Origin of the sequence: Ferrimonas pelagia (genome assembly GCF_039543565.1) — a bacterium.
GTDB lineage: Bacteria > Pseudomonadota > Gammaproteobacteria > Enterobacterales > Shewanellaceae > Ferrimonas > Ferrimonas pelagia.
Genome location: NZ_BAABJZ010000015.1, coordinates 57,672 through 112,490, shown reverse-complemented (window position 1 = coordinate 112,490; position 54,819 = coordinate 57,672). Strand labels below are relative to the sequence as shown.

Genomic DNA, 54,819 nt, shown 5'->3' with positions numbered 1-54,819 from the left:
GCATCATGGGGCTCGGCTTCCTTGTCGAACTTTTCTTTTTGGCGATTGATCAGATCGCACAATGGAAGCCGAGTTCCCTCCAAATCTGAGAACTCAGTGATCTACATTTCGGAACAGTTATTTAGCCTCATCTGGCTGACCGGCTCATAGGAAGTAAGCTCCCAAGTGCTGTCATTGGGCGAGCCTCGCTCCCCCCTTACCCCCGTTGAACTCTGCGCAAGCGAGCTGGGCTCACAATCTAAGACGCGACCGCTGCCCGTTCGTCTGTTGCTCATGGCCATCAACCGACATAGAAACAACAAAGCAAACAAACGTCTGCACCGGCTTTAGAGCCTCAACGCAGAGTCCATCCAGAGTGTTTTGTCAGTCACAGCACTTGTCGTGTATTCCCCTACAAAGTTGCGTTGTACCGGAAAACCGGCCCGATAGACTCATGGACATGGCGTGATGAGCCTGACGCAATTTGTAGAGGAAGAACGATGAGTAAAAGATTCAACATCAAGGCACTGACACTGGCAGTTATGTCGTTTACTGGCACCGCCGCACTGGCTGCGGTTCCGGCCGATCACCCACTGGCGAAGTTTTTGGCGGCACCCGGTGCCCAGCTGACCATGCCGGTCACCCAGGCCAAACAGGGGTTTGACGCGGATTTTATCCAAGGGGCCTACGACAGCTTCGAAAGCTTCCACGCCCAGATGGGTGGCGATCATACCCTCTATTACCTGACCAACTGGTCATCGGTGATGCGCACTGATCTGATCAATCCTCACCCAGAGCAGAAGATCCTCAAGCGCAATCTCAAAGCCGAGATCGGCGAGATCCTGGTGGAGACTGACAGCAAGGGGCCGATGAGCCTGAACGACTATGTGGTGGATCCCATCTTCCGCAGTCAGGGCGTGATGATGATCCACAAGGGTGAGGTGGTGTACGAATCCTACCCGGGCATGAGCCCAACCGACATGCATATCTGGATGTCCTCCGCCAAGACGCTGACCGGCCTGGTGATGGCGATGCTGATTGAAGAGGGCAAAATCGACGTCAATGCTCCAGCTAGCCAGTACGCTAAAGCCCTTAAGGGCACGGCATGGGATCAACCCACGGTGCTGAACCTGCTCAACCACACCGCCGGTCTGGATCACGAAGAGACCAACTCGTCGATCCTGGATCCCGACGGCGTCTTTGTCCGCTTCGTCGGTAGCACCGTCACCTCGACCGACACCGCCATCGAGCGCCCCCACTGGCTCGACGCGTTGCGCGACGTCCAACCGCTGCAAGATGAACAGCCAGGCGAGCGTCTGCGCTACTCCTCCCTCAACACCCATGTGCTGGGGATGATCATCCAGGAGGTGACCGGCAAGCGGGTATCCGACGTGGTTGAACAGCGCATTTGGGGCAAGCTCGGCGCGCGCATGCCACTGGCGATGCACCTGTCCCAGGACGGTACGCCGCTCAATATGGGGCTCGCCTCCTCAACACTGGAAGACTTCGCCAAGTTCGCGGCGATGTACACCCCAAGCTGGAACAAGGTGGCCCATGAGCAAGTGGTGACCCCAGCCCTGCTGGAGCAGATCCGCGCCTCCGGTGACGCCACCGCCTTTGTCGGCGGTGCCAAAGAGGGTCAGGCCATCGCCATTTCCGGTGAGAAGCCGGTGAAGGCGGGCTACCAGTTTGACTGGTTCTATGAGGATGGCGCCATGTACAAGCACGGCAATACCGGCCAGGGGATCTACATCGATCCCGAACGTGACTTTGCTGCGGTCTACTTCTCCGCCGTCTCCTACATCCCGCCTTATGGCGAGATCAAGATCCCGGCCTACTTCCGCCAAGCGGCAGAGCTCCTGAACCAAAAATAAGCGCTGACGGCCAGGCATAAGGATCGCCCCTGGCTATAAGCCGTGCTTGGCAGAGAGACAAAGGCTCTATCGCAAGGGGTTGTTGGCGAGCCAATATGCAGATTTTGATGACAAACCTCGATGACCCACCCGTTTTTCGCCGACTTTGAGTCGCCAGAGCGGAATGGATTGAGTCAAGGCCGAGGGCCAAGGATGGCCGGAGCGGTGCGCGGAGGCAGGACGCCGACTCGCACCGGTGCCGCAGAATCAGGCCATGGGAGCGAGGATTTTGCGACGATGGAGGCCGGGAGAGTCCTTCAGAGGGCCTGCCCTCTTTGGCTGCCGCCGCCAGCGCGGCATCGGACTTGATTGATGCGTAAAGTCATCACTTGAAAGCAAATTACACATTCAACAACAGATTGGGACAGTGGCAAACAAAGGCGTCAAGCGCACAGCTTGGCGCCTTTTTGTTTCAGCGTTAGAATGATTTACTCCCTAACTCGACCAATCCAGTTGATGATATCGATAGAGCAGATCCACGCCTTTACCCTGGTGTTTCAACATGGCTCCTACAGTGCCGCCGCCCGCGCGACCGACAAGGAGCGCAGTACCATCCGAGAGCATGTGATGACACTGGAGGACACCATCGGCGTCGCCCTGTTTACCATCGAAGGACGCAAAGCCACGCCGACCCCCGCGGCCCACAAGCTCTATCCAAGGGCCGCCAATGTCACCAAACAGGTGCAGGATTTTTCACTGGCCGCCTTCTCCCTGCTGGATCGGCCACTGGATGCCCTGACCCTCTACTACGACGCCATGATCCCGCCAGCCTGGCTTGCCGAAGCCACGGCGGCGATCAAACAACACTACCCCAGACTCACCGTCCATCTGGTGATGGCCAGCCGCAACGACGCCTACCAGGCCATCGAGTCCGGCGCCTGTCAGCTTGCCCTGATGGCGGCAGAGAACAGTCCGCGCACCAAGGCTCGGCTGCAATCCCGCTATCTGGGCAGCATGGCGATGGCCAGCTACTGCCACCCGGAATCGCCGTTGGCCTCTCGGCAGGCGGTCACCATGGATGAGCTGCGACTGTTGTCACAACTGCAGCTGCAAACCACCTCCCCCGGCGAGCTGGCCAGCATGGTATTGGGCAATGCAGTGCAGCGTGTCGCCACGCTGGAGTTGGCGATCGAGTGTCTGAAACAGGAAGGCTGGATCCTGCTGACCAACGCCACCGCCGCCCCCAAGGTGGCCGCAGGACAGCTGCACAAGGTTGCGGTCAGCGATGCGCAGCGAGATTACCGCCAGGGCCTTTGCCTGTTCTTCGCGCTGGGGGACGAACTCAACGATGAGATCGCCACTGCCCTGGCGATCCTGAACCGACAGGCAGACAGTCTGGTGATCTGAGTGCGCCCCGGCCCGATGGCGCTGCACGCATCACGCCAATTGCGAAGCCCTGGCAACCGCAGCGAACGTCAACGGAACATCAAATAAACATCTGAGTTGAATACACAACTCAAGGAGTATCGGCCATGTTTTCCTACGAGCTTCTGGTGGCGTTTTGCGCCACCTACGAAGAGAAGAGCTTCAGTGCCGCAGGCAGGAAGCTGCACAAAGACCGAACCACCATCCGCGAGCAGGTGCGGGCCATTGAGGACACCTATGATGTCTCGTTGTTCGAGATCGTCGGTAAACGCGCGCAACCGACCGCAGCGGCCGACCATATCTATGCCCAATCCAAGCACCTGCTGCACAGTACCGAAAAGCTCACCCGTTCATTTGAGCTGCTGTTCAATGAGGCCTTATTGGAGTTAACCCTTTACCACGATGGGTTTTTACCCCGGTCGCTGGCCATCAAGATAGAGCAGGCGATCACGGCACACTCCCCCAACGTCAGGACCAACTGGCTACTGGGTGAAAGAGAGGCGGTGTTTGCGCAGCTGCAGAGCAGTCCCAATGCCATCGCCTTTATGCCCCATAACAACGCCAGCTACTTCCCCCCAAAGGAGATCGCCTTCCGTCATGTGGGCTATAGCGAGATGGGGTTTTACGCCGGCAGTGGCAGTGACTTGCGCAACCTGCCACGACTGTCCATCGAAGATCTCGCCGCCGAAAAGCAATACGTCTGTGAAGACTACGTCCGCTTTGCCCCAGCGCTGTTTCGGCTCTCACCGCAACATCATCTGATCAGCGATCCCGACATGCTGATCGAGATGGTGAAACACAGTGGCTGGACCGTCATCCATCGTGATCTGGCCCAGCCCCATGTGAAGAACGGCACACTCCATGAACTGAAGGTCGACGAGATCGCCAACTCCCCTTCACTCGGGCTATCGCTGTTTTACCCCCACAAGCTAAAGGAGAACGCCCTGATCGATCGGATCCGAACGTGCGCCGAGCAGCATTTTCAGTCACGGGGGTATTGATGGGGATTATCGTTCATTGTGCAGTGTGATTGGCTGGTTTTGTGGGGCATGCTTAGGGGCAATCACCGAACAACTCCAAGAGCGAGAATCGATCACCATGAAACCCAACCTGTTAAAAAGCATGATCTGCGGCGTCTTCGCCGTTGGCGTCACCACCGCTGCTGACGCCTGCACCCGAGTGTTCTGGGATACCCAAGAACACGGCACCTTCGTCAGCCGCACCATGGACTGGCTGGAGCCCACCGGCGTTACCCTGATCAACTACCCGAAAGGCACCAGCTACAAAGCCAACCTGGGCGGCGACTACACCTATGACGCCAAGTACGATGTCACCGGCCTGCTGACCTATGGCGCCCTCGCCAACGCCACCAACAGCGCAGGTCTCAGTGGTAACGTTCTGTTTGATAACAATATGGTTGTGAAGGACGGCAAGCAGCCCAGCGATGTAGGCGTGATCCACTACCTACAACACCTGATCTCTCAGTTTGCCGACGTCGCTGAAGCGGTTGAGTACATTCAAGCCAACCCGGGCGTGACCGAGACCATCCCGGGTGTCGATATGGCGCTGAACATCCACTTCAGCCTGCAGGATATCTCCGGCGATTCCGCCGTCATCGAATTCCGCGACGGCGAGTCCAAGATCTGGCACGGTCCGCAGTACAACGTGATGACCAACCAGCCGGACTTCGATGTGCATCTGGCCAGCCTGGACCGCGCTCAGCGTGGCTGGGGCGAGAAAGAAACTCAAGGCCTCTACACCAACCTGCACACCGGCGGCAACATCAACCCGGAAGACCGTTTCATCCACGCCTCCTACTACGTGAGCCACCTGAGCGAGCCAAGTAGCGTGATGAACGGCCTGATCAAACTCAATGGCGTTCCTGTCATTGTTCCCCACGATGCGCCGAACCGCGTTGTTAACGGCGTCATGACCGGTTATGCCTCCGAGTACAACGTCACCGAGCACCTGCAATCCGGCCAGACCCTGTTTAACTACCAGTGGGGCGATGTGATCTCCCAACTGCACTACAACGTCAACAAGATCCGCGAGTCCGGCAAGCAAGTCAGCTTCCGTCTGGATCAGCCTGGCCTGGCCGGCGACATCACCCAGTTGGTCATTGACTCTGCTCAGTAAGCGCGCTTCATCCCAATGGATTCGCTAACGGCATTTGGCCACAAGCGATCCAACAAAAAGGCTTTTGAGCTCACGCTCAAAAGCCTTTTTTACTGTGCTCCCACGGACGGTTGCGTCCCAATACCCAAATACCCAAATACCCAAGTCTGAGGCTAGCGCTTTTATTACGCCGCTGATGGCGGTGCCAAACACGTGCGGGCAAGCAGACTGAGAGCCTGATGGACCTATTTCCACGTAAACGCAACATCAACCCGGATGCAACGCCACGGTTGCCGGTATGCAGAGGGATCCGCGCAGATGATCTCCACACAAAAGACTAGCCCTCGCCAACGCGACTCGGGCACCAGCGCCCACAACCGAAATGCCGCCGCCCTGCCCTTTGATAGGGAGAGACACTGCCATAACGATTTACTTAGCAAACAGCTGCAGACCCTCGGTGGGGCTGTACCCGGTCCAGCGTTTAAAGGCGCGGGAAAAACTGCTCAGATCCGAAAAGCCAAGCTGGTAGGCGATGTCGGTTAAATTATTTTGCCCCAGCGACAGGGCCACCATTGCCCGCTCCAAACGATGCTCATCAAGCAACCTTCGAAAGCTGGTTTTCTGCACCGCTAAGCGCCGGTTGAGTGTACGAACGCTGATGCCAATTTGCCCCGCGATACGCCCTGAATCCACGCCAGTCAGATCCGCTTGCCTAAACAACGCCGTATGCACCTTCACCACCATGTTGTGCTGTTCCAACAACGCCAATTGCTCGCGCAAGAGACTCTTACTGTTGCTGTGGATGGCCTCATTGCTTTGAGGTAAGGGTCGCTCTAACTGGCTCGGGCAAAAGCACAATTTGCGCAGCCGGCTGTCCGTTTGGATCCGACATTGCAGTGTCCGCTCTGCCACACTCAGTTGATTGGAGGCATAAGGCCATGGCCCGATCATCACCTCAAGGGAGCAGCCGCCGCTGGCTTTTTGAAACAGGCGGATCAATGTCGCGAGATAGAGGGTGGCGCCGACCGTAGACACCGGCGTATCGCCACGTTCCCAAAGATGATCAAACACCCAAAGCTCGGCACCGCCCGACTGGGTTTGGTGCAGATGGAGCCGCAGCGGAACGCAAAGGATCGCCGAGAAGTGAGCCGCAACCTCCAACGCTTGTTGCAACGATGGCGCCGTCCAAATCGCCAGACTGTAGGCATCGAATATCAACGGGTCGACACGCTCGGTGGCCTTGAGTAACGCCGCCAGTTCTCTGTTCTGCTCGGGCAGAGCAAACAGCTGGTCGCGCAGGGCACGGAGATCCTTTGCCACCTCACCAAGTGCCAGCAAACGGGACCAGCCAGCATGGATGCGATAATCCCTTTCGGTGACAACGTCGCTGTCGACGTTAATAAGATTGGATTTTGACATATCGCTATAGGGTAAAGAAAAAAGGTGGCTAAGCCACCTTTGTTCCATTGCTTTTACGAACGTTGGTCCGAATTAGAAGAACCACTTATAACCAATTTCGAGGGTCAGATCACCTTCGTCATTGAAACCGTTGATGGTCTCACTCTTGTGGGAGATCTTGGTCATCAACCACTGGGTGCGGCCTTTGTTGATCGGGGCACTGATGAAGCCGTTGTAGGTCATGGTGTCGATGTTCAGGGTATCGCCAGACAAACTCAGGAACTCAGGGGAAAACTGGATAAAGGCACCCTGGCCGCCGATGGGCAGGGTGGCGTACAGGTTCGCGGCGTAACCATCCACGTCTTCCCCACCCATAGAGCCGGTGGCATAGGCCAGATTCGGGAACAGCATCAGTTTGCCGCCGGTGAATTTCGGGTTGATCAGGCCGATGGCTCCGAACGCCGCGATCTTGCTGTCTTTTGCGCCAACATTGCTGTAATGCATGAAGTCGGTGCTAAAGCCGATCCGAGGCATCACGCCGTTGTTGATGCCGTGTACCTGGAAGTACTGGGCACGGCCATTGAGGTAATCCATACCGAATTCGTCTTCATTTTTACGATCGCCCCAGTAGGCTTCGACAAAGCCCGCGAACTGGATATCGTCAGTCCAGGCGCCGGTCGCCATAGTAGAAGTACGAATGTTGGCGTCAGAAGTCACAAACACCGCGGCCTGGGTATAAACACGAGTCAGATCGGACGGATCGATCAGTGCTTCTTCTTTGGCTTCTTCAGCCTGAGCCATGGACAGTGGGGCGGCCAATGCAGCCAGTAACATCAATCGTTTCAAAATCATTTCCTTTGTAGCAGCAGGCCTTGAACTCGCAACCTCACGGTCACACATTCATCTGCCCACACGGAATAATCCAACACTATCATTGGTTTATATTTGCTTTAGTGGGGTATGATGCTACTCGAAATGCACAAACAAGCTTGCCCCTGTACGCCAATCGTTTTCCCACACGCGCCACACCCGTGTTCTGTGACAACGACAGGAAAAGCGCTCCAAAAAGAGTGTTCAAACCAACGAAACAGTTCCGTGGGTTGCAGGAGGAGCGGGTCCCATGAGCTGCTAAATGGCTGATCCTAAATATGCTCCATTTGGGTGGGAATTCAGAGCTCACACGGCCCATTGGCTCAGAGGGATGAGTTCCGAGTTCCTAGGGGAGAAGCGTTGCTAAAGGCATACCGACCTCCAGGTCCTGTGGCTCTGGCTTTTGCTCTTAGGAACTCGCAATGCGTTTTAACTAGGAACTTGAGTTGCTCGGTGTCAGTGCCCCTTTGCTAAGTGCTGCTGGCCCCAAACCGAGGGTTCAACGCGGGTAAAGTCTGGATGTCGCACAATTCGGAACCGTTATTTAGGGATCACGCAGAAGCCTTGGGGTAGGAGCCCAAAGTGGAGAGCATGAAAAAGCCAGCTGTCGGAACAGCTGGCTTGGCCCACAAAGGATCGACCGATCTCAAAACACCAGGTCAACCTTTGAAGATGGCAGCGGCCCGGTAAGCCGCAGTCATTCAATTAGCGCGTGACGCTGCGCCCTTCATCGATATAGCTTTGCAGCAGAGCCTTCATCTGCTCAACCCGCTCAGGATGCTGCTGATATTGATTGTCTTTCTGAGCCAGATCCTCACGCAGATTGTACAAGTGGCCTGCTGTGCTTTCGTCATCCGCTTCGGTGCCGGACAGCTGCCAGTAAACCTTAGGCACCTGAGGATTGTGACTGCCAGTATGGTGGTCGATCAACAACCAATCCCCCTGACGGATGGCGTAAACGCCAGGCCAGGTGTTCTGTACCGTGCCTTTGCGCAGCTGGGCATCGCCCAGTTCACCGGTAAGCAACGGCAGCAGATCATAGCTGTCCAGTGCCGCATCCTCGGGTAACTTGGTACCGATCAGGCCCGCCATGGTTGCCATAATATCGACATGGCTGATGGTCTGATCCCTCACCTGCTCGGCGTTAAGCTGAGCGGGCCAACGAATGATCATTGGCACCCGGTGGCCCCCCTCCCACAGATCGCGCTTCATGCCGCGCAGACCGCCAGAGCTGTCGTGACCGGTCTTGTGCCAGCGCTGCACCATGTACTTCTCGGCACCGTTGTCGGAGGAGAAGATCACAATGGTGTTGTCCGCCAGCCCTTGTGCTTCGAGGGTGTCCAGCAACTGACCGATCACGTGATCCGTCTGATAAACAAAGTCACCGTAAGCACCGGCTTGGGTTTTGCCATCAAACTCATCGTTGGGAATGATCGGCGCATGGGGGGACGGCAGGGAGAAGTACATAAAGAACGGCTGTTCGCCATCCTGCTGCTTGAGGTACTCCACCCCTTTCTCTGCCAGGGTCGGCAGCACGGTGTAGGGATCCCAATCCGCCACGCTTGGGCCTTTGCGGGCTTCCCAGCGACCCTCTTTCGGCGGAGTTTTGTCGAAGTCCATCTGCTGAGTGGGTACGCCGATCACTCGGTCGTTTTCAAACCAGGTGTAGGGCGGGAAGTTGATGACATCGTCGCCGAAGTAATAGTCGAATCCCAGATCCACCGGGCCACCGGGAATGCGCTGACGCCAGTCAAACGCATCGGCCGGATAGTAGCGATCGCGTCCCTCGCCGATCTCCTCGGCACCGGGTTGCTTGATCGCGTCCCAATCCCAGCCCAGATGCCACTTACCAAAGGCGGCGGTATGGTAGCCCGCCTGTTGCAGCATCAGCGGCAGGGTGTACTCACCCGGATTGAAATAGGAGGGATCGAAGCTGCCGACGATGCCATGGTTGCGGCGCCAGTGGTAGTTGCCGGTCAGCAGGGCATAGCGGCTGGGGGTGCACACGGCCGAGGAGGCGTGGGCATCGGTAAAGCGGATCCCCTCACGGGCCAGTTGATCCAGATTGGGCGTAGTCAGCTTGGCTTGGGGATTCTGAATGGCCAGATCACCGTAGCCCAGATCATCGGCGTAGATGATCAGCAGGTTGGGCATGGCACGCTGCGCCATTGGAGCGGCATTCTCTTGCTGGGGCACGCCGCAGCCAGCCAGCAGCAGCGAGCTACCGGCAGCCAAGGATAAAGAACGTCCTAGTGTCATTGTTCTACTCGTTCGTTTTGTTCACAAAGAAGCCGCCCGAAGGCGGCTTAAGGGAATTGCGGGGGACTTACTGAGTCATCTCAACCCGGCGCACGGAGAAGTTGCCGCGCTGCTCGCTAAACTCGAAGCGCCACAGGCGAGCGGCCTTATCGACGCTGAAGCCTTCATTGGCCTTAAGCACTGGTAGGGTCGCCAGCGTCTGCCACTGGCCTTTCGCGTCCTGATAACGGACGGTCAGGGTCAACTGCTCCAGCAGCTTGGCATTACGCTTGGGCGCAGTGATCTCGGTGGTGATGGTCTTGATGTTGACCGCCTCACCTTGATCGATCTCAAACCAGCGCTGCTTCACCTTTTTGATGTTCGGACGCCAGCGGGTTTCCGAGTTGCCGTCCAGTACCTTATCGGCAAAGTAAGCCTGCGGGTGCTGCCCATTGTCCACATGACTGTAGGCGGCCCGGGCGATAGGGAACTGGGTGCTCAGCTGCTGCCCTTCGGCCTGAGCGGCAGCAAAGAAGTTGGCTTCGTACAGCTCGATGCCGTAGAAATCCATGGTGTCCTTGGCGGTCACTTCCATGCGGATCGGCGTGGCTCCGGATTCGCTCAGGTTAAGCTGACCCAGGTGGATATCCAGCGGCTCGACGAAGGCACCTGTGGCCGGTAGGGTAAAATCGTAGCGCTGCTCACCTACATAGATCGCTAGCTGCTGCGCCTGCTCGCTTTGATAACGGATCACCGCATCGAAGTGGCCGGCCTGACGGGTGATGGTCGACATCCAATTGAAGGTCTCTTTTTGACCCTCCAGCAGATGCCGGGCACCCCGACGTACCTCTGACTGACCGGCGTAGTCAGCGCTCAGGGCATTTAGGGTGATGTTGCCATCGGGACGCTGCAGCGCGTCCGGCAGGTGCTTGACCGTCAACTCGGAGAAGTGCAACTCGCCGCTGTCCTCAGTCGGGATCAGACTCAGGGTTTGCTCGCCCCCTTTGAGCACCTCCAGCTCACCGACGATCACCGGGGTGCGGTGCTTACGGCCCATGCGCAGATCGGCAGTCGCTGGCAGGAACAACTCAGTCTGGTACTCACCCAGACTCAACGCCATCTGCGCGTCTTCGAGATTGCCATGCAGCATCTCGATGGCGTAACGGCCCGGCTCATTGAAATCGACGCTCCAGGTTGCAGGCCCTTGGTCAGCGGTCCAGTTCGACAGACTGTTGTCCCAGGATTCATAGACGGCACCATCATATTGGGAGTCCAGCGCGCGCAGGATCATGCCCTCGGCGGTCATCACGCCGCCCACTTCGAAGATATCCAGCTCGCCTTTGACTTCCAGCACCACGGTGCTGCTGTGTGGATCCGGCGCGTCACCGCCCACGGCGATGGTGACGCCTTTGTCGTCACGGTTAACGGTTAACGCGCTGCGTTTGTCGTCCGCCAACAGGTAGGCACTGAGCTTATCGTTGCCCACACCCAACACGCGCAGCTCGCCATCGGATGGCCAGTCGTAAACGTGCAGGTACAGCGTGGTGCCTTCATCATGTTTGCGCTGGGTCACTGCGCCATTGAACGCCTGTTGGAACAGGAATGGGGTGGCTTCGGTGCCGTGAATGGCTTCGCCGTTGACGTCCATCCACAGGCCGATCTCATGCAGTCGGTCGATGGAGGCCTGCGGGAAGCTGCCATCCGGCTTCGGCCCGATGTTGAGCAGGTAGTTACCGCCCTTGGCGACCACACCGGTGAGGTTGTGGATCAAGGTGGTGGTGCTCTTCCAGTCGTGATCCGAGACGCGCCAACCCCAAGTGTGGTTCATGGTCATGCAGCTTTCCCAGTAGCTGTCCAGCTGTGGCACCGCCGGGATGGACTGCTCGTGGGTGTCGAAGTCGCCGAAATCGATGGCGTTATTCCGACCGGTCAGGCGACCGTTGGAGACGATGTGCGGCTGGTTACCCCAAAGAATGTCCGCCAGCTGCTGACCCTGATCATCGGTGATGCTCTTAGGCATGTCCCACCAGAAGATATCCAGATCGCCGTAGCGGGTGGTCAGCTCTTCCACCTGAGGGCGGGCGATCTCGGCATGGTACTGCTCCAGCCGCTCGGGCCAGGTGGACTTGTCCGGGCCGTACTCGGTGTAGCTCTTGTCCCAATGCACGCCCCCTTCGTCGCCCTGGTTACCCCAGTCCAGCGACTGCGAATAATAGAAGCCAAAACGCAGCCCGGCATCGGTCGCCGCGTCCTTCAGCGGCCCGAGCAAGTCTTTGCCCCAAGGCGTGTCTTTCACGCCCCAGTCGGAGGTCGGGGTATCCCACAGCGCCCAGCCGTCATGGTGCTTGGCAGTGATCACCATGTAGGTCATGCCCGCCTGCTCGGCCATCTCGGCCCAGGCCTTAGGATCGTAATTGACCGGGTTGAACTGGTTGCCCATCTCGATGTATTCATCGGCAGGAATGCGGCCGTTGTTCCAGATCCACTCGGCGTAGCGTGGGGTGTCGTTGCCCTGGTACTGGCCCTCCCACATGGCGTAAACACCCCAGTGGATGAACATGCCAAACTTGGCATCGCGGAACCAGCCCATGCGCTCGTCACGGGTGGCACTAAGATCGACGCCACCTGCCATCAGCGCGGCGTTGGCCGCCGAGTCCATCGCCGGAGTCGCCAAAGCGGCTCCGGGGATCGCCAAGGCGCCGAGAATACAGCCGGTCAGCAGCGACTGGCGGGGAAAGAAAACCGTTTTGGGCACCATCAACTCCATTGCATTTGTTATTTTTTTCCCGCCAATCGGTGGGGCGGCATAACGTATCATCGGAGCCACGGCTTTGGCGTGAGGCAGCACCGATCACGGCTTGAATTTACGAATTTTTACCCGCGAGCGAAGAGAGGGTTCGTAGATATGAACGCTAACAATTTGTTTAGGTTTAGAGATTTATGCCCGGCTACGACTGAGGCACACTGTGCAAGATACAATTAACCAAAGAAGATCAACAATGAAATGGATTTTACTTCTGCTGTTCCCCTTACTCAGCGCCTGCGTACCCCTTTCCCAACCCAATGCCCCTTCGCCTTTTAATGAGGCCCAACTGAGAGCCGACATCCAAGAGCTGGCGTCTGATCGCTATCAAGGCCGGCTTCCGACCACCGAAGGTGAGGATCTGACATTGGATTATCTGGAGCGGCGTTTTCGTCAGATCGGTCTGCAACCCGGCAATGGCGACAGCTACCGCCAAGCCGTGCCGATGAAACGGTTCCATACCCAGAGTGCCAACCTGTCCCTGGGTGAGCACACCTACCGCTACCTGTTTGATATGGTGCTCAACAGCTTTGCCGACCAAGCCGAAGTTACCGTAGAGTCGTCAGATGTGGTCTTCGTCGGTTACGGGATCAACGCGCCGGAATATGGCTGGAACGATTACGCCCAGCTCGATGTGACCGGCAAAACCGTGGTGATCCTGGTCAATGATCCGGGCTACGCCAGCGCCGATCCCGCCCTGTTTAAGGGGGGTACCATGACCTATTACGGCCGCTGGGACTATAAATTCGCTGAAGCCGGCCGGCAGGGCGCCGCCGCCGCCCTCATCATCCATGACACCAAACCCGCGTCCTACCCTTGGCTGGTGGTGCAAAACAGCTGGACCGGGCCACAGCTGGATATGGCGGACAGCCGCGATCCGCACCCTTTGTTGGAAGGCTGGCTCAGCCAGACAGCCGCCAAACGCCTGTTTGCCCAAGCGGGGCTAGATCTGCTTGCCCTCGCGGAACGCGCCCAGCAAGGCCCTACCGCCGTGAGCCTGAATATCAAGGCCAACGCCCGCATTGAACAGACCATCGAACACGCGACCAGCCACAATATGGTGGCGCTGCTCCCAGGCTCCCAGTCCGCCAATGAGGAGGTGCTCTACACGGCGCACTGGGACCACATCGGCGCTCAGAGCGATAAGATCTACAACGGCGCCATGGATAACGCCACCGGTATCGCGGCGCTATTGGCGCTCGCCGAACGCTTTGCCAGCGGCACGCCGCCACAGCGCTCCATCCGTTTTCTCGCCGTCACCGGTGAAGAGCAGGGGTTGCTGGGCAGCCGATACTACGCCGCCAACCCCATCGTCCCGCTTGAGCACGTCGCCGGACTGTTTAATATCGACAGCACCAACGTCTATGGCAAAACCCGAGACTACACCTTAGTCGGCCAAGGCCAATCCGAGCTCGAGACCCTACTGGTGGTCGCCGCGCAGCGGCAGGGGCGCACCATTGCCCCAGAGTCCAATCCCGGAGCTGGCGGTTACTATCGCTCCGATCATTTTAGCTTTGTGCAAAAAGGCGTGCCCTCGGTGTATGCGCGCGGCGGGCAAACCCCTTGGGACCAAGAAACCGCCGATTACAAGGCGCAGCTACGCCAACTCCAGAAAGGTTGCTATCACAATACCTGCGATATCTACCGCCCTGAATGGGATATGACCGGCAGCCTACAAGATATCCAGGTGTACTTTGAAGCCGGCCAAGCCTTAGCCAACAGCGCGTATTGGCCGGGCTTTCTGCCCGCCAGTGAGTTCCACTCACTTCGCCCTGCGCAATAAACCTCAACCCCCTCCACCTCGGGCCGCACATTTTGCGGCCCTTGGCTTGAGTTTTTCTCCGCTGGCGACCTCACGAAGCGTCGAGTTTTCCCGGTGCATAACCAGTTTACCTCACGTCATAATCGATCCAGCCTTCCAGCTCGGTAAGGGGTTGGTTTCCACCGATCGCCATGGCAGTCTGCACTTCACCCCCCCTAACAATCATAAGGTCCAAGGAGTTGTCCCTATGTGCGGGATCTTTGCCATATTAGAGCTCAAATCCGATCCAGCGCTGCTGCGCCAGTCGGCCCTGCAGCTCAGTAAAACACTGCGTCACCGTGGTCCGGACTGGTCCGGGATCTACGCCGACGATCACGCCATTCTGGCCCATGAGCGCCTGGCCATCGTCGATATCGATAACGGTGCCCAGCCCCTTTACAGCCCGGACGGCAATCTGGTCTTGGCGGTCAATGGTGAGATCTACAATCATCGCGAGCTACGGGAAGAGCTCAGCATTGGTTATCAGTTCCAGACCGGCTCAGACTGTGAAGTGATCCTCGCGCTCTACAATAAGTACGGCGTGGACTTCCTGGACAAGCTCAACGGCATTTTTGCCTTTGTATTGTGGGACAAGGTGAATCAGCGCTATCTGGTTGGCCGCGATCACATGGGGATCATCCCGCTCTATCAAGGCCGAGACGAGGCTGGCAACCTCTATTTTGCCTCGGAGATGAAGGCACTGGTTCCAGCGTGCAATCACATCGAAGAGTTCCTGCCGGGCAAATATCTGGATTCGCACAAAGGCAACCCCATCCACTATTACACCCGGGACTGGGAGCACTACGGTGAGGTGCAGGATAACGATGCCAACCGCGACGAGCTGCGCCAGGCGCTGGAAGCCGCGGTGAAACGCCAATTGATGTGTGATGTGCCTTATGGCGTATTGCTGTCCGGGGGCTTAGACTCCTCCATCACCTCCGCGTTGGCTAAAAAATTCTCAGCCCGTCGAATCGAAGAGGACGAGTCCAGCGCCGCTTGGTGGCCCCAGCTGCACAGCTTTGCGATTGGTTTGGAGGACGCGCCGGATCTCAAGGCCGCCGCTGACGTGGCGACGCACTTGGGCACCGTGCATCACGAACTGACTTTCACGGTGCAGGAAGGGATCGATGCGCTGCGGGATGTGATCTACCACATCGAAACCTATGATGTGACCACCATCCGTGCCTCTACCCCCATGTATCTGATGGCGCGCATGATCAAGGCCATGGGCATTAAGATGGTGCTGTCCGGCGAAGGCGCCGATGAGATCTTCGGTGGCTATCTCTACTTCCACAAGGCCCCCAACGCCAAGGAGTTCCACGAGGAAACCGTACGTAAGCTGTCTAAGCTGCATCTGTTTGACTGCCTACGTGCCAACAAATCCATGGCCGCCTTCGGGGTCGAAGGTCGTGTGCCCTTCCTCGATAAAGAGTTTTTGGATGTGGCGATGCGCCTCAACCCGGAAGCCAAGATGATCAAAGAGGGCCGCATCGAGAAGCAGATCCTGCGTGAGTCGTTTGCTCACTATCTGCCTGAATCCGTCGCCTGGCGTCAGAAAGAGCAGTTCAGTGACGGCGTTGGTTACAGCTGGATCGATCAGCTCAAGGAATACGCCGACACCCAGGTGAGCGACAGCGAGCTGGAAAATGCCCACTTTAAATTCCCGCACAATACGCCGGACACCAAAGAGGCTTACTTCTATCGCCGCCTGTTTGCTGAGCAGTTCCCGCAGCCCAGTGCGGCCGAGTGTGTGCCCGGCGGCAAGTCGGTCGCCTGCTCCACCCCGGAAGCGCTAGCTTGGGATGAAAGTCTGTCTGCGGTTACCGATCCTTCCGGCCGCGCCGTACTGTCGGTTCACCAAGACAGCTATTAATCAGTCGTTAATCCGTCTTAAACCCGCCATCTGGCGGGTTTTTTGTACCCGTTTCCTAGCTGAACTCTGATACCAAAGGCATGACCAACGAAGCCCTGACCTGTGTTGGCGTTGTCTGCAATGAGATCCGTAGTGAAGCCTTTGTGCGCCTGCCCAAGGCACAACCGCAGGTGCTGACTCAAGCCCGGTCCTCCTGCAACAACGGCAGCGATCTGACGGTCAACAACCGCACCGCCGTCGGTTCCAATAACCTTGGTTTCGATTGCCGAAACCGGCACCAAAGTGGATCAGTTTTCGAGTGGAGTTGACAGGTAAAACGCGACGGTGAGTTGGTGCAGTTTCTGCAAAATGAAGAGGCAGAACCGCAAGACAAAACTGTGCAGTTCGACGGCCAGTCTCACGCCATCCGCCTGCCGGCACACAGCCCGAGCGCAGTCAGCCTTACGCTTTCATCACGACATCAAGCTGCATATTTCAAAGCCCGGTGAGTTCCCCTCGTCAGGCTTTGTTATTTCTGCCTGGCGACGCACGAAATTGTCGAATCCAGGGCTGGAAATTATCCCCCGATCCCCTATGGTGGTAGGCAAATGTCCACAGGAAGGCGCGCATGAAAAAGCTGAAAAACGAAAAAGAGTTACTGAAGAAAGCCTTACAAGTGGGGCAAGATTACGCCGTCAAGCGCGGCTACAAAACCTTTGGCCCGACCGACTCTGCCGATCAAAAGGCCGAGTGCATCTACCGCCTGCTGGTCAATGACAAGCTGCTGACGCCTCTGCCTGCCGATCAAGAAAACGGCCTACATATGCGTCAGCGCCTCGCCAAGTGGATCGCTGGAAAGCTGCCGGCCGATCATCCACTGCTTAAATAGGCTCAGTAAGCCTCTGTGAGCTCCCGCCTCGCGGACATCATGGCTCAGTCCCGCCCGATAGCGGCCAACTGTCCGCGACTCAAGCGCAGCAGATCGGCTGGGGTTAACTCTATCTCCAAACCACGCCGCCCGGCGGAGACATAGATGGTATCAAACCGCTCGGCGCTGCTGTCCAGCACCAACGATAGCCGCTTTTTCTGCCCGAGCGGGCTGATCCCCCCAACCACATACCCGGTGGCCTTTTCGGCCGCCGTCGGATCCGCCATGGTGAGCCTCTTTGCCTTTACCGCCTTGGCCAAGGCTTTCAGATCCAGTTTCCCCGCAACCGGTACCACCGCGACAAACAGCTGTCCTGCCTCATCGGCCGCCAGCAGAGTCTTAAACACCCGGGCTGGATCCTGCCCCAGAACGTGTGCAGCCTCCTCACCATAGGAAGCCGCGTTGGCATCATGGCGATATTGATGCACCTGAAACGCGATCTTGGCCTTTTTAGCGGCATTAATTGCTGGCGTCATAGACCCTCTCTAAATCCACAAAACTTGAGTGCGCTAGCATCCCAAGTCTCGGTATTGCACGGCTCAAGGCGCTTCGATAACCCAGAGTCATCCTTCGGACGTCTCGGCTTAACGCTCGATGCGGATCACCTCAATGTCTTGCTGTGCCAGCTGCTCAGCATAAGGCTCAGGCAGACCATTGTCGGTTAACATGCGATCGAAGGCTTCGTTTGGCAGCGCCAGGAAGGTGCCCGTTTTGCCGTACTTGCTCGAGTCACACACCAATACGACTTCGCGCGAGACCTCAGCAACCTTCTGCTTCACCACGACTTTGTCTTCACTTGGGCTGGAAATGCCTCGATTGTCCCAACAAGCGGTGGCAATAAAGGCGACATCGATATTCAGCTGACGCAAGAAGGACTTGGCCTGCTGACCGACGCAGGAGTTATTACGCCTGTCGACCTTACCGCCGGTATGGTAGATCTCGCAGCGACCGTGCTCGGCCATGTACGCCGTGATAAAGAAATCATTGGTCACCAACAAAATGTCATCCCGGTCGACCAACTGCTTGGCCACCTCCATCATGGTTGAGCCAGCATCAAGGTAAACCGTGGATCGCTCTGGGATCATCTCTTTGGCTTTCTGCCCCAGCGCTTGTTTAACGTTGATGTTGTGGGTTTTCGTGGTCTTCAGCGTCATCTCTTCCCGCACGGTTTCCGTACGCTGAACCCCGCCGGCAACGGAAAACACCCGACCTTTCGACTCCAGTTTGGCAATGTCCCGCCGCACCGTCATATGGGAAACACCGAGCTTCTCGGTCAATTCACCTATGGTGCAGATCTCACGAGACTCCAGCATTTTTAGAATGATTCGTTGTCGTTCCGCAGGGATCATAACTCTAACCTTGTGTGCGTGGTAATTAGGTCATACCTTTCAAATAAGACTGAGGATTTTACCGAGCCTGAAGGACAGTGAACAGTCCTTTCACAAAAAACCACAGCCTTATTGAGCGCTATTTGTTCACTTATGTTATCGCCATCACTGGGGAAAATGGCTTTGCTTATCAGTCTAGTTCAGAATTTTCGCCACTCTGACCTGCATCCAGCAAACCCGAAGCGAACTGACCGCATCAGCCCCGCTTTTTCCTCCGCGATCATTCGGTTATCCTTTTGTCCCCGATGATATTTGAGTAGTTCAACATGACCTTCACCCTTTGGCTCTCCCTCGCCACCATCTGTACCTTAGGCGCCATGAGTCCAGGTCCCTCTCTGGCACTGGTGATCCGCAACACCGTACGAGGCGGGATCCAGCAGGGCATGGCCACCGCCATCGGTCATGGTCTGGGGATCGCCCTATACGCCCTGCTGGTCGCCATGGGCCTGGGTCTGATGATCACTCAAACCCCTTGGCTGTTTGAAGCGATCCGCTATCTGGGTGCCACCTTCCTGGTGTACCTGGCCTGGCAGGCGATAAAGCCCAAGCCCGCAACGACGTCATCAAACGACGAAGCCAGTTATGGCCGCTATCACGGCTTCAGCGGCGGCTTCCTAGTGGCCTTTCTCAACCCCAAGATCGCCATCTTCTTTATCGCCCTGTTCAGTCAGTTTGTCCGTGCCGACGCGGGTTGGACGGAAAAGGTGATCATGATGGCCACCGCCGGCGGGATCGACGCCCTTTGGTATTGCTTGGTGGCTGCTGGGGTAGCGCGGACCCCGCTGATGGGCTGGCTGCAACACAATACCTTGTGGTTGGATCGGGCAACGGCGCTGATCCTGATCGTGTTGGCGATCCGAGTCGTCTGGATCTAGTTGCCCCACAAAGCGCAAAACGCCGCGCGATCGCGCGGCGTTTTAGCACACAATCCGATTCAGATCCCGTCGCTGAGGAAGTTTTGATCCATGGTCTCGCACGGCTGATCGCAGGCCGGTTTCCCGACCACCCTAGCCGGGATCCCAACCACAGTCACATGCGCGGCAACCGGATTCAGCACCACGGAATTGGCGCCGATCCGAGCGCCCTCGCCGACCTCAATATTCCCCAGCACCTTGGCACCGGCGCCGATCATCACACCCGAGCGGATCTTCGGGTGACGATCGCCCTCTTCGTTCCCCGTCCCGCCCAACGTCACCGACTGCAAGATCGACACGTTGTCTTCGATCACCGCCGTCTCACCCACCACGATCCCGGTAGCATGATCAAACATCACGCCCTTGCCAATGCTGGCGGCGGGATGGATATCGACACCATAGACCTCTGAGTTGCGGCTCTGTAAAAACAACGCCAACGCCTCACGGCCATTGTTCCACAAAAAGTGGGCCAAACGATGGACCTGAATGGACTGAAACCCTTTGAGGTGCAGCAAGATGGTCAGCTGGGTTTTGATCGCCGGATCGCGCTGAAACACCGCTTCGAGATCGAACGCGGCATGGTCAATGATGGCTTGATCCTTGGCGTACGCCTCTTCCAGCAATTCACGCAGCACCACAGCCGACATCACCTCATCCGCCACCTTATTCGACAGAATAAAGCTCAAGGCCGAGCCCAGGCTACGGTGACTTAAGATACAGGTATGGACATAACTGGTGAGCAGTGGCTCATTCTGGGTCACAAACTCAGCTTCTCGTCGCAGTTGCTCCCAGATCTGCTTTTTCATTGCTCAATTCTCCAATACGCTCAATGGCGTAATGGTACGCCAAAGTGACAACCAGTTTGCAGCTTTTCTTAATGAAATCGAGCAACCCCTCAGCCGGTCAGCACGGGCTCAAACCGCGTGACGGAAGCAAACCTTCAAGTGGGTCGAGACTGCCTGTAACACCTTGCTCCGATCGATCATGCCCACCACCTTACCGGCTTCAACAACCGGATAGATCTTCGGTTTATCCCCCAACATCTGGTCGGCCAAAGCCAACACCGAATCGTCCGGCGTGACCGTCAGCACATCAGGGCGCATCACCTCCGCCACCGTGGCCGTCAGATCGCAGTGATAGCTGCTCTTAAGCAGCAGCGACAAGCAATCTTTTTCCGAGGCAAATCCAACCAGCATGCCTTCCGAGTCGATCACCGGCGCCCCGGCTTGCCCCGCCTTTAGCAGAGCCTCAACCGCATTGGACAACGGCGTCTGCGTCGTCAGCATCACCGGGTGACGCGTCATATAATCTCGCACTTTAACCGATTCCATCCTGCACCTCTTCGCCTATGACTCTTTCGCTAAAGATAGCCGTTTCAAGGCCGCAACGGTGACCATTCTATCGATTGCGCCGGTCGGGATCTTTGACCGGCTCTAGGCTAAAAACGCATTCGCGTTGTTCCTTTGGGCGCCTGCCAGAGCTGCGGAGACTTGAAAGCGTATTGCCATACGGGGTACAGAAAGATCATCACCACGCAGAGGTGAACCATCAACGGCAGCAAAGCAGACAACTGCGGGTGCTTCATCCAGACCAACAGCCAAGTGGCCAGAGAAAACTGAAAGGTGACAAACAGAATGCACGCACAGACGATGGCATACCAGCGGGGCACGATGGGATAGTTGTAGGCGTAACCACAGGCGGGGAAAAACAGTAAGACAGCGACACACAACAACAACCACTGCAGCATGCTTAGGCCACCATTCAATAGCCAACTCACACTCTGGCACACCATCATCACCATCAACAGCACCAACATCACTCGCCAGAACAGCATCCTAGACTCCAAACTCCCTGTTAACCTGCCCTTAATATCATGCTGAGAGATTGGCTATCAACTGTTAAGATACTAAAATTAATTCGCTTTTCTTGTTGCAGGATGAGGGTACCGGCCGATCTCCTCATCCATAACCTCTGGAGTGGCTTTGCGACCCATCGCGTTCTTCCTCATGCTGATGACTGCCAGTGCCTTTGCGACTGACGCGTCCCCGACGAAGGAGGAACCTGCGTCACTCTCAGCGCAGCCACAATCACCGGCGCCCCGCGGCCCCGAGCCAAGAGCTGCAGCAAGGGGGGAGGTGATGCAAGCCAGCGGCGGACTGAAGCTGACCCTAAAGGGCATCAAGGGCAACTTGGCCGACAATGTCCGTGCCCACCTATCACCCTTGCCCGACAGTCCAGCCACCCGCGCCAGCTTTCTCTTTAGCTATCAAGAGCGGGTGGATGAAGCGCTGCAAGCACTCGGTTACTATCGGGCCGAGGTTGAGTCCGATCTACAGCGTACAGCAGGCGATTGGCAGCTCACTCTGAGCATCACCCCAGGTGAGCCGGTACGCTATAACCGCGTCCTCGTCCTGATCGAAGGCGAGGCCCGGGATGATCCCGTGTTTCAAGCCCGACTCGATGCCATCACCATCCGACCGGGGGATCCCGTCCATCACGGCCGCTACCTGCAATTGAAGGCCGACATCATCTCAATGGGTCTGGTCCGGGGCTACCTCGATGGCGATATGACGCAACATCGACTGGAGATCGATCGCGACAACAACCAGGCCGATCTGCTCTTGCTCTACCAAAGCGGCTTACGCTACCGCCTCGGCGAGGTGGAATTTTGGGCCTCGGAGCTCAACCCGGATCTACTGCAGAAGCTGGTCACTTTCGAGCCAGGTACGCCCTACCACAGCTCAGAGATAGGTAAGCTGACCAACAGTCTGTTCAGCTCCGGCTACTTTCAAGACGTCAAGGTGTTGCCCCATCCAGCCCGGGCCGTCGATGGCGTGATCCCGATCGAAGCCGGCCTATCGCCGCCGCCACGTCACTCGTTTGATGTCGGGATCGGCTATGCCACCGATACCCGTGCTCGGCTTTCCACCACATGGCGCACCCCGGTGGTGAATCGTCATGGCCACAGCCAGGAGACCAAAGCGGAACTGTCTGAACTCAACCCCAAACTCAGCTTCGATTACCGGATCCCCATCAAACACCCACTGAACGATCAGCTACAGCTGCGCGCCAGCGTCGGCAAAGAGAAATTTGGCGATATCGACAGTACGCAATACCAGGGCGCCGTTGGCCGCAAAACCGTCACCGGCGGCGGTTGGACCCGCACCCTCTACCTGCGTTACCTCAGCGAGTCATGGCAGCAAGCCAGCCTCAGCCCCACCGCCGATTACATCCTGCCGGGGATCAGCTTCACCCACACGCAACGCTCCGGGCCACAACTGGATCCCAGTGCGGGTTTTCGTCAGCACTATCAGCTCGAGCATGGCGAGCCCTTCATCCGATCCGATCAACGCACCACACGTTTTCGCGGTCAGCTGAGGATGATCGCCACCCCCTGGCCCAAGCACCGGCTCAGCTCGCGTCTGGAGCTGGGGTTCAATCTGGTGGACGATGACGAGCTGCTGGATCTCGCCCCTTCGCTGCGCTTCTTTGCCGGTGGCGACCAATCCATACGGGGCTTTGGTTATCAGACCTTAGGCCCGAAGGCCGTGGTCGATGAAGGCGAAGACACTGAAACCACCATCAGTGTCGGTGGCCGCTATCTTTTGGTCGGTAGCGTCGAGTACCAATATTACCTGTTTGAGCGCTGGCGCCTGGCCGCCTTCATCGATAGCGGAAACGCGTTTGATGTGTATGATTCCGATGCCTTTAAGGTGGTGACCTCGGTTGGCGGCGGGCTACACTGGATCTCACCTATCGGCCCCATCCGCTTAGATATTGGCGTTGGGATCAGCGAATCCGATAACCCTTGGCGTTTGCACATCACCATCGGAGCCGAGTTATGACGTTGCGTGCCCAGCTCCGTAAGATCGGCCTGCTCCTCGCCAGTGTGCCTCTGGTACTCTTGGTGCTGCTCGCGCTTTTGCTGGGGACCCCGCTTGGCACCCATCTGCTACTCGCCACCGTCGATGCCATCGCCCCGCCGCTGAGCCTCAGCTATCGTGGCGGCACCCTGAATCGCGGGCTGGCGCTGCACCACTTTGCCCTGCACCTCGACAACGTCACCGTCGAAGTGGATGAGGCGGAGTTTCAGTGGAAACTCCACTGCCTGTTGCAAGCTCGGATCTGCGCAGAGCAGCTCGATGCCGCCGCGGTGCGGGTCTATGTTACGCTCGAGGACGACACCCGTCCGCCCGCCTCCCCACCCCCCGCGCGTCCTAAGGGTCAATACGCCGGGATCCCGCTGCCCCTTAGCATTGTGGTGCAACAGGCCGATCTGCGTCAGATCGATGTCCGGATCGATCTGATGCACTATCAGGCTGATCGGATCCGCAGTGGCGTTGAGCTGACCCCGGTGCTACTCGCCCTGCAACAGCCCCAACTCGAGTCCGCGCGCATTATCATCCCGCTCAGCGATGGCGCTGACAGCGAGGAATGGCCGCTGGCGTCATTGCCTGAGGTACAGCTGCCGTTTGAGATCCTGCTGGAAGGTGCTCAGATCAGCGACAGCCACGTGTTGATCGGCGATCAGCACCACCACATCGAAGCGCTCGCGACCCACGGCCGCTGGCACCATACCCAACTGAGCCTGACCAGTTTTGACGCACGCCACAATTGGGCCAATGCCCAGGGCCATTTCAGCATCGACTTCATCGACGATTATCCGATGGCCGCCGCGCTCCAAGGTCAGCTCAAGCAACTGCCCTGGCTACCGCAACTGCACGAACAGCCACTGAGCGCGCAGATCTCTGGTGGTTTTCGCCAGCTTGATGTCGCCATCGACAGTGCCCAGCAGCAGCAGGGACAATTACTGGCCCGGCTCGATCTCAGCCAGCCCGCCCTGCCGTACCAGGCCCAGATCCAAGCCAACCAGCTGCATTGGCCGCTGCAAGGCGAGCCCCAATGGACACTGAAAGATCTTAGCGCCCACAGCCAGGGCTCACTGCATCAGCAGCGGTTCACCCTGAATGGTCAGCTCCAGGGCGCCACGCAAGAGCCGATACAACTGCTGATGATCGGTGAGCATGGCGATCAGCGGCTCACATTGCATCACGCAAACCTCATGAGTAACCAAGGTGAAGCTCAGCTCAATGGCAGCCTGGACTATCAGCAAGGCTATGCCTGGCAAGCGCAGATCCGAGCCAATCAGCTTGATCTCAGTGAGCAACTGCCTGAGCTGGGCCTACAGCTCGACGGAGCCCTGCAAACCCAAGGCGCTTGGCGCGGCGAACAATGGCAACTGGCGATCACCGACGCCGATCTGCAAGGGCAGATCTGGGGCTACCCGCTCAAAGCCCAGGGCACAGGTCAACTGGATCAGCAATGGCACGGTTTTGCCGATCAAGTGACGCTGGCGCTCAACGGCACCGAGCTCGAACTCGATGGTGGCTTAGTGATGGATCAAGGCCGTTCCTTCTGGCGGATGGACGGTCAGATCCGCAGTGATCAAATACAACAGTGGCAGCCCGAACTCAGCGGCAACGCAGAGCTCTCTGTACGCTTGCGCGGCCCCGAACACGATCCAGAACTGTCGCTCCGCGGCGTGGCAGAAGCGCTCGGCTATCAACAACTCAGCAGCAACCGGCTGAATGTACGCGGACGTTATAAGCCACGCCAGTCTCACCAATTTGAATTAACCCTGACAACCCCCTCGCTGCACTATGACGACACGCCATTGGGCTCGCTGCACCTACGCGCTAATGGCGATCATCAGGCTCAGCGCCTAAGCCTTGCCCTCGACGGAGACACACAGCTCGATCTCGCCCTTGACGGGGAGCTCCAGCCACAGCAGCAACGCTGGCTTGGGCATTGGACCCAGGCCGAGTTCACCTGGCCCCAATGGCAATTTGCCTTGCAGCAACCGGCGACACTGGCGCTGGATCTCAACGCCCTGGAACTGGTGATAGGTCAGCACTGCTGGCTAGGCCGAGGGACGGAGCTTTGCCTCAACGGCCCGGCGTTAATTGGCCAGCGTGGTGCGATGGCGGCCGAGCTCAATGCCGATCCCGCCAGTCTGCTGAAGCCCTGGCTCCCCAAACGTCTCAAGCCCAAAGCCGATCTGACCGGTACCGCCAGCATCAGTTGGCAGCCCGGAGAGCTTCCTTGGCTGCAAATGGGATTAAGCAATAACGGCGGTGAAATGCAGCTGCACCGAGGACCGGGTCTGCCGCGCAGTCAGCTGCAATGGCAACAACTCCAAGCCCAATTGCGCTTAAGCAAGAGCGGCCTGCAGTTTTACAACCAAACCATCCTGGAACCTGGCCGAGGCTGGGACACCCAATTGACGCTGGCCAGCACCCCGCCCTACGCGCTATCGGGCAGTCTCACCAGCCAAGGACTCGATCTCTCCCCCTATCTGGCTTGGTTTACCGATCTCAGCGATGCCACTGGGGTGCTCGACGGCAAGCTCGATTTCGCCGGTACCCTGCGTCAACCGCAGATCCTCGGCGAGCTCACCCTCAGCCAAGGCAAGCTGCGCTCGATCCACAACCCGACCGAACTGGACGATATCCAGATCAACGCGCATTTCCAGCAGGATCATGGCACCCTGCGTGGCCGCAGCAAGATGGGCGACGGCCAAGCCCAGCTCGAGGGCCAATTTCGCTGGCAACAAGGGTTGGAGGCGCAAATACACCTCACCGGCGAACGACTGCAAGTGCTATATCCCCCCATTATGATGCTGGAAGCCACGCCAGATCTGCACTTATCCTTGACCCCGGAGCGGATCGGCATCGAAGGCGACTTACGACTCACCCAAGGCTCTTTCACCCTTGAATCTCTGCCGGAAGGCGCAGTTGAAGTCAGTCAGGACGTGGTCTTCGTCGACACTCAGGTACAAAAGCCCGACACCCTAAACACCCGGACGGAAATGGATCTTCGTATTCAGTTGGACAACGTCATTGATATTGAAGCACTGGGGCTCAGCGGCACCCTGGGTGGCGACGTCACCGTACGACAAGGTCTCGGCCAGCCACTGCAAGCGTTTGGCGAGCTCACCCTCAGTCAAGGCCGCTTTCGTGCGTTTGGACAGCGCCTGCAGATCAACCGAGGGCAATTTAGCTTTAATGGGCCGCCAGAGCTGCCCAACCTGGATGTCGAGGCCTCGCGCGAGATCGAAGCCGATGACGTCACCGCCGGTGTGCGCCTTACCGGCACCCCTGCGACCCCGCAACTGACCCTGTTCTCCTCGCCGGCCATGGAGCAACAGGAGATCTTGTCTTACCTCACCCGAGGTCAAGGCCTCAATGCCAGCGAGGGGGGTAGCTCGCTGTTTACCTCCGCCGCCCTGTCCTTAGGCGTCGGCACCACCGGCGGCCTGATCACCACCATCGGCGAGGGCCTCGGCTTTAATGATGTGATCGTCGATACCGAGGGCGCCGGGGATGAAACCCAGATCACCATCAGCGCCTTTGTCGGCAAGCGCCTCTACATCAAATATGGCGTCGGCGTGTTCGACTCCATCAACGAACTGACCGTCCGATACAATCTGCTGCAGCGGCTCTGGCTGGAGGCGGTCAGTGCGATCACCGACACCACAGAGCAATCACTCGATCTGTACTACTCATTCGATATCGATTGAGTCTCCTCACACAACGCAAGGTACGATACAACTTGGCCCGATCTTCGCTTATTCCGGATATAACCTCGGAAAGAAAGAGCGTAGCCCATGACCTCAGCAAGTCTAAAAGTGTGGATTAAACAGCAGGATACACCTCTAAGCCAATGGCTTTTTCGCAGTTACAAACGGCTTCGCAACCTGCAAATTCCGCGAACAGCAATGCTGTTCACCCCACTCTATCAGTTGCACCTTAGCTTGATAGGCCTGCTGCAAGGCGCCCTTCAATGGGGCTACTTCTCGCCGATGTTTCGCGCCCGGTTGACTCAGGAAGCTCCCCGATTGCAGCTCTATAGCGGCATGCCGCAGATCCTCGGGCCACTGTCCATCACCGCAGGCCGTGATTGCCGGATCAGTGGCAAAACCAGCTTCTTCGGCCGCGCCAGCGGCTCGGGCTCCCACTTACAGATCGGCAACAATTGCGACATCGGCTGGCAGTGCAACATCGCCGTCGCCGGCCAGGTTGTGCTTGGCGACAACGTCCGCTTAGCGGGCCGCTGCCACCTAGCCGGCTTTCCTGGCCACCCACTCTCCGCCCCAGAGCGCGCAGCGGGCCTGCCCGAACAAGACAAACAATGCGGCGACATAGTGTTGGAAAACGACGTCTGGCTTTGTACCGGCGTTTTTGTCGGTGCGGGGATCACCATAGGTCGCGGCACCGTGGTGGCCGCCGGCTCCGTGGTGACAGCGGATCTGCCCGCCAATGTCTTAGCCGGCGGCGTCCCCGCCCGGGTGATCCGTCCGCTCGCTCCAACGCAACACAGCAAGGAGGCCGTATGAAGCTACTGACCATTGCCTATTACTATCCGCCGCAAAGTGCGGTTGGCACCCTCAGAACCGTCCGCTTTCTCAGTTACCTCAGCGCACAATCCCATCAGTGCCGGGTGATCACCAGTGCCGACCGCGATCTGCCGTTCCACCCCCAAGGCGCCGTGCTGCCCGAGGTGCTGCAGAGCGTGCCCTGTGAGCGGGTCCCAAGTCTTCCCATTAAACCGCTTTGGCAGTGGCCGACCATCCTCATCAAGCGACTCCGTCAGTGTCTTGGCCTGCGCAGCATCAACGACTTTGAGATCGCACGCCACTTCTGGCTGCTGGATCTTGAATGGGGCTGGATCCTCCCCGCCTACCGCGCGGCGTGTCGCCAAATAAAGCGCGAGCGGCCAGAGTGCTTGTATGTCAGTTGTCCGCCATTCAGCTCTGCCATCGTTGGCCTGTTACTCAAGCATCGGTTTGGCCTGCCCTTGGTGCTGGATTTCAGAGACGGCTGGGGAGGCTCAGGCTACCACGGGATCGGCAGCGATCATCGCTGGGAAAAACGCCTGGTCGACGCGGCCGACCATCTCGTGGTCACCTCGCCCAGCGATCAAGCCTACTATCGCTCACTGAGCAACACGCCGGTTAGCTTGATCCACAATGGCTATGATCATCCCTTTGATACACGCCATGCCGATCCTAAGCCCGATACACCACTTATCTTGACCTACCTCGGAGGCTGGGATGGTTTTCGTCGCTCGCCTCAATACCTGCTAACCCTGCTCGCTCAAAGTGACTTCCCGTGGCGTTTACTGTCCGTCGGTAGCAGCAATGATCAGGTCGAGCATTGGGCGCATCGGCTTGGCGTGGCTGACCGAGTGATCTGCCACGACAGCATGGCAAAATCACAGCTTGGCTCGATCCTCGAGCAAACGGATCTACTCTTTGTCAATAAAGGGGAGCCCGATCCGGGCACGACCGACAGCCATATCGCGGCGAAGTTATTTGACTATATCGCCTGCGGCAAACCGATCTTGTCGCAGTTGCCTCAAGGTGACAGTGCCAACTTATTAACGCAATGGGCCTCGCAGCACTACCCATTGCAAGGGAATGCTCAAGACCGGCGATTACTGCGCCAACTGGCCCAACAAAAAAAACAGGGCCGACTGCATTCGCAATCGGCCCCTGACGGCTTTTACCAACAATTTTCCCCGACCTTTCTTGCTCACTTGCTGGAGCAACAACTCGAGGAACTCTGCGAGCTCAACGAGGCTCAATCCGAGACTCAGCTGGGTTTGAATGCCACCGCGCGAAAGCTGTGATAATGCCGAATTTCGCGCTGAGGCTTAGCGGCATCATGCTGTTGACGATCCGCGTTTAGCTTAGCCTCATGCATCTTACTGCCACCCATATGGGAGCCATTCGCACTGGCTCCCAAGCTCATCATCAGCCCCAACACCAAAGCACATACCCGCATTATTCGACTCCCATTATGACTCTTACCCTCGCCTCTAAGGCGTACAACGCGGCAGTCTACCGGACTCGACGTCAAATAAGGGGCCACCTCCACTGATGTGTTCAAACTATCAATGAACACCATTCACATCGTAATTTAAACCCCAAGCAAAGACCGCGCCTGGAACGACGCTTCTACGCGTGCAAGCCAACTATCAGGAACTGACTCAATTGATTTAAGAGCAAGATCCCATAGAAAAAGCTCATCAATGCACCGACTCCCATCACAGACCAATCTCGCCAGGAGATCTCACCTCGTGCATTGACGCTTCGAAATAACAAAGTCACCGTCGCAGGCAGACAATTAGCAAAAGAAACGACAAACAGTCCTGAGGCAATCGGACAATGGAGCAACAGGGACAAACCGGAGCTTTCGCATGCAGCCGTATTTATGCAAGTGACTAAAACCGCACTGCCAACCAGAAAACCAATAATGGCTAAAATAAGGCACGAAACCGGCCAACCGGAAAGCAGTGAGTCGTTAGATAAGCTAAATCGTTGTTGCATAATTGGGTCACCTGCCCACATCTTCGGAATCAGCTCTACTGCCTGCAGAGCTCGCACTGGCCAACCATTCCAAAGCTTTGGAACAAATGCAAATTAGCCTTTTAATAACAAGCACTCTTAGCCAAACACAGTTCGTTTTTAACACACCGCAAACGGTGCAAAGGCCAACTATCATCTCTAAAAGATGAGAGCCACGGCACATTTTCACCGCTCCTTCACTGGCATTTCTGCATAAACGTGCGAACCTAACCACACGTTTCCCGATCAGAACAGTCGATGAAGACCAAACTCAACAAGCACGACGAAAAACGCCTGGCTGAGGCACTACTACCCCGCGCCGCCGGTAATGGGATGGATCTACTCCAGGCCAAAGGCTTTATCGCACACCTCCACTGCCACCCTCACACGCTGGATCCCGCGATCTGGAGCAGTGCCATTGCTGGGGTAGAGCCCGAAAAAGAGTTCTGGCCGTTCGAAGAGGAGATCATGGACCTGCTGTTTGTGCTGTACAACCAGATCCATGAAGAGGTGATCGGCAAACAACGACTGATCCCAACGGCAATGCGCGAGCACCTCAACGCTCTGGGCCAAAGAGAGATCCACCAACCGCTTCGCCACTGGCTGGCCGGACAGTACACCGCCTTTCAGTTCCTGAGTGAGGCTTGGCAAGAAATGTTGACTCAAGAACAGTATGAAGAGCTCAACTCTTGTGCCGATCTGCTCGGTTTCGTCGCAACCTTAGGCTCTGACGATCCTCACGCCGTGGCCTGGCGTCAAGGCGGGGAGCCTGAGCCAAGCATGCTGATCGAAGCGGTCGAGGATGCGCTCAACCATCTGCACAGCTGGAGTGCAACCGCATCCGACGACAAGGATACGCTGCACTAAGCCTTACGCCTCCTGTTGGCGGGCTTCGGACATCAGCTCCACGAACTTCTGGGCTGGCATCGGTCGATAAAATAAGAAGCCCTGCGCATAGTCACAACCCAATCGGTCCAGCGCCTCTCGCTGGGCCTGAGTTTCCACGCCCTCGGCGGTGATCCGGATCCCAAGTGGCTCAGAAAAGGCAAATATCGACTCCACCACATAACGGCCGCGGCCGCTGCCCACCAACTGTTCGGTAAAACTCTTGTCGATCTTCACATGGTTTATAGGTAAGGAGATCAGGCTCGATAGATTGGAAGCCCCCGTGCCAAAATCATCGATCGCCAAGCCGATCCCCAGCCGCTCCAGCAAACTCATCGACTGGCGGACGCCACTGCTGATCTCCAATAAACTGTATTCGGTGATCTCGATCTCCAGCTCACCAGGCTGTAATTGATACTTGGTTGCCGTATGGCGAATGTATTGCCGAAACTCCTCACGGCCAAAGTATTTTGCCGACACATTGACGGCCAACACCATCGCTCCAAACCGCTGACGGATCCGCGCCACCAATTGGCAGACCGCTTCGATCATGTACTGATCGATGTAATGGATGATATCGGCCCGCTCCGCCATGGGAATAAAGTCCGCAGGAGAGACCCACTTGCCCTCATCCTGCCAACGCACCAGGGCTTCCCCCCCGACGATCTGGCCGTTGGCCAGCGCCAACTTCGGCTGAATGTAGAGCTGCAACAACCGCTTGCTGATGGCGTTATGCAAACGCAGTAAACAGCGGTTGTCATCGGAGAATCGCTGGAACTGTGCATCACTGAGATGACACACCTCCCCTTTGCCTTGTTCTTGGGCCACATCCAGCGCCGTCAGACCACGCTGCAAGGCAGAGCCGAACCCGTGAGTATGCAATAACCGCACATAGCCACAAGAGATACTGAAGCGCACCGCCTTATTGCCCACCGCCATCGAACGCATGTGCGAATGCTGGACCAGACGACGGCACAAGGCCTCGGGATCGTCTTGCGCTTGCTGCAAGGGGTAAGCAAACGCAAAGCGATCACGTGCGAGTCGGGCACACAGCCCCCCTCGTGGTGTTTGCTTAGGAAGATTCGAGGCGACGTAGTGGGTCAGGCTATCACTGATCTCAAGCCCAAATGCTAGGTTGATGTCTTTCAGATCGTCGATCCCCACCGCCGCCATGATCCATAACTCCCCCTGAGCACTGACCCGAGACAAAGAGTGCCACGCCTCTTCCAGGCCGGCTTGGTTCAGCAAACCGCTGTGGTTGTCATGAAACACCAAGCGCCGCAGTTGCAATTCGGCTTTCACCTCCGCACTGCGGTCCGACACGAAGAACTGGTTGCTTTGATCCACAGAATGTCGCGACAGATCCCAGCGCAAACGCAACTGCCGCTTTTGCCCATCAGGGTGTTGAAAGGACCAATCAAGCTGAGTGTTATGTAACAAGCGACTGGGAAACTCCGGGATCAGAGTCTCGATATTAACGCCTAACAATTCCAACGCCGCGGGGTAGCCGAAGATCTCAGCCGCACGTTGGTTGGCGTAGCTGATCTGTAAATGACCATCGGTGATAAAGACGCCATCGGCAATATTATCGTAGGTGTTTTGGATCAGCCGATTACGCTCTTTCAGCGACGCTTCCTGCTCTAACAACTGCGTAAACACCGCATACATTTGCTGAGACAACAATTCGAGATCACGCCAGAAATCCTTCGCGACCGGCACAACCACCCGCTCACGTGCAAAGCGCTTTAGCCGTTCGATGCTCAACGCGATCCGGCGCGTAACGGTCAAATGAAAAAACAGGCTTATCAACAACATGGTGCCTGAAACGAAGACAAATCCCACCAACTGCATGTTCTGATAGGCTTGCTCAGTCAGGGAGAAAGCCGCCAGATCATAGGTGCTGATCACCAATGCGCCGCCATCCATACCCATCGGGGTTTGCGTCAGATCGCCAAACCACAACTGCTTCTGCTCACCGGCATAGGGGAAAAGTCGATGCTCAGGCAACCGCAACCAGCTTTCCAGCTCTTTCCCGATCTGAGGCGGCAATACCGAAAAGTGCTGACCTTCGCTGTGCACATCGATGGCATATTCTATCTCCCCTGTCGGTGAGATCACCCAAACATCCTCGACCTGCTCGTCACGGCTAAGCCGCTTAAGCCAATGCCGCACCATCAAATCGTCTCGCTGGCTTAATGCCACACCCAAAGCTTCGGTATGGTCGACCATCCGCGTAGAGAGCTGGGCCTGCTTTAACTGTTGCCACTGCTCGTCCAGTAACGCGCGCAGAAACAGCTTGTCGGCGGCAAAAAGGACCGCCAGCAAACACCCGACCAACAGAACAGGCAGCCAATTCAATCTCATCGTAGCATTTCCTGCACAGCGATACCCTCCACGCTGGCAATGCTACGATGCCCGAAACCACTTACCCTCGTCACCCCACAGCCATCCATAGCTCTTTACGTTACGATGATCCCACTGACTCAAGCGTAGCCCTAAATAACCCGATTCCCTCACTTTAATCGTGGAAACTTAGGGGAAAAGACAAACATCAGAAACCAAAAAGGGCACCCCGAAGGGTGCCCTTTTACCATCAAGCGCGCAATTAAACGCGTACGAAGTCTACGTGAGTAACCTTCGGCTTGTATGGGTGACGCTGCATGGCTTGCGCCTTAACTTGCTGCTCTGTACCGTCGATCAACAGGGTGATAACGTCGGTGTAGAAAGCATCTTCGTTTTGAGCGTGCAGTACTTTATCGTGATCCAGTTCGATAGAAACTGGAGCAGCCTCACCACCGTAGATGATGGCTGGGATCAGACCAGCGTGACGCAGGCGGCGGCTCGCACCTTTCCCCGCGTCGGTGCGGACTTTGGCATTCAGAGTAATAGACATGGTAAAAACCTTTTATTTAAACAAATAAATACGGGCCTTTGCGACCAAGGCCCGTACAGTGCTTCCGAAAAAGCTGGGGGAGTCTACCACAGCGAATAGTCAGCAACAACCGCCGAACCCTAATGCTGCTACCAGCGCCGCACGGGTCCAGTATCCACATGCAAAAACCCGGAGCGAGGGTAATAACCGACCCCGCCAAGTCCCAAAGCCAACGCCGCGTCACGCACCTGCTCTAACGCGATCCCCGGCAACGCAATATCCACCGCCATGGCTCGCGTGTGGTAGCTTTTCTTGGCAACGCCGCCGGAACGAGCGGCCAACATCTCATTGGTCTTATCACTGCGATAACCCGAGATCACATGGATGTCGCCGCGGAACTCCAGCCGCTCGGTGAGCGCCGAAACCAAGTGATATAAACGTCGATCGATCGCCGCCACCTCATTCTGACGGTGGTCGCGCAACAGGGGGTCGAGCGCTTCCGCGCCCGCTTCGACAACGCCACCGTCGCGCCAGAACTCAGCCCGCCCGGTTTCACCGGTATGGCGGTTATAGAAACTCAAGACTTTGGGGGTCGCCCTACTGGCGAAACTCAAACTGGGTAACCCTGCCAAGGCCATGGTGGCCACGGAGGCTCCTAACAAACGGCGTCGTTGCCGACAGATCTCGGTCATTGTTCATCCCACAAGTAGTCGAACACATGTGACTTTACCTCACATGGAGCAACAATCTACCGAGGTTTTTCTCCGCTCTCAAGCCCGATTAAGCGGCTACGCTAGCGATTTAAGCGATTAACTTACGGTTTTGAATTCGTTTAATTGCGCTCAACCACACTGATCAAAGACGCCATCTTGTGATCAATGTCACCTTCCATATGGTAAAGATCGTCGCGAAACTGCGGCCGACCCGCCTCGCTCCAAGCGGGCCAGTACACCATAAATACCGGCAGCGGCGAGGACAGCGCCACCCATTTGGGTTGCCAGATCTGCTGCCAAGCCGCGATCTGCTCCGGCGATGTCTGGTTGCGAGCCAGCAGCGCCATGGCAAACTCGTCGGCCCCTTCTACCCGCACACAGCCGGAGGAATACGCACGCCGGCTGTGACGAAACAGGCCCTGACTCGGGGTATCATGCAGATAGATGGCGCGACTATTATTCAGATAAAACTTATAACGACCCAACGCGTTACCCGTGCCTGAGCGCTGGCGCAGTCGATAGGGAAAGCCTTGTTGCGCTAATGCCTGCAACGCTTGAGGGGTCAGATCTAGCACCTCTTCATCGGCACCGATCACCTCAAAGCCATTGTTTTCCACATAATGACCGTCCTGAGCAATGTTCGGTAACAGATCCCGATAAAGAATAGAGCGTGGCACGTTCCAACGCGGGTTAAGCACCACATGCCGAAGCTGAGTGTGCATCGTCGGGGTCTGTCGGGTGGGCATGCCGACCACAACCCTAGCCTCAAACAAAGGCTGTGCCTGCGACACCCATTGCGCCCGATACGCCGGAATGTTCACCAGCAAGTATTCATCGGTGAAGAACGCACGATCGTGCGTCTGACGGATCATCGCTCGAGCCAAGATCCGCGCACGCTCTCGGTAATTAAGGTACAGCCAGTGCCGGGTTTGCGGCCCTATCACGCCATCGTCGCTCAGCCCATGCTCGCGCTGAAACTGGCGCACCACCTCAAGCAGTTGTCCATCATAGCTGGGATCGGCCGAGGCCTCGGGCAGATACTTAAGTTGCCGCAAACGCTGACGGATCTGGACGATCTCATCGCTGCGCTCACCCGGCTTAATCAAAACATTGGCATGTCGAACCAACTGCGGAGCTTCTTCCGCCAAGTAGAGGTAACGCATCAGCCAATTGCGCAAACTCAAATAATCATCAACCTTCGGCTCTAGCGCCAGTACCGCAGGCAGCAACTGATCTTGATGGCTGTTTTGCGCCAGACGACTGACCGCCCCCGTACGAGGCAACAACGCCAAGGGCTGACTCAGATCCAATTGACCGGCCGGTTGCGTCGCCAACGCGCGCCAGTAATCTTTGACCAACCAATAGGCTTCTGAGTAGAGCGGACTCAACTGCGCGTCGCTCTGTGCAGATTGGATCTGATGCAAAAGATGAGCGAAGCGTGGCTCGACTTGCGCCGACGCCAACACCGTCAACTGAGCCCGCAATTCGACAGCGGCAGCCCGGCTCGATTCAGACTGAAACCAAATGGTTGCGCTGGATGCCATGCTAAAGCCGGAGAACAACCACAATACCAGCACCACCCAAATACGCATCAACATCCCACCTTCACTATGATATCCCTACATTATGGCTGAACTCTCCGGGGTTCAGGCGACTTTCGATAAGAATAACTGTGATATTGGGCGCATTGCGCTTACTCATCGGCGTACCATGGACGACAGAGTGACCCACGAGGCTCGATCCTGACTATCATATTAGGATATTGATATTAAACAGAAAGCAGTTCTCACTGCCCAATCAGGTGGCGCACCGCCATCGACAGATAACCGCTCGCATCACTGCCATCAGCCAAATGTGGGATCTCCGCCAGCATCGGCGCACCTAACATCGCCTGCAAGGTGTCAATATTGGCCTGATAATGGCTCATTGCCGGATCGATCCGATTGGCGATCCAGCCAGCCAACGTCAGTCCATCGGCCCGGATCGCTTCTGCCGTCAACAAGGCGTGATTCAAGCAGCCAAGCTTCATCCCCACCACCAGCACGACCGGCCAGCCCTGCAGCCGAACCCAGTCTGGCAAGCAATGACGCCGATCCAGCGGCAAGCGCCAGCCACCGGCGCCTTCCACCAGGCACAACGCTGCCTCGCCTTGTGCCTGGCGCAGCGCAGGTTGCGCCAGCCAATTCTGTAGCCTGTCGACGCTCAAAGGCTGGCCGCTCTCAGCCGCCGCCACATGGGGCGCGATCGGGGGGGCCAGCGCAATGGGATTGCAGAGCTCATAGGGTACAGGCACCGAGCTCACCGCCTGCAGTGCCAAGGCGTCGCCATTGCGCAGGCCTTGCGGGGTCGGCTCACACCCCGCCGCGATAGGTTTCAACCCCAACGTACTCAGCCCCTGCGTCTGAGCCGCGGCCAGCAGCGCCGCTGACACCCAGGTTTTGCCCACATCCGTATCGGTGCCGGCCACAAAGTAGATCATGCTCGAACGGCCTCCACCAACAACAACTTCCAGGTCAGCGGGATCCCCTCCGGCTGACGAAAGCGCTCCAATTCCGCTTCCACCTGCCGCCACCACCGGCGCCCTTTAAGGCCCCCTTGGTGTTCGCGATGATAGTGGGCCCCGGTAGCCTTAAAATGGCGCAATAACGCCTTGGCGCTATCAAAATACATCCGCTCCGTCACCTCCTGCAGCTTGCCGCACCAACCCGAGTGCGCTAGCGCCTGCTCGATCTGCCCGACCTCCGGACAGCGGTTACAACCCAGCGTCCGTTGCGCCACTAAGGCATCCAACTCGATAAAGCATCCGGCGATCGGCAGGGTAAACAATAACTGCCCATCCGCTCGGATCACCCGGCCCAACTCGACCAATGCCTGCGTCAGATCCGGGCACCACTGCATCGACAAGTTAGCCGCCATCGCATCAATGCAATCATCGCGCAGCGGCAGTGCCCCGATATCTGCACACAGCGCCTGCTCAAAACGGCCACTGATGCGCCCTTGCATCAACATCGGCAGCGCCAGATCCAACGCGATCACTTGCTTGGCGGGCAGTTGCGCACTGATGAACCCCGTACCCGCGCCAAGATCGAGCCATAAAGGCGCCGGTTTAGCCGCAGCCAGCAAGCGCTGGCCGATCCGTCGTTGCAGTTGCGCGTGTTGATCGTAACTGGCCGCCGCAGATGCGAAGCATTCAGCGATCCCCATAAGCCCCCTCCTGCGCTCTCGCATCCGCCAACGCCGCCAGCAAGCGGTCGATGTCTTCCGGCTCATGGCCCGCATTGATCACCACCCGCAATCGGGCCTGTCCCTTAGGCACCGTGGGTGGCCGGATCGCCGGACACCAGATCCCGGCTTGGTTTAACCGCCGTGCCAATGCCAATGCCATCCGGCTCTCCCCCACCAGGATCGGCTGGATCGGGCTGGCCGAATCGAGCAATTGCCAGCCTTGTGCCTGAGCGCCACAGCGAAACTGGGCGATCCGCGCCTGCAAACGTTGCCGTCCGTCGCTCAGCTGAAGACGCTGCCATTGCTGAGCCAAGTGTCTTGCCAGATCGACCGGGATGGCGGTGGAATAGATGTAATGCCGGGCCGACTGCACGATGGCGTCGATCAGCGCCTGCGAGCCGAGTAACGCCGCACCGCTGGCCCCCATCGCCTTGCCAAACGTCAAGGTGAGCAGATCCGGCTTGGCGATCGTACTGGCGCCCAAGCCATCCCGGCCGATGATCCCCAAACCATGCGCGTCATCCACCCAGGACAGCGCGCCATGCTGACGACACAGTGCAACAAACGCCGCCAACGGGGCTTGATCACCGTCCATAGAAAACACCGACTCGGTTGCGACCAACGTCAGGGCGGCGTCGCGCTCCAACCAGCGCGCGAGCATTGCCATATCGTTGTGACCAAAACGACGCAGCGTTGCGTCACTGGCCAACGCCGCATCGAGGATCGACGCATGAGCCAGCTTATCCGCCAGGACCCGATCGCCTTTACGGCACAAGGCTAACGGCGCCGAATTGGCCGCAAAGCCAGAGCTGAACAGCAACGCCGCCTCATACCCCGTCGCCTCGCACAGCAGGCGTTCCAACGCTCGGTGAGCCGGATGATAGCCGCTGATCAGTGCCGACCCCGCCGCGCCTTGCCGCGGCGCCGCCCTGTTATCGCCAAACGCCAAACCCAGATAGTCATTACTGGCAAACTGGAGATAACGCCGGCCCTCCACCTCAACCGTGCGTGGATCCAGGCTATCAACGCAGCGGCGCCGCCGCGTCAACCCCTGCGACTCGCGCTCAGCCATCAGCTGCGCCGTGCGTTGCAACCAGCCGTTATTGTGCGGCATCGTAGAACAGCTCATCCTGTGGCGTCGGCAGCACCGGCTGCAGTTGTTCCAAATGCGCAGGCTGGCCCGCCTCAGGCTCGATCCCCAAGCGGGCAAACAGCGCCATGTCGTCGTTTTCTCTCGGATTGGCCGTGGTCAGCAGCTTGCAGCCGTAGAAGATCGAGTTCGCTCCGGCAAAAAAGCACATCGCCTGCAGCTCATCGCTCATGTTTTCCCGTCCCGCCGACAGACGCACATGAGAAGCCGGCATCATGATCCGCGCCACCGCAATGGCTCGGACGAATTCGATGGGATCCAGATCCGGCTGATCCGCCATCGGCGTGCCCGCCACCTTCACCAACATATTGATCGGCACACTCTCGGGGTGTGTCTCCAGATTGGCCAGCTGACGCAACAGCTCGGCCCGATCCTGTGCCTGCTCGCCCATACCTAGGATCCCACCGGAGCACACCTTCATCCCGGCTTTGCGCACATTATCTATGGTATTGAGGCGATCGTCGTAGTTGCGGGTCGAGATGATCTCACCGTAGAACTCCGGCGAGGTATCCAGGTTGTGGTTGTAATAATCCAGGCCCGCCTGCGCCAACGCCTGTGCCTGCTCGGCACTGAGCATCCCCAACGTCATACAGGTCTCCATCCCCATCGCCTTGACCTCCCGCACCATCTTCAGCACATAGGGCATGTCACGCTCGCGCGGATGACGCCAAGCCGCCCCCATACAGAAACGGGAAGCGCCAGCCGCCTGGGCGGCCCGCGCCTCGGCCAGCACCTTCTCCACCTCAACCAACTGCTCAGCCTCAAGCCCGGTGTGATAACGGGCGCTCTGCGGGCAATACTTGCAATCCTCCGGACAGGCGCCGGTTTTGATAGACAGTAAGCGTGAGATCTGCACCTGATTCGGCGCAAAGTGTTGACGATGCACGCTCTGCGCTTCAAACAGCAAATCATTCAGCGGCTTGGCAAACAGGGCTTGTACCTGCGCCAGCGTCCAGTCGTGTCGAATTGTCGCCATTGGGATCCCATTCCTCGATTGTATTCTCTGTTGGCTAGGATAAGCCGAACCGATACACTGTCAACGCCGACCAGCCATCAAACTTAACTAACGGTTAAATAATAAACAATGAAGACGGATCTGCAGTTCGATCGTGACCACCTTTGGCACCCCTATACCTCAACCAGCCACCCGCTGCCCTGTTATCCCGTCGCCCGCGCTCAGGGCGTTCACATCGAGTTAGAGGACGGACGCCTACTCGTCGACGGCATGAGCAGCTGGTGGAGTACCATCCACGGCTACCAACACCCGACGCTCTCTGCGGCGGCCAAAGCTCAGATCGATCAGATGAGTCATGTCATGTTTGGCGGCCTCACCCACGCGCCAGCCACTGAGCTGGGCAAAAAACTGCTGAGCATGACCGCACCGGCGCTCAACAAGATCTTCCTCGCCGACTCCGGCTCCGTCTCGGTCGAAGTGGCGCTGAAGATGGCGCTGCAATATCAACAAGGGATCGGTCAGGCCCAGCGCAGTAAGATCATGACCATCCGCGGTGGTTATCACGGCGATACCTTTGCAGCCATGAGCGTGTGTGATCCCATCAACGGCATGCACAGCCTATTTCAAGATGTGTTGGCACAAAGCCACTTTCTGCCGCGCCCACAAACCGGCCTGAATGAGCCGTTACACCCTGCTGATGAGGCCGCACTGCAACAAGCCATGGCGCGCTGGAGTGACGACACCGCCGCGGTGATCGTCGAGCCAATGGTACAAGGTGCCGGGGGGATGTATTTCTATGGTGCCAGCTACCTGCAAGCGCTGCGCCGGCACTGTGACCAACAGGGGATCGTGCTGATCTTTGACGAGATCGCCACCGGCTTTGGCCGTACCGGCAGGCTGTTTGCGTATGAACACGCCGAGGTGGTGCCGGACATCCTGTGCCTAGGTAAAGCACTGACCGGTGGCACCATGACCCTGGCGGCCACCCTAGCCACCGACGCCATCGCAGCGGGCGTCTGCGCCAGCGAAGCCGGCGTCTTCATGCACGGCCCCACATTTATGGGCAATCCACTGGCCTGCGCGGTCGCCAATGCCAGCCTAGGCCTGCTACAGCAAGATCACTGGCAGCAGCAGGTAACGGCCTTGTCTCAACAGATGCAGACGGAGCTGGCCCCCTGCCAAGCCTTGCCACACGTCGCCAATGTCAGGATCTTTGGTGCGATCGGCGTAGTTGAAACCCACACTGCGGTCGACGGCGCCGCGATCCAGCAGGCCTTTGTCGAGCGCGGCGTGTGGATCCGCCCCTTCGGCAAGCTGGTGTACATCATGCCACCCTATATCATGAACCCAACCGAACTGCGGCAACTCACCCACGCCATGCATCAAGTGCTCGCCCTCGACCACGTCTACCTAAGCGACTCAATGCCCGTCAGTTAGCGACTGGCCAGCCAAAAGCTGCTCCACCAAGGCCGGCACCAACTCACCGGCCCGGCCTTGGCGATGGAAACGAAACTGGCTGTGCACCTCAGAGGGCTCGAGATTGATCTCCAGCGTGTCGGCGCCCGCGAGCTTAGCCTGCTCAACAAAGCCAGCGGCAGGATAGACCTTTCCCGAAGTGCCGATACTGATGAACAGATCGCAGCGCTCCAACGCCTGATAGATCCTATCCAGCCCGATCGGCATCTCGCCAAACCACACCACATGAGGTCGCAACATCTGGCCTGGCTCACAGCAGGTACACAGATTCTCTGCCCCAAAGGCCTGCCGCAAGGGAAAGGTTTGCTGGGACTTAGGGCAGCGGCCCTTCACCAACTCGCCATGCATATGCAACACCCGACGACTGCCGCCGCGCTCGTGCAGATCGTCGATATTCTGCGTCACCAACAACAGCTCTCCGCCAAAGTGCTGCTCCAGCGCGCCCAAGGCAACATGGGCAGGATTGGGCTCAACGCCTTGCCTTAGCTGTGCCCAGCGTAAACTGTAAAATCGATTGACTAAATCGGGATCCCGCCAATACGCTTCCGGGGTCGCCACATCCTCGACTCGGTGCTCTTCCCATAGCCCATCCTCGGCCCGAAAGGTCTTGAGGCCCGATTCGGCGGAGATCCCTGCGCCGGTTAACACCACGATCCGTTGATACATACTGTTCAAACTTCCCTCGTTGTGGCTAAATCTTTGTCATATCTAGTGTATAGAATCAAAGCCCTGCTTAGCTAATGGTTTTAACTTGCCCATAAGCTCCATATAATGGAGAGCAGCACATGCCTGGGTTTGACCACCCGATAAAATAAAGAGAGCGACATGACGGACGAAAATCAGGCCCTCAAAAAAGCCGGTTTGAAAGTCACCCTGCCACGGGTGAAGATCCTTGAGCTGCTGCAAAACCCAAAGAACCAGCACATCAGCGCCGAAGAGCTGTACAAGCTGCTGTTGGAGTCCGGTGAAGAGATCGGACTGGCCACCGTCTATCGGGTTCTGAATCAATTCGACGATGCCGGCATTGTTTCCCGTCATCACTTTGAAAGCGGTAAGGCGGTGTTTGAACTCGCAAGCCAACACCACCATGACCACTTAGTCTGCCTCGACTGCGGCAAAGTGATTGAGTTTAGTGATGATGTGATCGAAGCGCGCCAGAATGAGATTGCCTTAAAACACAACATCAAACTGACCAACCACAGCCTCTACCTGTACGGTCAGTGCACCAACGATCAGTGCGATCACAACACTTGATAGCTGATAGCTGATAGCTGATAGCTGATAGCTGATAGCTGATAGCCAGACATAAAAAAACGGACGCCGAGGCGTCCGTTTTTTGTGGTTCAATCGCTAAGGCGATCAACCGGCGATCTTAGCCCAAGAGTCACGCAGACCCACAGTGCGGTTAAACACTGGGAATTCCGGCGTCGACTCCTTCGCATCGGCACAGAAGTAGCCGGTGCGCTCAAACTGGTAGGCTTTCTCACCCTCAGCGGTCGCCAAAGACGGCTCCACCTTCGCATTGTTGATCACCAACAATGACTCAGGGTTAAGCGTCTCAGCCAACTCACCCACGCCCGGGTTCGGGACGTTAAACAGGCGGTCGTACAAGCGAACCTGAGCGTTGACTGCCGTCGGTGCCGCAACCCAGTGGATCACGCCCTTCGGCTTGACGCCATCGGCCGGATCGCAGCCTTTCGACTCCAGATCGACCGAGCAGAATACCGTGGTGACATTCCCATCGGCGTCCTTCTCAACACGCTCAGCGGTGATCACATAGGCACCGCGCAGGCGCACTTTCTTACCCAGCACCAGACGCTTGAACTTCTTATTTGCCTCTTCGCGGAAATCCTCGGCTTCGATGTAGATCTCACGCGCGAACGGCACATCGCGGCTGCCCATGGACTCATCCGACGGGTGGTTGGCGATATCCAGCGTCTCAACCTGATCTGCCGGGTAGTTTTCCAGTACCACCTTGATAGGATCCAGCACCGCCATCGCGCGTGGCGCGTTTTGGTTCAGATCGTCACGGATACAGGCTTCCAGCATGCCCATCTCAACGGTGTTCTCCATCTTGGTCACACCGATCCGCTTACAGAACTCAACGATCGAACCCGAGGTGTAGCCACGACGGCGCAGGCCGGAGATGGTCGGCATCCGTGGATCGTCCCAACCGGAAACATGCCCATCGACCACCAACTGCTGCAGCTTACGCTTCGACATCATGGTGTACTCGAGATTCAGGCGGCTGAACTCGTACTGATGCGGCACGCAATCAATGGTGATGTTTTCCAATACCCAGTCATACAGACGACGGTTGTCCTGGAATTCCAAGGTACACAGCGAGTGGGTGATCCCCTCCAGCGCATCGGAAATACAGTGGGTAAAATCGTACATCGGATAGATGCACCACTGATCACCGGTCTGATGGTGGTGAGCGAACTTAATGCGGTAGATCACCGGATCGCGCAACACGATAAAGGAAGAGGCCATGTCGATCTTGGCACGCAGGCACGCCTTGCCCTCTTCGATCTCGCCGTTCTTCATCTTCTCGAACAGCGCCAGGTTTTCCGCCACAGAGCGGTCGCGGTACGGGCTGTTTTTGCCCGGCGCGTTCAACGGACCGCGGTATTCGCGGATCTCGTCCGGGCTCAGCTCATCAACGTACGCCAAGCCCTTGTTGATCAGCTCGATCGCATAGCCATGCAGCTGGTCGAAATAGTTGGAGGAGTAACACACCTCTCCATCCCACTCGAAGCCCAACCACTCGACATCTCGCTTGATCGACTCAACGTATTCGATGTCTTCCTTCACCGGGTTGGTGTCATCAAAACGCAGGTTACACTTGCCCTGATAATCTTGGGCAATGCCAAAGTTCAAGCAGATGGATTTGGCGTGACCGATGTGCAGGTAGCCGTTCGGCTCCGGCGGAAACCGGGTATGAACGCTGCTGTGCTTACCCGAAGCCAGATCCGCGTCGATAATATTGCGGATAAAGTTGCTTGGACGTACTTCAGTGTCCGGCTGGCTCATGCGCATCCTCCGAGGGAATAAATCAGATACAAAAGCGGTATATTCCTACAAGTTGGCAGAGGTCGCAACCGCGTCAACCGCCTATCTCCGGGCTTTTTACCGCTTTTGTCGCCCTCGCTCAGTTCTTCGCCACATTCCCAGGCAAATTATGGGCGATCCCCTTGTGGCAATCGATGCAGGTGATCCCATCATCCTGCAGCACTTCGTGATATTGCGCGGCGGTCTCGCTTTGCTGAGCCAGCGCCATACGCTCGACATTGTGGCAGCTACGGCACTCTCGCGAGTCCGTCTTGCGCATCACATCCCACACCCGCTCGGCCAACGCCTCACGATGCAATTCAAAGTCGGCTTTAGTTTGGTACTTACCGGTCAACTGCGTGGTGACATGCGACACCGCACTGGTGCCTTTGACCCAAACCTTAGCGAAAAAGCTCTTGGGAATATGACAATCGTGGCAAGTCACAACCACCCCCGACTTACTCTTAAAGTGGGCCGACTCCTGATGCCACTCCTGCTGCACCCACTGTGACGGTGAATTATGGCAACTGGTGCAGAACTCATCGGTACTGCTCCAGGTCATCGACGCCTCAAACCCGACCCAAGCGATGATCCCCAAAACCAACGCCAACAAACCGCCCAGAGGGATCCCTAAGCGCCACCAAGGCGTCGGGACAGACCAGAGTCCTTTTTTCTGTTCAAACATGACTATTCCCCATCCGCTTGAGCTTGTGGCTTGTTATGTGCCAAATACTTATGGCAGTCAATGCAGGTTTTGTATTTGGGATCACTGCGCTCCAGCCCATCCATACGTTGGTGCATGGTCGCGGCCATCCGCTTCTGCTGATCAAAATCCATTCGCTCAACCTTGTGGCAGCTACGGCACTCACGCGAATCATTCGCACGCATCGAATCCCATACGCTGTCGACCATCTCATGCCGGGCCGCTTCAAACTTCTCACGGGTGTTGTAGTCACCCTTGACGGTGTAAAACACCTCTTTCATCGCGGTGATCTTACGCCACATCTTGGGAACAAACTCTTTAGCCACATGGCAGTCCGCACAGGTCACCATCACTCCCGAAGCGGTATTGTAATGACTGTGTTGCGGCCACTCCTCCGCCGCAAACTTCGATGGACCATGACAGTTCACACAAAAGGCATCCGAGCTGGTTTCGTGGATCACCACATTAAACCCCACGGTTCCCAAGGCACCGAACACGAACAACAACAATCCCCCGATGGGGATCCCGAACCGCCACCACGCGCCCGGCTTACGCCACAGCCCACTACCCTGCTCTCTGTCCATATCTGCCTACTCAGTTATTTCGGTTTGTTGATCTCAAAAGCCCTCAAAACGAAAGGCAGTCTATTAGACTGCCTTTGTTAAATAATTTAGTAGGTTGTGAAGCCAGTTACCAGCACCATTACTGAATGGTAATCGGAATGTCCCCTGCGCCCTGGCGCATCCGCCGGCCGACACGATGAAGAACCGCCACAAACAGCGCCAACATCGCCAACATCACCAACACCACAGGAAGCCCGGCCAGACCGTAGCTAGCCAGTTGATAGAAGATCGTGGCGCAAGCATAAGCTATGGCGAAGGTCCATAATGCCGAGAACACAGCCCAACGCCCGCCCAACTCACCCGCAATGGCTCCCAGTACCGCAGCACAAGGGGTATACAGCAGAATGAACAGCAGATAGGCAACGGCGGCGGCCTGACTGACAAAGCCCGCTTCCAGATTGCGCAGGCTGGCGATCTCAAAGCCGTGCTCCTCCCCCATAGATTCGATATCACTCAGATCACCGATGTCTACCCCCAGTGGATCAGCCAGATCGATCCCCAACATCTCTTCCGGAATGGTCAGCAAGGCTTCGACAAACAACTCAGCGAGATCAAACGCCTCTTCCGCCTCCTCTTCGCCGCCGTAGAGGCTGTTCAGTGTCCCCACCACCGCTTCTTTGGCAAAGATCCCTGTGATGATCCCAACCGTCGCCGGCCAGTTATCCTGCTCGATCCCCATCGGCGCAAACACCGGCGTGATCGCCTTGGCTGCCACCGATAGCACAGAGTGATCGGTATCTTCATTGCCGATGGAGCCGTCGGTGCCCAAGGTATTGACGAAACTCAACAGGGTCACCACCACCACGATCACCTTACCAGCACCAAGCACAAACTGGCGGGTACGCATCCAAGTACGGCTCATCAAGGCCTTCAGCGTCGGCCACTCATAGTCCGGTAGCTCCATCACCGCATGGCCACTTTGCCCCGGCAACATGGTGTAACGCAGCACTAGGCCCGTCACGATCGCCGCAGCGATCCCGATCAGATACAGCACAAACACCAAGTTCTGCCCGTTGCTCTGGAAAAACGCCGCCGCAAACAGCGCATATACCGGTAACCTTGCGCCACAAGACATGAAGGGCGCCATCATGGCGGTCATGATCCGCTGACGCTTGTACTCCAGCGTACGGGTGGCCGTGATAGAAGGCACATTGCAACCAAAGCCAACAATCAATGGCACAAAGGCTTTGCCAGGCAAGCCCAGCTTATTCATCGCCCCTTCCACCACAAACGCGGCTCGCGCTAAATAACCCGAGGTTTCCAATACCCCTAGGGCAAAGAACAAAAAGCCCACCACAGGAATAAAGGTCGCAACTGTTTGGATCCCCATCCCCAGTCCGTTAGCCAACAGGCCGATCAACCAGTCGGGCAAGCCCATCGACTCATACACCAAAGCCGCACCATCAACGAAGATCGCCCCCGCCATGATGTCGAAAAACTCGATAAATGCCGCGCCCATATGGATGGCAAACAAAAAGGTCAGATACATCATTCCCAAGAACACTGGGATCCCCGCCACTGGGTGAAGTACCAAACGATCCAGCTTTTCGGTCAATGAAACCGTCGCCGACTGAGGCGCCAGAGAACGAGCCAGGCACTGTTCAACCCAGCGGTGACGCACTACGGACAAGGCTTGCAAGCTGCCCGCTTCGCCAGTTTGAGCTAGCTCGTTCAAGCTCTGACTACGATCAGAGCCGAGCGCCAACTTCGCTTCCAGCTCAACGCCGTAGTCAAGTATCACTGGACGAGCAGGTTGCAGTGGCAACGTGTTCAGCTGTGCCAACAGCGACTCGATCCCCTGCCCTGAACGCGCGGCCACAGGCACAACTGGGCATTGGAATTGCTCGGCCAAAGAGTCCAAATCAAGCTCAATGCCTTGCGCCTGAGCCGAATCCCATTTATTGAGCACCACCAACATCGGCACGCCCAATTCACGCAATTGCAACGTCAAAAACAGATGTCGTTCGAGCTGAGTCGCATCGACCACATTTACGATGGCGTCATACTCGCGCGCGAGCAGGAAATTACGTGAAACCGCCTCATCTTCGGGCCCAGAAGACGCACTCAGATCATACAGCCCGGGCAGATCCGTCAGGCGTACCTCACCGGTGGCGAGAGACACCCGTTTGTCTGTTGTACCGACGGTCACACCAGCCCAGTTCCCCACCTTGGCGTTGCCGCCACTGAGAACATTAAACAGAGTGGACTTCCCTGAGTTGGGGTTACCAACCAAGGCAAAACGTAACTCACGACTCATTTGCGGGTCTCAACCTCAATATTCTGTGCCAACGAAGAGGTGAGACACAGGTTGCCTCCCTTTAACTTCAATTGCAGCGACCGGCCCAACGGCGCGCGACGGACCACCTGTACATTGGCGCCCGGAATAAAGCCTAACGCACTGAGCTTGGCCAGCAACGCAGGCTCCAACTCAGGATCGCGGACTGAGACCACCTTGACCACCGTATTATTTGCAATTTCAGCCAGAGTCATGAACAACCTTCTTTAAATGCTAATCGCTCTCATTTACGTCAAGTATATCCTTACGCCTACGGAAATAGCATGACCCTGATCTAACTTTTCTGCGCTTGGGGAAAAATAAGAAGCAAAAAAAACGCCCCCGCTTACGCAGGGGCGTTTTTCGACTTACCAATCAGCGATTACTTAGCGCGATCGTGAGCAATTTTGCCTTTGTGGCAATCGATACAAGTGCGGTAGTTCTCAGCAGAAGGATCCGCTTCGATCATACGCTTGTGCATGGTGCTGGCCATGCGGGACTGCTTTTCGAAGTCCATCTTCTCAACAATGTGGCAGCTACGACAGGTATGAGAATCGGTAGAGCGCATGTGCTCAACAGTGCGCTCCTGCATCAGTTTCTTATGATCGGCATAGGCTTCAGGGTTGTTGTAATCACCCTTGAACTGCCAAAACAGCTCTTCCATTGCAGTGATCTTACGCCACATCTTCGGCAGGAACTCTTTCGGCACGTGACAGTCTTTACACTGCACATCCATACCTGAACGGCTCATACCATGCACACTGGTTTGAAACTCTTCAGCAGCATAGCTAGGTACGTGACAGTTCACACAAAACGAATCTGTGCTGGTCGCGTCCATAACAACGCCAAAGCCCGCAGTACCCACAACACCCGCAGCTAGGAACAGGAAGGCACCAAAAGGAATACCCAAAAGCCATTTGGCTTTTGGTGCGCGCCAAAGCTTGGCCCAGCCACTCGTGTTCTCGTTACGCTCTTGCATCTCTCATCCCCTAAATTGGATTTGAAATCACGCATTCCCAAATGCGCAATTTACTTATCTATCTGAGGGAATTGTACTGGCCTAACCTGTTCAAATAGATGATTCGAGTCACGTTTTTACGTGTTGAATGAAACCTTTTACACGGCTATTAGTGCAAGTCACAACCACCCAATCGGTCACTCCTCTCGCCAGCGCCGGAAAGTGTGATCGAGTGCACAATGCGGCCCTTTTGGCGGAAAGTGATTTCAATGCCGAAATAAAACCACAACTCTCTCCAATGGAATCTTGCTCATCACAGTTACGCTGCTAATCTAAGATTGGTGATAACAACAGTGTCACACCAATAACAAGTCAACTGCATAGGATGCAGGGAATGAGTGAGCACCTATATCAGATTAAACAATACGCGCACCGGCTTTGCGTTATTGCATTGCTGTGCCTGATCGCACCCACCTTCGCCGCGTGGGAAGAGATGGACGAGGAGGAATACCTCTCTATCGTCACCAGCAAATTTACCGAGGGAAAATACTCCGCCAAAGGCGCCGACAACTGCTTAATGTGCCATCGGCGTAGTGACAAGGTGATGGCCCTGTTTGCCGGCGTTCACGGACGTACTGGAACCGATGCCAGCCCCATGTCCCCCAACCAATTGCAGTGCGAGGCCTGTCACGGCCCAATGGGCAATCACAATCGAGGTGGGAAAGAGCCGGTATTAACCTTTGGCGTGGACTCGCCATTGCCCGCCGAGGCACAAAACAGCGTGTGTCTTAGCTGCCACCAGGGCGACGAACGCCTCGCCTGGCATGGAAGTACCCACGATATTGAAGCGGTGCCCTGCAGCCAATGCCATGAGATCCACGCAGAGCACGATCCTAGCCGCGACCAGCAAGCGGCCAATGACAATTGCTTAACCTGCCACCAGCAACAAAAAGCGCAAATACATCAACGCTCCAGTCACCCAGTTCGAACCGGGCAACTCAACTGCACCGACTGCCACAACCCGCACGGTACACTCAATACTGCGATGCTGCCCCAAGTCAGCCTCAACGACAATTGCTATAGCTGCCACGCCGATAAACGAGGCCCCTTTTTATGGGAGCACACCCCCGTTGCGGAGGATTGCAGCACCTGTCATGACGCCCATGGCAGTGTCAATGAAGCCATGTTAACCAGCCGCCTGCCGCTGCTGTGCCAGAGTTGCCATGCCAGTGTTCACTCAGGTACGCCTGTGTTCCAGCCTGGGCAAGACCCCTTCGGCGGCGGTCGCAGTTGCCTTAATTGTCACAACATGGTGCATGGCTCCAATCACCCATCAGGCAAGCTTTTGCAGCGCTAAGGAGGCCATATGAAACCGACAACGCCCCAATGGATCGGCGCTTTCAGCTTGATGCTTATCCCCACGACCTGGGCCTTAGATTTTTCGCTTCAGCAAGCCAATACCGAGTCGGTCAAGTGGGATGCTTGGGAGTGCAAACAATGCAAGCCGGAGCAAGGCCTCAGTGGCCATTTCCAAACTGGCGTCGTCAACGCAGAACTCTCCGATCCCCATGCCGCCAATGCATTGGGAACCGACAGCGATGGCTTGTCACTCGCCTTAGGGGCCGATCTTAATTATTGGGGCAACGACGACACCCAGTGGCAACTCAGCGCAAACGATCTTGGCTTGGACATCGCCCAATTCATGGCCCGCGCGAACCGAGCCGGGGATTTTCAAGCCGAGTTGCGTTATCGAGCGCTGGCCAAATGGGATGCGACCATCCAAACGCCATTCCGCCTACAGGGCAATGCCTTTTATTTGCCAACCGATTGGCAACGCGCCGCCACGACAGGACAAATGACGGGGCTAAGTGCCGCACTGCACCCAGCCGAGCTTGCCATCAAACGAGACCACCTTTCCCTCTCTGTTGATAAATATTTCGATCAGATCCGCACCTATGCCGGGCTTAGCCAGCAAGAACGCAGTGGTCGAAAGCGCACCAGCAGCAGTTTGTTGACCAATTCGGTCGCACTGCCTGAGCAGATCGATGACCGCACACTCTCGGTCAATACGGGCCTGAACGTTACCGGAGGTCCCTGGCAGGTGGCGTTTGGCTACATCGGCAGTCATTACCGCAACGATGCCGATGCCATGACCTGGCAAAACCCCTATACCGCCACCTTTGGCAGTGCCTTAATGGCGCGCCAATCCGTTATGCCCGATAACACCGCCCATCAGTTCCAGGGGCAAGCCAGCTGGCTTCAGGGCCGTCATGCGATCAGCGGCCAGCTGGTGTGGGGCCGACATCAGCAAGACGCGCTCTTTATACCCGCCACCATTAATGGCCCATCGCCAGCCCTTCCTGCAGCCGACGCGGATCTGAAGCTGGACAAAATAGACGCCACTCTCAGGTATCGCCTGCACCTGAGCCGCAAAGCGTCACTGCAGGCGCAATACCAGTATCAAGATAGGGATTACCGTAACCCACAGCGTTTTTACCCGCAGATCATCACCGACAGCGCGGTTTCAGCGGATCGCCAACCACTCTACCCAGATCATACCCAGCAGCAGGCTGGTCTGATGTTGAACTATCGCTTCACCTCTGGCTTTAGCAGTGAGATCGGGTATCGCTTCCGCAATGACCAGTGGGATAACCAACGCTTTGACAGCGCAGATACGCATCGCTATTGGGCCAAGCTCCGACTAAACCGCTGGCAACCACTACGAATGTGGTTTGAGATCGCTCAAGAGCAACGAGAGGCTGACGACCTAGTTTCGGCAGCAGACGCCAATGGCACTAGCGATACGGCATTGCGTCAATATCATCAAGCTGACCGCGACCGCATCGACAGCAAACTGGTCGTGCAATATCAACCCTTGCCCGCGTTGAGTTTCAACCTGACCCTCAATGGTTCCGAGGATGACTATGACGATGGCCAGATCGGTCTCGATGAAGTTCGGCGCTACGGCTACGATCTGCAAACCAGTTGGTATCAGGATAACTACCACCTATATGCCTTCTACAGCAACTACGACATTAAAACCCAGATCAATGGCAGCAACCTGACCTCACAATGGCGCGCACTTCAGGATGACGAAGCCGAAAGCTTAGGGATCGGCGGGGAATATACCGGTCTGTTTGAGGCATTAACGCTCGGGATGGATCTAGTCTACGCCGACAGCGATGCGCTAACCCGCATCGAGCAAGGGTTAAGTGGAAACTACGGCGACAATGCCAGCCGCCGCACCACACTCGATCTCTACGGACGCTACCAGCTCAACGAACAATCCAGCGTTCAGCTGGATCTGCTCCTGCAAAAATATCGAGACAGCGACTACCTCTATTCCGGCTTCCAGGCTGACACCATAACTAATGTGCTGTTTTTCCCAGATCTGTCCCACGACTACAGTGACTACCGATTAGGTGTGAGTTACCGCCACGATTTCTAACTTTTGGCCAGGGATAAGGTTGACTGACCGAACGATTAAGTGAGCAATGATGATGAAAATGAACGGACGAATGGGCCTGCTGGCGCTGGCCGTACTGGCCATCGCGGGTTGCGACAATGGCGATGATGGAGCAGACGGTAATCCAGGGCCAGACACGCCGCCCCCGGCACAGGAGGTGACCGAACTCAATGTCGAGCTGCGTGAATGGCGCATTGAAGCCAGTGGCCAGATCTTCATCGACTTCCTCGTCACCAATCAAGATGACGAAGGCGTCATTGGGTTGCCCAGTGCGACCCTCCTTGCCGCACAATTGCTCCCCACAGGCTTTACCGGCGCCGGCAACAGCACCGAGTGGCGCTTTTTAGGCTCCGAAACCTGCGACACCGCCACCAGTTGCGCTGGAGAATGGATCGATCTGGCCAATGGATTCTATCGCTACACCACAGGAATGACCGTCAATGACCGCGACGATGTCACCTACTCGGCGGATGCCACCCAACGCATTGTGCTAAAACTCGGCGGTGATAGCCTCAGCGGCAGCACTGTAACGCTTCCGGTTGTTAATGAATCCGTCGACTTCACGCCCAACGGTACTGAGCCGCTCTATACCCGCGAGCTGGTCGCCAGCGCCGCTTGCGACAGCTGCCATACCGAGCTTGCTAGCATCAAACACGGCGGCAGCTACACGGAAATGGAAACCTGCGTCACCTGCCACTCAGCCAACCGCATCAGCAATCCACTGAATGTAATGTCCGGTCTAGCCCACCGTTTTCATGCCGACAGCGAATTAGCGCAGTTCACCAACTGCGAAAGCTGTCACACACAGGAGCCAGCTCTGGCCAATGCCGACAACTGGATAATGAACCCCAGCCAGTTAGCGTGCGGCACCTGTCATACCGCCATCGACTTCCCCTCGGGTCAGGGCCACCCTGCCCAAGCAGATAACAGCAACTGCGCCGCCTGCCACAACCCGGACTGGACCCGCGACGCTCACCTGATGACCGCTCAGCAAGACGCCTTGAGCCGCTTTGCCGTGGACGTTGTCAGCACCACCCTAGACCCCGCCACCAGCAGCCTGGCCGTGGTGATCGGCGTGACCGATCCACAAACCGGCGACAACTATGACAGCCCAGATCAACTGGCATTTTTGGATGATCTACGGATCTACGCCAACTGGGGCACCAGCTTCGATTACAGCACCCGCAGCGCACCCAGTGTCCGGCCCACCGACGTGACACCCGATGCCAACGTCGGCGATGGCCAATATCAATACACCATCAGTGGACTCACTATTCCAGCCGACACCGACACCGACGGCGGCGCCGTCGCGGTTCAAGGACGGGTGTGTGTCAGTGACAGCGCTCTGGTCGATTGTGACGCCACCACGGCTCAAACCGTCGCTATCGCGTCATCCACCGACTTCTTTACTGCCGAAGCTCTGGGCGACGCCATGGCACGGCGCACCGTGGTCAACAATGAAACCTGTGGCAGCTGTCATGGCGATCAAAAGCTCAACTTCCACGGCACCCGCAACGATCTCGAGCAGCAATGTCAGCTGTGCCATAACGCCAATATGGCTGCCGATGCGACAGCGGTGAATCAAAGCGCCAGCAGTGCCAACTATTCGCACATGGTGCACGCCATCCACACCGGTCTGCGCGAAGGCTATGAAGATATTGTCTACCCCGCCCCGGTCGGCGATTGTCGCCAATGCCATATTCAATCTACTGATGGCGACAGCTTTGCCTTACCTATTGCCAACGGCGTTCCAGCCATGGCAGTGACCGAAACCAATGCCGATGGTGATGTCATCAGCACCACATTCACCAGCATTACGGCGGCGACGTGCTCCGTTTGCCACAGCAGCGACACGGCTAAACTGCATATGGAGCAACAAGGTGCCCTGTTCAATGTCGGTGTCTCGCCTGTGGGTACCGGCCTTCCTACAGAAAGCTGTGAGGTGTGCCACGGTCCAGGACGTAGCGCAGACGTCGCCCCCTCCCACGGCCTGACACCGGCGCAATAGGGAGCTGAAACCATGACACATTCAACCCACTTTGACGTGAACCCGCAAACGCAGGACGGTCCCATGAAGACATTCACTCAACACAAAACATGGCGCGCCCTGCTTCTGGCAGGGACTGCCACTCTGGTTTTAGCCGGTTGTCCCGGTGACGGCGACGATGGCAGCGACGGGGCTGACGGCTCTCCGGGCGAAGTCAACGTCAATATCGATAGCGCCACCTCACTGAATGCCCAGATCACCGCTGCCGCCATCAGTGATGACGGTACCGTCACCGTTGATTTCGATCTGACCACCGCCAATGGTGTAGCCGTCGCCGGCCTAGAGGTTGAAGACTCGGTCGACCGGATCGGCATGGGGATCGCCAAGTATTTTGACCTGCAAAAACGCAGCCGCCCCCTGGCAGCCAGCGCTTTCACCGAAGACCCAACGTTATTCAAGGGAACAAAGGCCGATCAGTGGACCAGCTATATAAACGCCGTGGTCGACC

At 57.0% G+C, this 54,819-nt stretch carries 45 protein-coding genes (1 of these 45 cut by a window edge); 20 read left to right on the top strand and 25 right to left on the bottom strand.

Features of this window, described 5'->3' with window-relative positions; genetic code table 11:
• Window positions 1-479: 479 nt before the first annotated feature.
• From ABEA08_RS06220 to ABEA08_RS06205, 4 genes are all read left to right on the top strand, one after another.
• A complete protein-coding gene (locus ABEA08_RS06220) occupies window positions 480-1,853 on the top strand; it encodes a serine hydrolase domain-containing protein (protein ID WP_345334355.1) in 1,374 nt (457 codons plus the stop codon).
• Between the two features lie 495 nt (window positions 1,854-2,348).
• Entirely contained in the window at window positions 2,349-3,239 is an 891-nt protein-coding gene (locus tag ABEA08_RS06215; protein WP_345334361.1) for a LysR family transcriptional regulator, read from the top strand.
• Between the two features lie 125 nt (window positions 3,240-3,364).
• The gene (locus ABEA08_RS06210; RefSeq protein ID WP_345334353.1) at window positions 3,365-4,258 is read left to right on the top strand and encodes a LysR family transcriptional regulator; all 894 of its coding nucleotides are present in this window, start codon (window positions 3,365-3,367) and stop codon (window positions 4,256-4,258) included.
• 97 nt (window positions 4,259-4,355) lie between these two features.
• Window positions 4,356-5,393 carry a linear amide C-N hydrolase gene (locus ABEA08_RS06205; RefSeq protein ID WP_345334351.1) on the top strand — a complete coding sequence of 346 codons (1,038 nt, stop codon included), beginning with the start codon at window positions 4,356-4,358 and terminating at the stop codon, window positions 5,391-5,393.
• 408 nt (window positions 5,394-5,801) lie between these two features.
• Here ABEA08_RS06205 and ABEA08_RS06200 read toward each other — a convergent pair whose 3' ends face one another.
• The 4 genes from ABEA08_RS06200 to ABEA08_RS06185 form a co-directional block, all read right to left on the bottom strand.
• Window positions 5,802-6,791, bottom strand: coding sequence for a helix-turn-helix transcriptional regulator (locus ABEA08_RS06200; RefSeq protein ID WP_345334349.1), 990 nt, complete (start codon window positions 6,789-6,791; stop codon window positions 5,802-5,804).
• A 72-nt stretch (window positions 6,792-6,863) separates the two neighbouring features.
• Window positions 6,864-7,616, bottom strand: a complete 753-nt coding sequence (locus ABEA08_RS06195; RefSeq protein ID WP_345334347.1) for a hypothetical protein — start codon at window positions 7,614-7,616, stop codon at window positions 6,864-6,866.
• Between the two features lie 729 nt (window positions 7,617-8,345).
• The gene (locus tag ABEA08_RS06190) at window positions 8,346-9,899 is read right to left on the bottom strand and encodes a sulfatase family protein (RefSeq protein ID WP_345334345.1); all 1,554 of its coding nucleotides are present in this window, start codon (window positions 9,897-9,899) and stop codon (window positions 8,346-8,348) included.
• A gap of 67 nt (window positions 9,900-9,966) precedes the next feature.
• A complete protein-coding gene (locus tag ABEA08_RS06185) occupies window positions 9,967-12,633 on the bottom strand; it encodes an alpha-L-fucosidase (RefSeq protein WP_345334343.1) in 2,667 nt (888 codons plus the stop codon).
• Window positions 12,634-12,877: 244 nt separating this feature from the next.
• On the opposite strand from ABEA08_RS06185, the gene ABEA08_RS06180 reads away from it, so the two are divergent.
• The 4 genes from ABEA08_RS06180 (at window position 12,878) to ABEA08_RS06165 (ending at window position 17,223) form a co-directional block, all read left to right on the top strand.
• The gene (locus tag ABEA08_RS06180) at window positions 12,878-14,464 is read left to right on the top strand and encodes a M28 family metallopeptidase (protein WP_345334341.1); all 1,587 of its coding nucleotides are present in this window, start codon (window positions 12,878-12,880) and stop codon (window positions 14,462-14,464) included.
• Between the two features lie 226 nt (window positions 14,465-14,690).
• Window positions 14,691-16,355: an asparagine synthase B gene (asnB, locus tag ABEA08_RS06175; RefSeq protein ID WP_345334339.1), complete on the top strand. Its 1,665-nt coding sequence runs from the start codon at window positions 14,691-14,693 to the stop codon at window positions 16,353-16,355.
• An 80-nt stretch (window positions 16,356-16,435) separates the two neighbouring features.
• Complete coding sequence (locus tag ABEA08_RS06170) at window positions 16,436-16,663, top strand: hypothetical protein (protein ID WP_345334337.1); 228 nt, start codon at window positions 16,436-16,438, stop codon at window positions 16,661-16,663.
• Window positions 16,664-16,962: 299 nt separating this feature from the next.
• A complete protein-coding gene (locus ABEA08_RS06165) occupies window positions 16,963-17,223 on the top strand; it encodes a DUF5062 family protein (protein WP_345334335.1) in 261 nt (86 codons plus the stop codon).
• Between the two features lie 44 nt (window positions 17,224-17,267).
• Here the strand turns inward: ABEA08_RS06165 and ybaK are convergent, their stop codons facing one another.
• Entirely contained in the window at window positions 17,268-17,738 is a 471-nt protein-coding gene (gene ybaK, locus ABEA08_RS06160) for a Cys-tRNA(Pro) deacylase (protein ID WP_345334333.1), read from the bottom strand.
• Window positions 17,739-17,846: 108 nt separating this feature from the next.
• Entirely contained in the window at window positions 17,847-18,611 is a 765-nt protein-coding gene (locus tag ABEA08_RS06155) for a DeoR family transcriptional regulator (protein ID WP_345334331.1), read from the bottom strand.
• Between the two features lie 305 nt (window positions 18,612-18,916).
• Between ABEA08_RS06155 and ABEA08_RS06150 the strand changes: the two genes are divergently transcribed.
• Complete coding sequence (locus ABEA08_RS06150; RefSeq protein WP_345334329.1) at window positions 18,917-19,525, top strand: LysE family translocator; 609 nt, start codon at window positions 18,917-18,919, stop codon at window positions 19,523-19,525.
• Window positions 19,526-19,584: 59 nt separating this feature from the next.
• Here the strand turns inward: ABEA08_RS06150 and cysE are convergent, their stop codons facing one another.
• From cysE to ABEA08_RS06135, 3 genes are all read right to left on the bottom strand, one after another.
• Window positions 19,585-20,370, bottom strand: a complete 786-nt coding sequence (gene cysE / locus ABEA08_RS06145) for a serine O-acetyltransferase (RefSeq protein ID WP_345334327.1) — start codon at window positions 20,368-20,370, stop codon at window positions 19,585-19,587.
• A 108-nt stretch (window positions 20,371-20,478) separates the two neighbouring features.
• Complete coding sequence (locus tag ABEA08_RS06140; protein WP_345334325.1) at window positions 20,479-20,895, bottom strand: CBS domain-containing protein; 417 nt, start codon at window positions 20,893-20,895, stop codon at window positions 20,479-20,481.
• A 107-nt stretch (window positions 20,896-21,002) separates the two neighbouring features.
• Window positions 21,003-21,398, bottom strand: a complete 396-nt coding sequence (locus tag ABEA08_RS06135; RefSeq protein ID WP_345334323.1) for a hypothetical protein — start codon at window positions 21,396-21,398, stop codon at window positions 21,003-21,005.
• A gap of 304 nt (window positions 21,399-21,702) precedes the next feature.
• Here ABEA08_RS06135 and ABEA08_RS06130 point away from each other — a divergent pair, with 304 nt between their 5' ends.
• The 4 genes from ABEA08_RS06130 (at window position 21,703) to ABEA08_RS06115 (ending at window position 29,254) form a co-directional block, all read left to right on the top strand.
• Window positions 21,703-23,409, top strand: coding sequence for an autotransporter assembly complex protein TamA (locus ABEA08_RS06130; RefSeq protein WP_345334359.1), 1,707 nt, complete (start codon window positions 21,703-21,705; stop codon window positions 23,407-23,409).
• Window positions 23,406-27,143: an autotransporter assembly complex protein TamB gene (gene tamB / locus ABEA08_RS06125; RefSeq protein WP_345334321.1), complete on the top strand. Its 3,738-nt coding sequence runs from the start codon at window positions 23,406-23,408 to the stop codon at window positions 27,141-27,143. Before ABEA08_RS06130 ends, tamB begins: the two co-directional genes overlap by 4 nt.
• 198 nt (window positions 27,144-27,341) lie before the next feature.
• The gene (locus tag ABEA08_RS06120; protein WP_345334319.1) at window positions 27,342-27,959 is read left to right on the top strand and encodes an acyltransferase; all 618 of its coding nucleotides are present in this window, start codon (window positions 27,342-27,344) and stop codon (window positions 27,957-27,959) included.
• Window positions 27,956-29,254 carry a glycosyltransferase gene (locus tag ABEA08_RS06115; RefSeq protein WP_345334317.1) on the top strand — a complete coding sequence of 433 codons (1,299 nt, stop codon included), beginning with the start codon at window positions 27,956-27,958 and terminating at the stop codon, window positions 29,252-29,254. Before ABEA08_RS06120 ends, ABEA08_RS06115 begins: the two co-directional genes overlap by 4 nt.
• Before the next feature lie 328 nt (window positions 29,255-29,582).
• Here ABEA08_RS06115 and ABEA08_RS06110 read toward each other — a convergent pair whose 3' ends face one another.
• A complete protein-coding gene (locus ABEA08_RS06110; protein WP_345334315.1) occupies window positions 29,583-29,954 on the bottom strand; it encodes a hypothetical protein in 372 nt (123 codons plus the stop codon).
• A 276-nt stretch (window positions 29,955-30,230) separates the two neighbouring features.
• Between ABEA08_RS06110 and ABEA08_RS06105 the strand changes: the two genes are divergently transcribed.
• Window positions 30,231-30,839 carry a UPF0149 family protein gene (locus tag ABEA08_RS06105; RefSeq protein ID WP_345334313.1) on the top strand — a complete coding sequence of 203 codons (609 nt, stop codon included), beginning with the start codon at window positions 30,231-30,233 and terminating at the stop codon, window positions 30,837-30,839.
• 3 nt (window positions 30,840-30,842) lie between these two features.
• On the opposite strand, the gene ABEA08_RS06100 is transcribed toward ABEA08_RS06105, so the two are convergent.
• The 8 genes from ABEA08_RS06100 to bioB all read right to left on the bottom strand — a co-directional run bounded on the left by ABEA08_RS06100 (window position 30,843) and on the right by bioB (window position 39,799).
• On the bottom strand, window positions 30,843-33,221 hold the full coding sequence (locus ABEA08_RS06100; protein ID WP_345334311.1) for an EAL domain-containing protein: 2,379 nt from the start codon (window positions 33,219-33,221) through the stop codon (window positions 30,843-30,845).
• 241 nt (window positions 33,222-33,462) lie between these two features.
• Window positions 33,463-33,750: a 50S ribosomal protein L25 gene (rplY, locus tag ABEA08_RS06095; RefSeq protein WP_345334309.1), complete on the bottom strand. Its 288-nt coding sequence runs from the start codon at window positions 33,748-33,750 to the stop codon at window positions 33,463-33,465.
• A 128-nt stretch (window positions 33,751-33,878) separates the two neighbouring features.
• The gene (gene mepK / locus ABEA08_RS06090; RefSeq protein ID WP_345334307.1) at window positions 33,879-34,421 is read right to left on the bottom strand and encodes a peptidoglycan L,D-endopeptidase MepK; all 543 of its coding nucleotides are present in this window, start codon (window positions 34,419-34,421) and stop codon (window positions 33,879-33,881) included.
• A 140-nt stretch (window positions 34,422-34,561) separates the two neighbouring features.
• A complete protein-coding gene (locus ABEA08_RS06085; protein ID WP_345334305.1) occupies window positions 34,562-36,034 on the bottom strand; it encodes a L,D-transpeptidase family protein in 1,473 nt (490 codons plus the stop codon).
• Window positions 36,035-36,228: 194 nt separating this feature from the next.
• Window positions 36,229-36,921: a dethiobiotin synthase gene (gene bioD / locus ABEA08_RS06080; protein ID WP_345334303.1), complete on the bottom strand. Its 693-nt coding sequence runs from the start codon at window positions 36,919-36,921 to the stop codon at window positions 36,229-36,231.
• Window positions 36,918-37,646: a methyltransferase domain-containing protein gene (locus ABEA08_RS06075; protein ID WP_345334301.1), complete on the bottom strand. Its 729-nt coding sequence runs from the start codon at window positions 37,644-37,646 to the stop codon at window positions 36,918-36,920. Before ABEA08_RS06075 ends, bioD begins: the two co-directional genes overlap by 4 nt.
• The gene (locus ABEA08_RS06070) at window positions 37,633-38,781 is read right to left on the bottom strand and encodes an aminotransferase class I/II-fold pyridoxal phosphate-dependent enzyme (RefSeq protein WP_345334299.1); all 1,149 of its coding nucleotides are present in this window, start codon (window positions 38,779-38,781) and stop codon (window positions 37,633-37,635) included. The genes ABEA08_RS06075 and ABEA08_RS06070 overlap by 14 nt, the downstream gene beginning before the upstream one ends.
• Window positions 38,768-39,799, bottom strand: coding sequence for a biotin synthase BioB (bioB, locus tag ABEA08_RS06065; protein ID WP_425557338.1), 1,032 nt, complete (start codon window positions 39,797-39,799; stop codon window positions 38,768-38,770). The genes ABEA08_RS06070 and bioB overlap by 14 nt, the downstream gene beginning before the upstream one ends.
• A 102-nt stretch (window positions 39,800-39,901) precedes the next feature.
• On the opposite strand from bioB, the gene bioA reads away from it, so the two are divergent.
• A complete protein-coding gene (bioA, locus tag ABEA08_RS06060) occupies window positions 39,902-41,209 on the top strand; it encodes an adenosylmethionine--8-amino-7-oxononanoate transaminase (protein WP_345334297.1) in 1,308 nt (435 codons plus the stop codon).
• On the opposite strand, the gene cobB is transcribed toward bioA, so the two are convergent.
• Window positions 41,192-41,914: a Sir2 family NAD+-dependent deacetylase gene (cobB, locus tag ABEA08_RS06055; RefSeq protein WP_345334295.1), complete on the bottom strand. Its 723-nt coding sequence runs from the start codon at window positions 41,912-41,914 to the stop codon at window positions 41,192-41,194. The genes bioA and cobB overlap by 18 nt on opposite strands.
• 159 nt (window positions 41,915-42,073) lie before the next feature.
• Here cobB and fur point away from each other — a divergent pair, with 159 nt between their 5' ends.
• Window positions 42,074-42,502, top strand: a complete 429-nt coding sequence (gene fur / locus ABEA08_RS06050; RefSeq protein ID WP_345334293.1) for a ferric iron uptake transcriptional regulator — start codon at window positions 42,074-42,076, stop codon at window positions 42,500-42,502.
• A gap of 105 nt (window positions 42,503-42,607) precedes the next feature.
• Here the strand turns inward: fur and glnS are convergent, their stop codons facing one another.
• The 6 genes from glnS to ABEA08_RS06020 form a co-directional block, all read right to left on the bottom strand.
• Complete coding sequence (gene glnS, locus ABEA08_RS06045; RefSeq protein WP_345334291.1) at window positions 42,608-44,281, bottom strand: glutamine--tRNA ligase; 1,674 nt, start codon at window positions 44,279-44,281, stop codon at window positions 42,608-42,610.
• 118 nt (window positions 44,282-44,399) lie between these two features.
• Window positions 44,400-44,984 (bottom strand): NapC/NirT family cytochrome c, encoded by a 585-nt coding sequence (locus tag ABEA08_RS06040; RefSeq protein WP_345334289.1) that lies wholly within the window; start codon window positions 44,982-44,984, stop codon window positions 44,400-44,402.
• A 2-nt stretch (window positions 44,985-44,986) separates the two neighbouring features.
• On the bottom strand, window positions 44,987-45,586 hold the full coding sequence (locus ABEA08_RS06035) for a NapC/NirT family cytochrome c (RefSeq protein ID WP_345334287.1): 600 nt from the start codon (window positions 45,584-45,586) through the stop codon (window positions 44,987-44,989).
• Between the two features lie 118 nt (window positions 45,587-45,704).
• Window positions 45,705-47,882: a ferrous iron transport protein B gene (feoB, locus tag ABEA08_RS06030; protein WP_345334285.1), complete on the bottom strand. Its 2,178-nt coding sequence runs from the start codon at window positions 47,880-47,882 to the stop codon at window positions 45,705-45,707.
• The gene (locus ABEA08_RS06025) at window positions 47,879-48,115 is read right to left on the bottom strand and encodes a FeoA family protein (protein ID WP_345334283.1); all 237 of its coding nucleotides are present in this window, start codon (window positions 48,113-48,115) and stop codon (window positions 47,879-47,881) included. The genes feoB and ABEA08_RS06025 overlap by 4 nt, the downstream gene beginning before the upstream one ends.
• Before the next feature lie 167 nt (window positions 48,116-48,282).
• Window positions 48,283-48,879: a NapC/NirT family cytochrome c gene (locus ABEA08_RS06020; protein ID WP_345334281.1), complete on the bottom strand. Its 597-nt coding sequence runs from the start codon at window positions 48,877-48,879 to the stop codon at window positions 48,283-48,285.
• A 373-nt stretch (window positions 48,880-49,252) separates the two neighbouring features.
• Between ABEA08_RS06020 and ABEA08_RS06015 the strand changes: the two genes are divergently transcribed.
• The 4 genes in view from ABEA08_RS06015 to ABEA08_RS06000 are tightly spaced (at most 49 nt apart) and all read left to right on the top strand, a layout consistent with a single transcriptional unit that may run on beyond the window.
• On the top strand, window positions 49,253-50,215 hold the full coding sequence (locus tag ABEA08_RS06015; protein ID WP_345334279.1) for a DmsE family decaheme c-type cytochrome: 963 nt from the start codon (window positions 49,253-49,255) through the stop codon (window positions 50,213-50,215).
• A gap of 9 nt (window positions 50,216-50,224) precedes the next feature.
• Window positions 50,225-52,306 (top strand): MtrB/PioB family decaheme-associated outer membrane protein, encoded by a 2,082-nt coding sequence (locus ABEA08_RS06010; protein WP_345334277.1) that lies wholly within the window; start codon window positions 50,225-50,227, stop codon window positions 52,304-52,306.
• A gap of 49 nt (window positions 52,307-52,355) precedes the next feature.
• A complete protein-coding gene (locus tag ABEA08_RS06005; protein ID WP_345334275.1) occupies window positions 52,356-54,332 on the top strand; it encodes an OmcA/MtrC family decaheme c-type cytochrome in 1,977 nt (658 codons plus the stop codon).
• Between the two features lie 12 nt (window positions 54,333-54,344).
• Window positions 54,345-54,819 carry the 5' end (the start) of an OmcA/MtrC family decaheme c-type cytochrome gene (locus ABEA08_RS06000; protein WP_345334273.1) on the top strand. 1,991 nt of this gene lie beyond the right edge of the window, so the window shows 475 of its 2,466 coding nt (coding positions 1-475); its start codon is at window positions 54,345-54,347; the stop codon falls past the right edge of the window.

Coding starts and splice junctions, on each gene's coding strand:
- ABEA08_RS06110 (WP_345334315.1), bottom strand. CDS start 29,954: ATGCAACAACGATTTAGCTTATCTAACGACTCACTGCTTTCCGGTTGG.
- ABEA08_RS06100 (WP_345334311.1), bottom strand. CDS start 33,221: ATGAGATTGAATTGGCTGCCTGTTCTGTTGGTCGGGTGTTTGCTGGCG.
- ABEA08_RS06105 (WP_345334313.1), top strand. CDS start 30,231: ATGAAGACCAAACTCAACAAGCACGACGAAAAACGCCTGGCTGAGGCA.
- ABEA08_RS06190 (WP_345334345.1), bottom strand. CDS start 9,899: ATGACACTAGGACGTTCTTTATCCTTGGCTGCCGGTAGCTCGCTGCTG.
- ABEA08_RS06180 (WP_345334341.1), top strand. CDS start 12,878: ATGAAATGGATTTTACTTCTGCTGTTCCCCTTACTCAGCGCCTGCGTA.
- ABEA08_RS06135 (WP_345334323.1), bottom strand. CDS start 21,398: ATGCTGTTCTGGCGAGTGATGTTGGTGCTGTTGATGGTGATGATGGTG.
- ABEA08_RS06165 (WP_345334335.1), top strand. CDS start 16,963: ATGAAAAAGCTGAAAAACGAAAAAGAGTTACTGAAGAAAGCCTTACAA.
- tamB (WP_345334321.1), top strand. CDS start 23,406: ATGACGTTGCGTGCCCAGCTCCGTAAGATCGGCCTGCTCCTCGCCAGT.
- ABEA08_RS06205 (WP_345334351.1), top strand. CDS start 4,356: ATGAAACCCAACCTGTTAAAAAGCATGATCTGCGGCGTCTTCGCCGTT.
- mepK (WP_345334307.1), bottom strand. CDS start 34,421: ATGACCGAGATCTGTCGGCAACGACGCCGTTTGTTAGGAGCCTCCGTG.
- ABEA08_RS06155 (WP_345334331.1), bottom strand. CDS start 18,611: ATGATCCCTGCGGAACGACAACGAATCATTCTAAAAATGCTGGAGTCT.
- rplY (WP_345334309.1), bottom strand. CDS start 33,750: ATGTCTATTACTCTGAATGCCAAAGTCCGCACCGACGCGGGGAAAGGT.
- ABEA08_RS06040 (WP_345334289.1), bottom strand. CDS start 44,984: ATGTTTGAACAGAAAAAAGGACTCTGGTCTGTCCCGACGCCTTGGTGG.
- cysE (WP_345334327.1), bottom strand. CDS start 20,370: ATGAAAAAGCAGATCTGGGAGCAACTGCGACGAGAAGCTGAGTTTGTG.
- ABEA08_RS06130 (WP_345334359.1), top strand. CDS start 21,703: ATGCAAGCCAGCGGCGGACTGAAGCTGACCCTAAAGGGCATCAAGGGC.
- ybaK (WP_345334333.1), bottom strand. CDS start 17,738: ATGACGCCAGCAATTAATGCCGCTAAAAAGGCCAAGATCGCGTTTCAG.
- ABEA08_RS06140 (WP_345334325.1), bottom strand. CDS start 20,895: ATGGAATCGGTTAAAGTGCGAGATTATATGACGCGTCACCCGGTGATG.
- ABEA08_RS06075 (WP_345334301.1), bottom strand. CDS start 37,646: ATGGGGATCGCTGAATGCTTCGCATCTGCGGCGGCCAGTTACGATCAA.
- fur (WP_345334293.1), top strand. CDS start 42,074: ATGACGGACGAAAATCAGGCCCTCAAAAAAGCCGGTTTGAAAGTCACC.
- ABEA08_RS06120 (WP_345334319.1), top strand. CDS start 27,342: ATGCTGTTCACCCCACTCTATCAGTTGCACCTTAGCTTGATAGGCCTG.
- ABEA08_RS06170 (WP_345334337.1), top strand. CDS start 16,436: ATGACCAACGAAGCCCTGACCTGTGTTGGCGTTGTCTGCAATGAGATC.
- bioA (WP_345334297.1), top strand. CDS start 39,902: ATGAAGACGGATCTGCAGTTCGATCGTGACCACCTTTGGCACCCCTAT.
- ABEA08_RS06025 (WP_345334283.1), bottom strand. CDS start 48,115: ATGACTCTGGCTGAAATTGCAAATAATACGGTGGTCAAGGTGGTCTCA.
- cobB (WP_345334295.1), bottom strand. CDS start 41,914: ATGTATCAACGGATCGTGGTGTTAACCGGCGCAGGGATCTCCGCCGAA.
- ABEA08_RS06200 (WP_345334349.1), bottom strand. CDS start 6,791: ATGTCAAAATCCAATCTTATTAACGTCGACAGCGACGTTGTCACCGAA.
- bioD (WP_345334303.1), bottom strand. CDS start 36,921: ATGATCTACTTTGTGGCCGGCACCGATACGGATGTGGGCAAAACCTGG.
- ABEA08_RS06220 (WP_345334355.1), top strand. CDS start 480: ATGAGTAAAAGATTCAACATCAAGGCACTGACACTGGCAGTTATGTCG.
- asnB (WP_345334339.1), top strand. CDS start 14,691: ATGTGCGGGATCTTTGCCATATTAGAGCTCAAATCCGATCCAGCGCTG.
- ABEA08_RS06070 (WP_345334299.1), bottom strand. CDS start 38,781: ATGCCGCACAATAACGGCTGGTTGCAACGCACGGCGCAGCTGATGGCT.
- ABEA08_RS06005 (WP_345334275.1), top strand. CDS start 52,356: ATGATGAAAATGAACGGACGAATGGGCCTGCTGGCGCTGGCCGTACTG.
- feoB (WP_345334285.1), bottom strand. CDS start 47,882: ATGAGTCGTGAGTTACGTTTTGCCTTGGTTGGTAACCCCAACTCAGGG.
- ABEA08_RS06115 (WP_345334317.1), top strand. CDS start 27,956: ATGAAGCTACTGACCATTGCCTATTACTATCCGCCGCAAAGTGCGGTT.
- ABEA08_RS06035 (WP_345334287.1), bottom strand. CDS start 45,586: ATGGACAGAGAGCAGGGTAGTGGGCTGTGGCGTAAGCCGGGCGCGTGG.
- ABEA08_RS06020 (WP_345334281.1), bottom strand. CDS start 48,879: ATGCAAGAGCGTAACGAGAACACGAGTGGCTGGGCCAAGCTTTGGCGC.
- ABEA08_RS06210 (WP_345334353.1), top strand. CDS start 3,365: ATGTTTTCCTACGAGCTTCTGGTGGCGTTTTGCGCCACCTACGAAGAG.
- glnS (WP_345334291.1), bottom strand. CDS start 44,281: ATGAGCCAGCCGGACACTGAAGTACGTCCAAGCAACTTTATCCGCAAT.
- ABEA08_RS06085 (WP_345334305.1), bottom strand. CDS start 36,034: ATGCGTATTTGGGTGGTGCTGGTATTGTGGTTGTTCTCCGGCTTTAGC.
- ABEA08_RS06015 (WP_345334279.1), top strand. CDS start 49,253: ATGAGTGAGCACCTATATCAGATTAAACAATACGCGCACCGGCTTTGC.
- ABEA08_RS06150 (WP_345334329.1), top strand. CDS start 18,917: ATGACCTTCACCCTTTGGCTCTCCCTCGCCACCATCTGTACCTTAGGC.
- ABEA08_RS06215 (WP_345334361.1), top strand. CDS start 2,349: ATGATATCGATAGAGCAGATCCACGCCTTTACCCTGGTGTTTCAACAT.
- ABEA08_RS06010 (WP_345334277.1), top strand. CDS start 50,225: ATGAAACCGACAACGCCCCAATGGATCGGCGCTTTCAGCTTGATGCTT.